At 44.6% G+C, this 55,665-nt stretch carries 40 protein-coding genes; 18 read left to right on the top strand and 22 right to left on the bottom strand.

Going from position 1 to position 55,665, the window contains the following annotated elements:
* Positions 1 to 4,504 (top strand): PA14 domain-containing protein (locus VIN08_RS27755; RefSeq protein WP_331972865.1); only part of this gene is annotated, 4,504 nt, incomplete at its 5' end.
* A 49-nt stretch (positions 4,505 to 4,553) separates the two neighbouring features.
* The gene (locus VIN08_RS27750; RefSeq protein WP_331972863.1) at positions 4,554 to 5,492 is read left to right on the top strand and encodes an alpha/beta hydrolase; all 939 of its coding nucleotides are present in this window, start codon (positions 4,554 to 4,556) and stop codon (positions 5,490 to 5,492) included.
* Here VIN08_RS27750 and VIN08_RS27745 read toward each other — a convergent pair.
* A complete protein-coding gene (locus VIN08_RS27745) occupies positions 5,456 to 6,409 on the bottom strand; it encodes a hypothetical protein (protein ID WP_331972861.1) in 954 nt (317 codons plus the stop codon). The two genes, VIN08_RS27750 and VIN08_RS27745, sit on opposite strands and share 37 nt — an antisense overlap.
* Positions 6,410 to 6,541: 132 nt before the next feature.
* Between VIN08_RS27745 and VIN08_RS27740 the strand changes: the two genes are divergently transcribed.
* Both VIN08_RS27740 and VIN08_RS27735 read left to right on the top strand, forming a co-directional pair.
* Complete coding sequence (locus VIN08_RS27740; protein ID WP_331972859.1) at positions 6,542 to 7,978, top strand: GMC family oxidoreductase; 1,437 nt, start codon at positions 6,542 to 6,544, stop codon at positions 7,976 to 7,978.
* 2 nt (positions 7,979 to 7,980) lie between these two features.
* Positions 7,981 to 8,412 (top strand): hypothetical protein, encoded by a 432-nt coding sequence (locus VIN08_RS27735; RefSeq protein WP_331972857.1) that lies wholly within the window; start codon positions 7,981 to 7,983, stop codon positions 8,410 to 8,412.
* Here VIN08_RS27735 and VIN08_RS27730 read toward each other — a convergent pair.
* Both VIN08_RS27730 and VIN08_RS27725 read right to left on the bottom strand, forming a co-directional pair.
* Positions 8,402 to 9,004 carry an HAD family hydrolase gene (locus VIN08_RS27730; protein WP_331972855.1) on the bottom strand — a complete coding sequence of 201 codons (603 nt, stop codon included), beginning with the start codon at positions 9,002 to 9,004 and terminating at the stop codon, positions 8,402 to 8,404. The two genes, VIN08_RS27735 and VIN08_RS27730, sit on opposite strands and share 11 nt — an antisense overlap.
* Before the next feature lie 12 nt (positions 9,005 to 9,016).
* Complete coding sequence (locus tag VIN08_RS27725) at positions 9,017 to 9,886, bottom strand: decaprenyl-phosphate phosphoribosyltransferase (protein ID WP_331972853.1); 870 nt, start codon at positions 9,884 to 9,886, stop codon at positions 9,017 to 9,019.
* Positions 9,887 to 9,981: 95 nt separating this feature from the next.
* Here VIN08_RS27725 and VIN08_RS27720 point away from each other — a divergent pair, with 95 nt between their 5' ends.
* Positions 9,982 to 11,577, top strand: coding sequence for a hypothetical protein (locus VIN08_RS27720; RefSeq protein WP_331972851.1), 1,596 nt, complete (start codon positions 9,982 to 9,984; stop codon positions 11,575 to 11,577).
* Here VIN08_RS27720 and VIN08_RS27715 read toward each other — a convergent pair.
* Entirely contained in the window at positions 11,519 to 12,520 is a 1,002-nt protein-coding gene (locus VIN08_RS27715; RefSeq protein WP_331972849.1) for an endonuclease/exonuclease/phosphatase family protein, read from the bottom strand. The two genes, VIN08_RS27720 and VIN08_RS27715, sit on opposite strands and share 59 nt — an antisense overlap.
* Positions 12,521 to 12,691: 171 nt before the next feature.
* On the opposite strand from VIN08_RS27715, the gene VIN08_RS27710 reads away from it, so the two are divergent.
* Together VIN08_RS27710 and VIN08_RS27705 are read left to right on the top strand one after the other, a co-directional pair.
* Positions 12,692 to 13,501, top strand: a complete 810-nt coding sequence (locus VIN08_RS27710; protein ID WP_331972847.1) for a 2OG-Fe(II) oxygenase — start codon at positions 12,692 to 12,694, stop codon at positions 13,499 to 13,501.
* Positions 13,502 to 13,636: 135 nt separating this feature from the next.
* Positions 13,637 to 14,446 (top strand): class I SAM-dependent methyltransferase, encoded by an 810-nt coding sequence (locus tag VIN08_RS27705; protein ID WP_331972845.1) that lies wholly within the window; start codon positions 13,637 to 13,639, stop codon positions 14,444 to 14,446.
* Positions 14,447 to 14,451: 5 nt separating this feature from the next.
* On the opposite strand, the gene VIN08_RS27700 is transcribed toward VIN08_RS27705, so the two are convergent.
* Genes VIN08_RS27700 through VIN08_RS27660 form a run of 9 tightly spaced genes read right to left on the bottom strand, consistent with a single transcriptional unit; the run spans position 14,452 to position 30,922 of the window.
* Positions 14,452 to 15,639 (bottom strand): acyltransferase, encoded by a 1,188-nt coding sequence (locus VIN08_RS27700; protein ID WP_331972843.1) that lies wholly within the window; start codon positions 15,637 to 15,639, stop codon positions 14,452 to 14,454.
* Between the two features lie 27 nt (positions 15,640 to 15,666).
* On the bottom strand, positions 15,667 to 16,410 hold the full coding sequence (locus tag VIN08_RS27695; RefSeq protein ID WP_331972841.1) for a TolC family protein: 744 nt from the start codon (positions 16,408 to 16,410) through the stop codon (positions 15,667 to 15,669).
* Positions 16,411 to 16,416: 6 nt separating this feature from the next.
* Positions 16,417 to 18,006 carry an O-antigen ligase family protein gene (locus tag VIN08_RS27690; RefSeq protein WP_331972839.1) on the bottom strand — a complete coding sequence of 530 codons (1,590 nt, stop codon included), beginning with the start codon at positions 18,004 to 18,006 and terminating at the stop codon, positions 16,417 to 16,419.
* A 33-nt stretch (positions 18,007 to 18,039) separates the two neighbouring features.
* Positions 18,040 to 19,263 carry a glycosyltransferase gene (locus VIN08_RS27685; RefSeq protein ID WP_331972837.1) on the bottom strand — a complete coding sequence of 408 codons (1,224 nt, stop codon included), beginning with the start codon at positions 19,261 to 19,263 and terminating at the stop codon, positions 18,040 to 18,042.
* A complete protein-coding gene (locus tag VIN08_RS27680) occupies positions 19,260 to 20,600 on the bottom strand; it encodes a flippase (protein WP_331972835.1) in 1,341 nt (446 codons plus the stop codon). Before VIN08_RS27680 ends, VIN08_RS27685 begins: the two co-directional genes overlap by 4 nt.
* A gap of 16 nt (positions 20,601 to 20,616) precedes the next feature.
* Positions 20,617 to 22,830, bottom strand: a complete 2,214-nt coding sequence (locus VIN08_RS27675; RefSeq protein ID WP_331972833.1) for a hypothetical protein — start codon at positions 22,828 to 22,830, stop codon at positions 20,617 to 20,619.
* A 55-nt stretch (positions 22,831 to 22,885) separates the two neighbouring features.
* A complete protein-coding gene (locus VIN08_RS27670) occupies positions 22,886 to 24,136 on the bottom strand; it encodes a hypothetical protein (RefSeq protein ID WP_331972831.1) in 1,251 nt (416 codons plus the stop codon).
* Positions 24,130 to 25,137, bottom strand: coding sequence for a PorP/SprF family type IX secretion system membrane protein (locus tag VIN08_RS27665; protein ID WP_331972829.1), 1,008 nt, complete (start codon positions 25,135 to 25,137; stop codon positions 24,130 to 24,132). The genes VIN08_RS27670 and VIN08_RS27665 overlap by 7 nt, the downstream gene beginning before the upstream one ends.
* Before the next feature lie 10 nt (positions 25,138 to 25,147).
* Positions 25,148 to 30,922 (bottom strand): tandem-95 repeat protein, encoded by a 5,775-nt coding sequence (locus VIN08_RS27660; protein ID WP_331972827.1) that lies wholly within the window; start codon positions 30,920 to 30,922, stop codon positions 25,148 to 25,150.
* Positions 30,923 to 31,025: 103 nt separating this feature from the next.
* Between VIN08_RS27660 and VIN08_RS27655 the strand changes: the two genes are divergently transcribed.
* Positions 31,026 to 32,207, top strand: a complete 1,182-nt coding sequence (locus VIN08_RS27655; RefSeq protein WP_331972825.1) for a glycosyltransferase family 2 protein — start codon at positions 31,026 to 31,028, stop codon at positions 32,205 to 32,207.
* Between the two features lie 97 nt (positions 32,208 to 32,304).
* Positions 32,305 to 33,012, top strand: coding sequence for a YebC/PmpR family DNA-binding transcriptional regulator (locus VIN08_RS27650; RefSeq protein ID WP_331972823.1), 708 nt, complete (start codon positions 32,305 to 32,307; stop codon positions 33,010 to 33,012).
* A 12-nt stretch (positions 33,013 to 33,024) separates the two neighbouring features.
* On the opposite strand, the gene VIN08_RS27645 is transcribed toward VIN08_RS27650, so the two are convergent.
* Complete coding sequence (locus VIN08_RS27645) at positions 33,025 to 33,756, bottom strand: SDR family oxidoreductase (RefSeq protein ID WP_331972821.1); 732 nt, start codon at positions 33,754 to 33,756, stop codon at positions 33,025 to 33,027.
* A 180-nt stretch (positions 33,757 to 33,936) separates the two neighbouring features.
* Between VIN08_RS27645 and VIN08_RS27640 the strand changes: the two genes are divergently transcribed.
* The gene (locus tag VIN08_RS27640; protein WP_331972819.1) at positions 33,937 to 35,598 is read left to right on the top strand and encodes an ArnT family glycosyltransferase; all 1,662 of its coding nucleotides are present in this window, start codon (positions 33,937 to 33,939) and stop codon (positions 35,596 to 35,598) included.
* Here VIN08_RS27640 and VIN08_RS27635 read toward each other — a convergent pair.
* A complete protein-coding gene (locus VIN08_RS27635) occupies positions 35,579 to 37,528 on the bottom strand; it encodes an LTA synthase family protein (RefSeq protein WP_331972817.1) in 1,950 nt (649 codons plus the stop codon). The genes VIN08_RS27640 and VIN08_RS27635 overlap by 20 nt on opposite strands.
* Positions 37,529 to 37,688: 160 nt before the next feature.
* Here VIN08_RS27635 and VIN08_RS27630 point away from each other — a divergent pair, with 160 nt between their 5' ends.
* The 8 genes from VIN08_RS27630 (at position 37,689) to VIN08_RS27595 (ending at position 46,802) form a co-directional block, all read left to right on the top strand.
* Positions 37,689 to 38,576, top strand: coding sequence for an outer membrane beta-barrel protein (locus VIN08_RS27630; protein WP_331972815.1), 888 nt, complete (start codon positions 37,689 to 37,691; stop codon positions 38,574 to 38,576).
* A 30-nt stretch (positions 38,577 to 38,606) separates the two neighbouring features.
* Positions 38,607 to 39,614: an amidohydrolase family protein gene (locus VIN08_RS27625; protein WP_331972813.1), complete on the top strand. Its 1,008-nt coding sequence runs from the start codon at positions 38,607 to 38,609 to the stop codon at positions 39,612 to 39,614.
* Positions 39,614 to 40,267 (top strand): hypothetical protein, encoded by a 654-nt coding sequence (locus tag VIN08_RS27620; protein ID WP_331972811.1) that lies wholly within the window; start codon positions 39,614 to 39,616, stop codon positions 40,265 to 40,267. The genes VIN08_RS27625 and VIN08_RS27620 overlap by 1 nt, the downstream gene beginning before the upstream one ends.
* Positions 40,268 to 40,357: 90 nt before the next feature.
* Positions 40,358 to 41,392, top strand: a complete 1,035-nt coding sequence (locus VIN08_RS27615) for a rhodanese-related sulfurtransferase (RefSeq protein ID WP_331972809.1) — start codon at positions 40,358 to 40,360, stop codon at positions 41,390 to 41,392.
* Positions 41,393 to 41,506: 114 nt separating this feature from the next.
* Positions 41,507 to 42,037 (top strand): molybdopterin adenylyltransferase, encoded by a 531-nt coding sequence (gene mog, locus VIN08_RS27610; protein ID WP_331972807.1) that lies wholly within the window; start codon positions 41,507 to 41,509, stop codon positions 42,035 to 42,037.
* A 24-nt stretch (positions 42,038 to 42,061) separates the two neighbouring features.
* Positions 42,062 to 43,042, top strand: a complete 981-nt coding sequence (locus VIN08_RS27605; protein ID WP_331972805.1) for a M23 family metallopeptidase — start codon at positions 42,062 to 42,064, stop codon at positions 43,040 to 43,042.
* A gap of 118 nt (positions 43,043 to 43,160) precedes the next feature.
* Positions 43,161 to 44,105 carry a hypothetical protein gene (locus VIN08_RS27600; protein WP_331972803.1) on the top strand — a complete coding sequence of 315 codons (945 nt, stop codon included), beginning with the start codon at positions 43,161 to 43,163 and terminating at the stop codon, positions 44,103 to 44,105.
* 6 nt (positions 44,106 to 44,111) lie between these two features.
* On the top strand, positions 44,112 to 46,802 hold the full coding sequence (locus tag VIN08_RS27595; RefSeq protein WP_331972801.1) for a CHAT domain-containing tetratricopeptide repeat protein: 2,691 nt from the start codon (positions 44,112 to 44,114) through the stop codon (positions 46,800 to 46,802).
* 153 nt (positions 46,803 to 46,955) lie between these two features.
* Here VIN08_RS27595 and VIN08_RS27590 read toward each other — a convergent pair whose 3' ends face one another.
* From VIN08_RS27590 to VIN08_RS27560, 7 genes are all read right to left on the bottom strand, one after another.
* On the bottom strand, positions 46,956 to 47,315 hold the full coding sequence (locus tag VIN08_RS27590) for a nuclear transport factor 2 family protein (protein ID WP_331972799.1): 360 nt from the start codon (positions 47,313 to 47,315) through the stop codon (positions 46,956 to 46,958).
* 130 nt (positions 47,316 to 47,445) lie between these two features.
* Entirely contained in the window at positions 47,446 to 49,848 is a 2,403-nt protein-coding gene (locus VIN08_RS27585) for an ABC transporter permease (RefSeq protein WP_331972797.1), read from the bottom strand.
* Between the two features lie 67 nt (positions 49,849 to 49,915).
* Positions 49,916 to 52,333 (bottom strand): ABC transporter permease, encoded by a 2,418-nt coding sequence (locus tag VIN08_RS27580; protein ID WP_331972795.1) that lies wholly within the window; start codon positions 52,331 to 52,333, stop codon positions 49,916 to 49,918.
* A 131-nt stretch (positions 52,334 to 52,464) separates the two neighbouring features.
* Complete coding sequence (locus VIN08_RS27575; protein WP_331972793.1) at positions 52,465 to 53,913, bottom strand: tetratricopeptide repeat protein; 1,449 nt, start codon at positions 53,911 to 53,913, stop codon at positions 52,465 to 52,467.
* 36 nt (positions 53,914 to 53,949) lie between these two features.
* The gene (gene metF, locus VIN08_RS27570; protein WP_331972791.1) at positions 53,950 to 54,906 is read right to left on the bottom strand and encodes a methylenetetrahydrofolate reductase [NAD(P)H]; all 957 of its coding nucleotides are present in this window, start codon (positions 54,904 to 54,906) and stop codon (positions 53,950 to 53,952) included.
* Between the two features lie 45 nt (positions 54,907 to 54,951).
* A complete protein-coding gene (locus tag VIN08_RS27565; protein WP_331972789.1) occupies positions 54,952 to 55,323 on the bottom strand; it encodes a four helix bundle protein in 372 nt (123 codons plus the stop codon).
* Positions 55,324 to 55,409: 86 nt separating this feature from the next.
* A partial coding sequence (locus tag VIN08_RS27560) for a vitamin B12 dependent-methionine synthase activation domain-containing protein (RefSeq protein ID WP_331972787.1) occupies positions 55,410 to 55,665 on the bottom strand: 256 nt, incomplete at its 5' end.

The following is a 55,665-nucleotide window of genomic DNA, read 5'->3' as shown; positions in this document are numbered from 1 at the left end:
GATACTCGCGCAGAATAAAAAGAACATTTTTGTTTTTGGCGGTGTAACCGAGCTCTGTCTCAACGGATCGATCAAGCTGGGTTTCTCCGATGGTTTCCTGGCTTATCAATGGACGTACAATGGTGCAGATATACCCGGTGCTACAACCCGCTTCTATACTTTGAATCAAACCGGTATATATACTGTTAAATTCCAGCGGAGAAATGGAAAATGGGCAGAGTCTTACCAATTGAAAATCACACCTAAAACTTCCTCTACATACTCGCCTGCGCTTACCAACTCGAGCGGTACACGCTTTCTTCCTATAGACTTTAATGGTGCCAAGAACGACACTATGAAACTTGTAGCGCCTGAAGGCTTCCCGCAATACTACTGGTATAAAAACGGAACTCCATTTGATACTACCACTACAAACACAAAAGTTGCTTACTTCCTGAACAGCTCCGGTACTGCCGGAACAACCAACGAAGCCGGTGTCTATGCTGTAAAAGTAAAAGAGAACTCAGGTTGCGAAAGTCTCCTGTCATCACCGGTAACAGTATATTATCTCAGTCCGCACGTTGGGCCTACGGCTCCTACTGTAGCGACCAATGCTATTACTACTATATCGGAGACATCGGTAAAGATTGCCTGGACGGATAATTCTACCAATGAAGAATACTTCGAGATCTGGAGAAACCGTAACAACGCCAACGGCTATACCAGCGAGCCCTATAAATTAGTAGCAACTGTACCGGCTAATTCTACAAGCTATACCGATAAAGGACTTCGCCCGATGGCCAAGTATTTTTATCGCGTGCGTGTTGTAGGCAATGGCGATGGTAAATTTGGTACGGAAAGAAGTGTAACACTTCCGAACGATCTTATCAAACCGAGTGCACCGGCTAATCTGGTGGTGACCAATATTACCGATACACAGATCTCTATTTCATGGGACGCCTCTACAGATAACGACCAGGTAGCAAAATATGAAGTATACGAAAGCTCCAACCTTGTGAGCAGTACTGTAACCGGTACCACCTATACATTCAGCAACCTCGCTCCTAATACAACCTACTTCATCAACGTGCGCGCTGTAGATGCCCGCGGTAATTTTTCTGACTTTGCCGGTGAAGCTCTACAGGTAACAACCTTAACACCTCAAAACGGTTTAACCTATTCATACTATGAGCCGCTTACTGTCCCGGCAAGTTTTACGCTGGCAACATACTTCAGCACCACACAAACACCGGTTAAGCAAGGCATTGTAAGTAACTTTGATATTACCCCCCGAAACAGAAACATCAAGTTTGTTTTTGCTTTCGATGGCTATATCCAGATCGATGTTACCGGTAACTATATATTCTATACGAAATCAGATGATGGAAGTCGCCTGTATATAGATGGTGTTCTGCAAGTAGATAATGACGGCACTAAATCTGCTGCTACCGAAAAATCGAAAACGGTAAATATTACTACTACCGGTAAGCACTCTATCCGGGTAGTATATTTCTATGCCAACAGTGTGGTTGCTCCTACGCTCACCGTATCGTACGATCCGCCAGGAACACCTGCCAAGCAGACTATACCGAACGCCAAACTGTTCCGCACAGGCGCTACCCCTATATCGTATTACTCAAAAGCAACGGGTAACCTGCAAGACCTTTCTACCTGGGGAACCAACACCAACGGTACGGGTACTGCTCCGCCAAATTTTACCAATGGATTCGAGTATTTCTATATCCGTAATAGAACGGGTAATGTAGATCTCAATGCTGCGTGGACTGTTTCAGGCACAGGTTCTAAAGTAGTAGTCGAGGCATCGGGTATTACACTGAATGTGAATGCTGCGCTTACCGGCCGATTGGAAGCGAACGATAACACTACCATCAACCTGAACAATGCTACTATACCAACGTTTGGTATACTGGCCGCTACATCAACCGTTAACTTCAATGTGGCAGGCGCTGTTCCCAATGGTTCGTATGGTAATCTTAACCTGAACACTGCTTCTACTACCAAAACTTTACCACTTAGCTCTGTAAGTGTAAAAGGAAATCTGAGTGTAGCCGATCAAGTGGCTGTGCAAGGCAGTGAGCCGAACAAGTCAGTGCTGGCAGTAAACGGTAACCTCACCTTCCAGGGAGCAGAGAGTCCTACAACCAATCAATTATACTCGATTATATTCAAAGGCACCAAGAGCCATACGTTAACAATACCTTCTAATCAGGATGTAAGCCTCTATCAACTCACTGTAGATTTTGGTGATGCACTCACCATAAGCAACGGCACAAGCAACCCGGTAACGATCAATGCAGGTAATGCAGCCGGTGGTGGTTTGATCTTGGAAACCGGAGCTTTACTCCAGCTTGGAAACAATAACTTATCTCTGGTGGGAGATGTTTCCATCAACCCGAATGGTGAAGCCGGAACGATCGCGATGAATGGTGGAAATCTTACACTCAATACGACATCACCGCTATCGTCCAACATCATCTTCAGCGATACGTACAACAGTATATCTAATCTTACACTGTCTACCAGCAGCACAGGTAAATTCAACCTGTTAAGTTCGGTTAAGGCGACAGACCTTGTAACGATCAGCAAAGGCGAATTGAATACCTATAACGGTAATCTTACCCTGGTATCAAACGCCAGTGGTACAGCCCGTATAGGTCCGCTGCTTTCAGGTGCGAAAATTACCGGAGATATAGTTTTCCAACGCTATATGGATGGCGAAGGAAGAATATACCGCTATATCGCTTCTCCGATCAAAGGCATGAAGGTGGCCGACATTCAGAAATATATACCGGTTACAGGTAAATTTACCGGCAGAAGCACCGGCACCGGTATAAATAGTACAGCGGCATCGATGTTCGACTATAACGAACCCGGAGGCGGATGGCTGAACTTCCCTGCCAACAACAGCACCAACCAGGATACCCTGAAAATAGGAAAAGGTTATTCACTGTTTATTCGTGAAGGCACCAACCCTACTACATGGGAAATGACCGGCCCAGCATATCAAGGTACATTTGTATTCACCCTTACAGGTGGTACACTTGGCCAGGATAACGGATGGAATTTGTTAGGCAATCCTTACCCGGCTCCTATACAATGGACCGGTAACAACACCGGAGGAAAATGGTCTACCTTCCAGAACGTAAGTAGTATAGTATCGGTACGCGAGAACTTCGGTACAGAGTATAGATGGCGTGTATGGAACGGTACCACCGGAAACCTGGAGAACGGTATCATTGCACCAGGTCAATCGTTCTGGGTACAGGCTACTTCTGCCGCTCCTGCTCTTACCATTACCGAGAATGCCAAGTTTACTACCGATGGATCATTCTATCGCCAGGCAAGCAGCGCTTCGCAGGCTATAGAGATCACCATGACGAATGGTACACTGGATGACCAGGCGTATATCCAGTCCGTTGCATCCGGTTCAAATGCATACGCAAAGGGCGAAGACGCGGTCAAGCAAGCCAATACATACTTTAACCTTTCGTCTAAATCAACCGATGGTGTAGCCCTTGCGATTAACGTGATCTCCAATGAGTTTTGCCAGAGAAGTATACCGCTCTCCATCGACAATGCGGCGGTTGGAAATTATACCCTGAAATTCAAAGGCATTGACGGGGGCGTAGGCAGTGTATACCTGCAGGATGCATTCCTCGGCACACAGGTAGAATTAACAGAAGGCTTCACCTATAGCTTTGCTATTACGAGCGATGTACTTTCAAAAGGTTCACGCTTTACGATCATAATCGGCAAGCCTGCAGTAGAAGCTGCCAAGACTATTACAGCGAACAGCGTTTGTGATACCGACCCGATCGTTACGATTGCTAATCCTCAAACAGATATAGTATATCAGGCTTTTGTAAACGGAGTAGCCGTATCTGACCAGGTACTTGCTGCCGGAAGTGATCTGCAATTGACTCTTCACAGAGATAAAATGCGCAGTGGTACAACACCGGTGGAGATCAAAGCCGGCTATGGTTACGAGGGTTGTGATGTGGTAAGTCTTACATCAATTGTAAATGTTACGATCGATTCACTTGCCAAACCATCTATATCCGTAATGGGTAACAAGTTCTATACGGTAGCAAAAGATACATACCAATACCAGTGGTTTGTAGATGGCGTACCGGTAGATGGCGAAACCAGGTCCTATATATACCCTGCTACAGCGGGTAAATATACCGTGCAGGTAAGCAGCGGAAGCTGTGCACAGATGTCGAACGGAGTAATTTTCCGGGTAACAGCTACGGAAAGTTCTGCCCTGAGAACATCCGCAGTTTCTGCTTATCCGAATCCTTTCACCGATGTTGTTACGGTTAACCTCCTGAACAGCGACAGAGCTCAACTCATCTCGGTAATGAATGTGGTGGGAGAAACTGTATTGGAGAAAACAGCAACAGCCTCGGAAGAAAATGTTACGCTCGACCTCGGCACCTTGCCGCAAGGGACGTATGTGATCGCGGTTGGTGCTGTGCGACTGAAAGTGATCAAGAAATCGTAAGTTGAAAATATACATATACCGCAGGGTATATAAAGATAGTTAGCCTTTCATGAAGAAGACCCTTCTACTGATCATCGTTGCTGGGATAGTGCTTCTTGCACTATCCTACTTCGTTGTGTCATTCAGCCAGGAGACCCAATCACTCACAAACGAAGAACGATCTGAAGCGCCCGGTAATTTTATCCGGCTCGATCAGGGTATAGTACATTATGCCTTGCAGGGAAATGATACTGCCGATCTGATCGTATTCATTCATGGTGGTGGTATTACCGGCATGGAAGTATGGAACAATACCATTCCCTTCTTTCAGCAAAAAGGATTTCAAACATTGTCATACGATCTGTATGGCCGCGGATATACCGATCGTCCTGAAACAGAATATACTCCGGAACTGATGGTTCACCAGCTCTCACAATTGCTGGATACTTTGAACATCTCAAAACGGTTTACCATTGTCTCCATGTCGATGGGCGCTATGATCGCCTTGGAGTATACTTCCAAAAATCCGGAGCGGGTAAAGGAGATCGTTTTTCTTGATCCGGCTACCACCGGTGACTTCAAACCAAATCCATTATTAAAAGTACCGGTTGTCTCTGATCTGCTTATGACGTTCTATTGGTACCCAAAGGCTATTGAAAACCAGCGAAAGGAATTTGTGGATCAGGCTCTTTTTGAAAACTATAGCAAGCGCCTCGCCTACTTCATGAATTTTGAAGGGTATAAATACATCAATCATTCTACATGGATGCATACTCTTAACCAGCGAAATATAGAGTTGCTGAAAGGACTGCATCAAAAGGTATTATTACTTTACGGAGAGAAAGATCCTTACTTTCCTGCAGGAAATATAGCTATATATCAGTCGCTATATCCGGCCATCCAACATCATGCTATTCCGAATGCCGGACACATGCCGCATTTTGAAAGACCTTCGGAAGTAAATCCGATCATTTATGAATTTCTTACCGGTGCTTCTGCCGGTGAGTGATTCTTATAAAAGTCTTCAATCAGCCAGAGCATAGCCGGTATAAAGATCAGCGCCTGTGGCACGAGGAATAACCGCGACTCCATCGCAGTACTCTTAGCCAGGTGTATCACAAACCAGAAGGGAACGATTAGCAAACACCAGCTCTTCAGCATAACGGGTAAGCGTTTGAATCCGAAGAGTGTGATCAGCGGTATCAATCCCAATGTGCCGAACAGCTGCGGGTACATACGGAAAAAGGTAAGATTGAATTTAAGATAGGCCAGCGGGCTGCGCATACCATGTATACCTTCTGCTTCGCGAAAGCCGAAATACAGGCGGATGCTTACAAAGACAATAGCAAATATAGCCAGCGATGAAAGGGTTATAATCCATTTGTCCTTCGTAAGCAGTGAGCGGTCGTATAGTATAAATGGAACCACCAGCATCAAGGGTATAAATCCGCTGGTCTCACGGTTAGCGGCAGCAAGAAAAGTGATCGGTATAATCCAATAGTATTTCTTCTGCAGTATAACACAGGCTGCAAGCAGGTAAAAGATTATATCGAAGTATGTGTTAAACGAAAAATCGGATTGAAATACACTGTTGCTGATAGTAAAGCACAGTAACATTAACCCGGCAAAAATAAGTATCGGATTTTTTATCTGTAACGATTTATAGTAGTAGAAGCTGATATAGAAGATCAGCATGTTTTGTATAAACTTGAAGAACAGGTATGGCAGCATTTCATATTTACCCGGAAGTACTTTATTGAATAGCTGGATGATTGATTCGAGAATGAGTGGCGATAAAATCCGGTATTGCCATGGGTTATAAAATTCAGAAGTACCCGCTATAATATTTTTATGCCGTTCTATCTGCACGGCATGTGTAATGGCCAGGCAGCTTGTAGCATGTTCGTATAACACGTACAAACTCATAAGCAGAAACAAAAAGAACCATATCCATTTATCAAATCGGGGGCTTACAAAAGTCATAACGAAAGTTGAATTGTTACCCTTGCAATTTATTGAAAATCTTATGCTATTTTAACACTTTCCGAACTTGTTGCTATGCATTATGATCTGATTGTAGTAGGTACTGGTTTTGCGTCATCTTTCTTTGTGAAGAAGTTCCTGGAGAAGTCTTCACCAACGGTTCGTGTACTGGTACTGGAGCGTGGTGAATATATTCCTCATCAGAAGAGACTTCAGGATGCGAGAAGTAAACCCCTGGGTGAAGTTAGCTACGTGAGTGGCGGACAAGCCGGTGTTACCTATAAGAATAACAATCCGGAGAAAGCCTGGATCTTTGACCCGAGCTTTGGCGGCAGCTCCAATTGCTGGACGGGCTGTACACCGCGTTTTATGCCAAACGATTTCGAACTGAAATCAAAGTATAATGTTGGCATCGACTGGCCTCTCTCCTATAGCGATATAGAACCCTACTATTGTGAAACGGAAGACATCATGGCTATATCCGGCCCGGAGGTAACGCCTTACCCGATGTCGAAGAAATATCCACAGCCGGCACATGAACTTAGCACAGTAGATAAATTACTGCAGCGAGAATATGGTGAGCTATATATCAGTCAGCCGACCGCGCGAAGCAGTATATCCAACAAACGAAACAAGTGCTGCACGAGCGCCATCTGTCACCTTTGCCCAGTGGAAGCCAAGTTTACCATCGAGAATGGATTCAAGAAAGATCTCTATGCTGATCCGCGAATCGAAATACAATACCAGGCACAGGTAGTACAGCTCGATATACAACAGAATGTAGTGCGCGGTGTACAATACAAACAGAACGGCCAGGATAAAAAAGCAACTGCCGACCTGGTAGCACTGGGTGCCAATGCGATCTTCAATGCACATATACTCTTAAACTCCGGTGACACCAATGTGCATACTGGCAAGAATCTTTCGGAACAAGTAGGTTATTATGCGTATATCGATCTGAAGGATTTTCAAAATGTAGGTGGCAGCTCAATCATCACAGCGAATGGTTTTATGCTATACGATGGTGCACACCGTGCAGAACGTGGTGCCTGTATCGTAGAAAGTCACAACGATGTATTTATACGCTACGAAGAAGGTAAATGGCGGAACATAGCCAAATTCAAATTTGTGTTTGAAGATATACCGCAGGCCACCAACAAAGTGGAGCGATCGGCCGATCCGCTCATTCCACAACTAACCTATACATCGCACAGTGATTATGTAGCAAAAGCCTATACGCATTTGAAGGATAACATCGGTAACATTTTAAAAACATTACCGATCGAGAATATATACCTGGACGATAAGTATCAACCTTCGGAAGCACATATTCTGGGAACAGCGCGGATGAGCAAAGATGCAGCTTCAGGTGTAGTCGATAAAAATCTTGTGCATCATCAATACCGGAATTTGTTTGTATTGGGAGGAAGCTCCTTCCCTACTATAACTCCGTCTAACCCATCGCTTACTATTGCTGCGCTCTCGTTACGCGCGGCCGATCAACTGCACTAATTATGAACAGAAGATCTTTTATACGTCTATCCCTTCTTGCTATACCGGCCGCTATAGCTGCATACCTGTTATTGAACTTCGATAAAGTGGTAAAGAGAATATTGATAGCCGATACACAATCCCTCAAAGTACCAGACGAAGCAATCGACCGCTTTCTGAATGAAGCCAAACGTGAACATTTCTGGAACAAATTTTCTTTCTCCAAGAAGATGTTTATCTGCGTGCAGCACTTCTTCTCATCGCTGGGTATAAAGCTTAAGTATCATACCAAGTATGTACAGTATAGAAGTATGATTACGGGGCAGTTTCTGTTATCTACAGATTTCTTTCTGAACAAGATGGATCCTTCGAAAGATGTTACCTATATCGGGTTCTTCAATCCCTATAAAACCGGATGTTCCAATCCGTTCTCGAGTCTTCGCTTTACTTCCTGAAAGGTTTATAGTGCGCGTGATTTCCCAATGCCAGCATCGGACGGTCGCCACTGGTATCGCCATAGGTATAGATTGGTGAGAAGTCGTTTGTATTGAGATAGGCACGAATGCGTTCAACCTTTTCTTCTCCGTGGCAATTCATGCCTTGAAACTTGCCGGTTATTTTTCCAGCTATTACCTCCATGCGTGTGGCAATGCATTCAACGGAGAGGCTATCGGCCCAGGGCTTTACCCAGTTTTCCGGTGAAGCTGACACAATCACAACTTTATACCCGTTGGCCTGATGTTGTCTGATCTCATCCAGTGCTTTACTCCGAATCAACTGTGGAATACACTGCTTCGCGAAGTCCTTGCACCATTGATTGAATGTGTGAACATCCATCCCCTTAAAAAAATACGAGAGTACATATTGCTTGGCCTGCGAGTTGGAAATTATACCGGCCTTGAACAACACGAGCATAGGCGACAGAAACAGGAAGCCGGTATAGAACGCAGACGATCCTTTACTAAAGCGTATAAACTCGAAGAGTGTATCGTGCGTGGTAATGGTTCCGTCAAAGTCAAATAAAGCGAGTCCTGGCTTCGTGTTCATATCTGCCATCGCTTAAATATAAATGATCACCAGGAAGGTAACGATAAAACCTAAGATCGTACACTGTATAAAGCGATCGGTCAGCAATATTTTCGTAGGCGAGCCACTGTCATTCTTTACCAATGTTATCTGCAGGTAACGCAGCAACCCGGCAAATACAAACAGTGCTGTGATATAGAGATAGTCTCTTCCGATACGATTCACTACTTCTTCTGAAATGGTGTACATAATATACGATACCATGATCACACCCGAGATCAACGCGAGGCATGTATTGATAAACTCGATGTTATACTGTCGCACCGATGCACGCAAGGCAGTGCCTGAAGTTTGTGCCAACACAAGATCGTCTCTTCGTTTAGCAAAAGCCAGGAAGATAGATAACAGGAACACCATAATGATAAGCCACTGCGAGATCACTACACTGATCAGTACACCTCCGGCCACAGCACGAATGAGGAAGCCCGATGAAACCAGGAATATATCTACGAGTGAAATGTTCTTGAGCCCCAATGAATAGCCAATGTTAATCACGCCATATACTCCCACCAGTACTGCAAACGTTGGAGAGTCTGACAATATATAGGACCATCCTAATGATACGATGAACAACACCGCCATAATGATCAATGCGAGTGTTGGCGACACCTTGCCTGACGCCAGCGGACGCTGCCGCTTTACAGGATGTACCTTGTCGGCTTCTATATCGCGATAGTCATTGAGGATATAAATAGCAGAGGCCATCAGGCTAAAGCAAAGGAAACCTTCACCCAGCAAGATGAGGACATGCTTATCCAACAGTTGACCGGCAAAGAAAGCCGGAATGAAGACGAAAAGATTTTTGACCCAGTGATGAATCCGTAGCAGGTAGAAGAAGCGCATTATACTAACTTTTATCACCGTAAAATTATTATTATTACTCTCACGTCCAAACGGTTAAAACATTATCTTTAGGTTGGTTTTAATCAAAAAAGATTGTGCAGGACAAACACTTCAAGTACATCGATCTGGTGATCTGTGTACCCTTCATCATTGCCCCGTTATTTCTCAGTTTGCCGTATCGCGTAAACATCTTTCTCTCGTGGGAAGGCGCATACAGGCTCTCCATCGGACAAGTTCCCTATGAAGATTTCGGATTGCCCATGGGTATCTGCTATTGGCTTATACCGGCTTTATTCTTCAAGATCTTCGGTCCTACTTTTCTATCACTGGTAAAGGCGCAGGTCTTTATTAATCTAATAAGTATACTTTCGTTGAGAGGTATTCTCTACAATCTGAAAGTAAAGCCCTATACTATAACACTAAGTATATTGGTATTCTGCCTCACTTATGTACTTTATAATTTCTGGCCGTGGTATAATCATTCCGTTGTTGTATATGAACTGGTGGCACTATTCTTCCTCACCAAATCGTTTACAGTAGAGAAAACATCTTCCAAAACTATATGGCTTGCGCTCGCAGCGCTATTCTCTGCGGTAACATTCTTCACCAAGCAGGATGTAGGCGCTATTGGTATACTGCTTAGTTTATTCTTATTGGTATACCGCGCGCTGCTGGATAAAGAACGCCTGCCTGTGATTACCTACTTGGGTGCTGTAGTGGTTATTGGTATAGTATCGGCATTGCCTTTTCTCCAATATGATTTTCTATACTGGTTCAACTATGGCCAGCCGCCACACAGCTCGCGCCTCGATATAGTTTTACTGCTGAATACGTTCCTTGAAGGATCGATCGTGGAGAAAACCTATATAGCACTCATCTTTATACTGCTGCTTTGTTCTTTTAAAACTATAAAAGAATTTATTGAAGACCGAAACCAGTTTACGCTGGCTGCTATATCAGTGTGTATGATCGCGCAGGCCATTGTTACTAAAATGACAAGCCCGCTGCCTACCGATCACATGACGTATTATCATGTATTCGGTTTTGCCTGCATTCTTAATTTCTTCCCGTGGCAGCGTTGGGATACTTTTGTAAAGCCCGCTATAGCTATACTGTTACTGGTATTGCTGATATATTCTGCAGGCTACTGGAAATATGTATCGGATATTCTGCACATCCATAGCAAGAAGCAACCGATGGCTATTACCAATGCGCCCAAGCCTGCCTTATGGAAAGGCTCTTCTGCCTACCCGACACTGAAGCATGTTACATTACCTGAGAGCACTATTGCCGGTATAGATAGCATTGCCAAACTTCCTTTCATTCATAATAAAGGATTGAAAGTATTGAACATGTCGGAGATAACATTTCTGGCAAAAGAGTTTGGCTATACACCACTCACCCAACACCCGTTGTGGTTCCATGTAAACATCGGTATGTTTCAGAAACAGATCGATGAGATAAACGAGCGTGTAAAAAATCACTATTACGATCTCGTGCTCTTTGAAGATATACCAAGCCTTACGGAGTTTTACCCATACCAGGTTCGCGAAGCACTTCGGAAGTACTATATACCGAATAATAAATTCCTAGCGCCCCGTAAACTGGAAGACTCCTCGATTGAAGTATTCATCAATCCGGATCTTGCAAAACAATACTTGTCTCAATCGGAAAGTGATCCGACAAAGTAACATCGTAATAGGTTTTGTAATCGCAGAAGGAAATTCCTTTACTGGCAAAGATGTTATCGATGCGCACTGGTGATCCCATAAATGTATAGGTATAGGCATACCCGGTGGCTGCATCTTCAAAAGCATTGTGCAACGGTTGCGACAGTGTATGGTATACATAGCTATGCGGTGGTTCATTGAGATCTCCGCATAGTATAACTTTATAGGGCGACTCTTCTATAAATTCTCTGATCAGTTTGGCATGATAGCTTCGTGCCATTAATCCTCCTTTTATATTCTTGAGCTTTCGGAGTTTGGATGCTTTGTAAAAATTATAGGACTTGAGGTGTACGTTGATCACGCGTATAGTATCATGGTTGATCACTATATCGGTCCAGATCATCCGGTTAAAAGAATTGAAAGCGAACTCGCGCTTGCCTGCCAGTGCTATCGGGTAACGCGAGATGATGAAGAGACCGAGGCTGTCGCCTTCCAATGTTTCCTTGCCGGAAAAATAGCGATAGTACGAGGGCAATATCTTGTAAAAATTAGCAGGTACAGTTTCCTGCAGGCATACTATATCCGGGCGAACCTTCCCCAGCCACGCAGAAAATGTATTGAGGGTCTGCATATATACTCCCGGCTTTCCGAAGTAATTCAGCGCATTTACATTATAGGAAATGATCTTTACGGGTGTGCGATCGGAAGTATCTTCCTTGTGCAGGCCCAGTGAAAAGATGCCTTGTACCTGTACCAAAAAGAATACGATCACTACTATGGGAGCCCATACCCAGCGACTCTTCTTAATGGCAAAGTATAGCAGTGCAATTGCGGTGCCGAGCATCAGAAAAGGTATACCGAGCGTTAGAACCCCGGCAATATAGAACTCGTCAGGCGGAATATATAGGGCACCCAGTGCCAGTGCCGACACGCATGTGAGTAACAAAAACAATATCTTGATCATCTGAAAATGTGAGAGGGTTTACGGATTTATTCATCGCGAAGCTCAAGGAAATCTGATCTTAATTCTGTATATTCATTAAGTCTATTCACATCCCTAAATAAGCATGTTATACCTAAAATAAATATCGCTATGCACTAAAAATTGTTTCACCCTAAAAACCCCCCTACTATTATGAAATTTATCAACCTGTCTGTAGAAGAGCTCCATGCTCTGGCCAAAAGTAAACATCAGGAGTATGAGTCGGCCAATCCGTTTCCCAATATCTACTTCGATAATTTCTTTAACCCGGAAAGACTCTCTGAAATACTGGATGAATTTCCGGATATGAGCAAGCGACCGGATCTGAAGTTTGAAGACACGAACCAGATCAAGCTTGCATCGAAAGGAGAATACAGGTTTGGCGAAGAGACCAGGGAGTTCATGCACTTTCTCAACTCACAACCCTTCCTTGAATTTTTATCGATCCTCACCGGTATTGACGCATTGATACCCGATCCATACTTTGAAGGTGGCGGCTGTCACCAGATCATGCCCGGTGGACTTTTAAAAATCCATGCAGACTTTAACAAGAACAAACTTACCAATCTCGATCGCAGACTAAATGTACTGGTATATCTGAACAAGGACTGGAATGAAGAATGGGGCGGACATTTTGAGTTGTGGGATACTGAAATGAAACACAGTGTGAAGAAAATATTGCCACTCTTTAATCGCATGGCGATTTTTACTACAACCGACTTCTCGTATCACGGTCATCCCGATGCACTGAAATGTCCGCAGGACAGAAATCGTAAATCACTGGCGTTGTATTACTATACCAACGGAAGACCTTCGTATGAGATTAATGCCGGTCTTGAAAATCACTCCACACTCTTCAAGGCAAGACCATATCAGGATAAATCGCGCATCTCTGTAAAGGAAATTGTGAAGCAGATAACGCCTCCGATTTTATACAATGCCGCAAAAAAAATAACACGGTAAATAACACAAATTAGGTATTTTTATTGGGCAAGCATGTTATATATTAGCATGCTTGTTCTATTGTATATTTACTAAACCTGCCTGCGTCTGACACGTCATACGGTTGTACTGACAGGCTTTAATCAAAACCCTAAAATGAATTTCAGTTACGGAAAGACTCAGTATGTCGCCAGCGATCGCATGAAGCGATCTCCCTTTCTTTCAAAAATGGTTTACAATGTTTTCGGTTACACCAACGTAGGCAACTATGCCCGCTCGCGCGTATTTATACGCCTGGTAAATTCATTACCGTTGTCGTCTTTCAAAAAGATTATTGACTTGGGTGCCGGTCTCGGTGAATTTACTTTTATGATGGCGGAAGAAATGCCCCAAACTAAATTTACCGCGATTGAAATTTTGCCGGAGCGCGTCAGCACACTCAAGCAGGTTGTCACTAAATTCAATTTCAAGAATGTGGAAATATTTTCTGATAAAATTGAGAAGCTTCCGGAAAGTGCAGCCTACGATTTCATTTTTGCTGTAGATGTATTTGAACATATACACAAAGAAGATATGCCTTTTAAAGATTGCTTCGAGAAACTAAAACCGGGAGGATATCTGCTGGTAAAAATTCCCAACATCAAGCAAACTACTTTACTTCCTGAAAGTTTATTTGAAGATCACCAGGAGTGGCTCGAGCACGAACACGTTGGCCAGGTATATGATCTGAATGGGTTGAAGCAACGCTTTATCGATGAAGGCTTCACCATCGAGCATAGTTCCAATACCGATGGAATGCTTTCGCGTATCGGCTGGGAGATTGGTTTCCTCAGCAAGAAGGGAGGCTCTGCTATACAACTGTTATTCCTTCCGCTATGCAAAGCGCTTGTACACCTTGACCGCGTATTTTACTTTCCGCGCAACACAGGCAATGCCATTCAGGTTATTGGCAGGAAGCCAGCTTAGTATACCTAAGCTTCTTCCTGCTTTACCGATGCAAACCGGCTGAGTATATTTTTCTTTAACCGCTGCGGCCAGTCTTTATACATGCATGGTTTCTCAACCAGCAGGAAGAAGCCTATACTGATGGCCAGCAGAAATGGTATAATCAGTAATAATTGGAAAAGAAAATTTACCGTGAATGAATGTGTAACTACTATATTTTTAGTAACGCGCACAAAAAATTCAATAAACGGCAGGTGCAGCAGATATATAGTATAGCACATCCCTCCTATGGCGGTTATCCAGGGCGTTGTAAAAAACTTATTAAGCCAGGTTGATTTAAAGATGGAATAGAACAGCACAAACAGGAACACAATGAAGCTGATGCGGTTGATCAACTCATGATTCCAGCTCCATACCATCACCATAATAACAAAGCTCAGTATAGCAATGTAATTAAATATACTATGCTTCTTAATGCCATCCTTCCATTCGGTAAGGTACAGATCAGCAAAGATGAACCCGATCAGGAAAAACTGCAGGTGACCTAATATGGTAAGCTTGGTAAATTGATGCAGGATGCGGAAGTGCTGTTGCAGCAACATGAGTATAGCAATAAAGCCGATCAACAAGGCTCTCCGCACCACAGGCGATTTCGGTTTGAAGAGTAACAATGCCAGGAAAGGCGCCAGTATATAAAACTGCACTTCAATCTCCAGCGTCCACACGGGAGGATTGATAAACGTCCAGCCCTTGTAGAGTATATTGTGTAAATAGAATATACTGGCAAAGTAATGCGGTATAATATCGCGAAAAGTATAGAAGCCCATAAACACTACTGCGATGGCAAAGATCGTCATCACGATAATATAGGGCGGTTCCAGCCGGGTAACTCTCCGCCAGTAATAACTTTTCAAATCAATTTTTCTTCCGCTGTTCAGGCTATAGGAAGCAAACGGCAAGCCCAGGATAAATCCGCTGATTACAAAGAATATATATACCCCTATAAAACCACGATTGGTAACAAAGTGTGTAAATGCATATTCGCTGCCCGGTGTAAAGTGCGTTGCCGTATACCGTTCATAGCGCTCGCTCAGGTGCTGCACCACAACCGGAAATATAGCCAGGAAGCGAAGACCATCGATCTCCTTGATTACTTTCCCGCCTGATGTTACCCTGGTTAGTTTCTCAGGAAGGTTTTTAAAAAACTGAAGCATGCCCTAAATCTCTCCCCTGTTCATCGCTTAGAAATCCTGTTTTGCTTCTTCGTCCAGCTTTGCCAAAAATTCCTGGTATCCTTCTATTTCTTCCAGCTTCACACCGGTAAAGGCTTCCAGGTTTAGCTTCTCCTGGTTAAATTCGGATTGCGCCTGGATCAGATCTTCCGAGCGGCTATAGTATACCTGCAGCGATGCCCGCAGGCGTTCAAGGTTTATTTCGTTGGTCTGAAATTTCTTTTCAGCCTCTTTATACATCTGGTAGTATTCTTCTTTTACAAACTGACGAAGCTTGATGATCTTGTAATTCATCTTTAAACGCTCAACGCTTTGCAGCACTTCTTCGCGCGTACTCAGCTTCTGCCCGTTTACTACATGCGTGGCATTTACCATGCGATAGGTAGCAAGCTTGGTCTTCTTGGGCATCTGTACGAAATCTCCGAGTGATACACGCACACCAAAGTTATAGCGCGGATAGTATATAGATCGCTCGTGCGATGCCGGTGCTACGGTAAATTCGTTCAGGTTACCTACACCGTATATATTATCCAGCCACGACCATTTAGCCATGGCTCTTTCGGTCTGGGCAATCTCTACGTTCTGCTGGGCAATCTTGGCAGACGGATGGTTTCTCCAGGCAAGTTGCACCAGGCGTTCATCAAACGTAACGTTCGTAATACGGTCGGGTATAATCACCTTGTTATAATCAACAGTCTGGGCTGTTATTATAAGAGGCGCAAGGGTAAAGAGGAAGATTGTAAAAATTTTCATATGGGTTTATTCTTTGTAAGTTGCTTCGTCAATTTCACGGAGGCGCACCAGCATCGCCATAATGGCATAGAAAATCAAAATGGTAGGCACCTGTATCAATACCTGCTGCGGATAATTACCAATCACCAGACTAAACACTACAGCAAGCAGCGCAGCCAGATAAGCCCGCAGCTCGGGCGATCGCGTTCGATAGTAGTTGCGTATACCCACCGTTAAAATCACAACAAAGAACGTGCAGTATAGCAGCAAGCCAACCCACCCCAACTCCACGGCTACACGCACATATCCACTATCCGGAGCAAAGTCTGCCAGCGCAGAGCCCGGTGTAAATCGTTGCCCCCATATACCTATACTTCCCAATCCGGCTCCAAACGGGTGCGACTGTATAAACGGTTTGATAAATGCCTGGCTTCGCTCGCGTACCTGGAACGATGGATCTTCGCTCGGTTTAAAAGCAGAACGTATACGCTCCAGACTATTGGTGCTTAGAAACGGTCCGAGACTGCGGATGCCCGAGAATATAACAAAGGCTCCTACAGCAAGACCAAACGCTGCAAAGGCCAGTGTTCGTGTCTGGAAGGTAAGCAGTGCATAAAATATAAACCCGGCAGGCAGCATAGCGAAGGCTGTGCGTGTTCCGGCATATACCATGGCCAGCATCATTACGCACGCACTAAAGGCCAGGAAGATCTTATACAGCAGTTTAAACGGCCCGGTAAGCAGGGTGATGCAGAACAAGGCTGAGTATGACATCAACACACCATATACCGTTGGGTCGTTAAAGAACGAGAAGATTCTATAGCGCCCCCAGTTAAAGATCAGTTTATAGCGAAAATCGTCTGAAGCCACCCAGCTTTTTTCAAACGGCAACAAACCATGAAACTCCTGGAACAGTCCGTAGAGTCCACCGAGAAGAGAGAGTACGATCCACACGTTGATGAGCGTCTTGAAGAAAGGGATGCCATCAATCGCATAGAGGATGATAAAGTAAAATATCATCAGTATAGCGATACCGCGGATCACAAATATCCATGCCTGTGTAGAAGCTATCGGATTGAAAAACTCCAGCATGTTATACCCGATCCATGCCCACACCACATAGCTGATGGGATTTTTAGCCAGGGTATAATCGCTCGCCTGCCATTTGCGAATCAGTAACCCGATGAGCATAATTACCAGGAATATATCCAGCACAATACCCAGTGGTATACCAGCTGCAAAGCGGTTAAAGCCCTGCAGGAAAAACGAAATGATGAGAAGTATAATGATACCAAACTTCAGGTTTACCACCGAATATAGCACGGCTGGGATCCCTACGATAAGACCGATGCAGATAAACCCGAACACGGGGCCAAACAACGCAAAGGTAAACGCCATGCCTACCGAGGTAAGCAACAGCACTATATATAGCAGTGGTGAACTGAGCACACTTTTGCCATTACCGGCCGAAAGAAAAGAGAATAGTCCTCTGTCTTTCTCGGGGGCATCAGCAGTAAAATCCAATATATATTCTTTCTTCTCCTGCACGTTCTCTAAAATACAATGATGAAAAAGAAGATCGCACACACTACAATGCTCATCGCGATCAGCACCCATTCCATGAGTTGGTGATGAAACGGAATTTTATTGTTACCCATATACCGGTTGTTCTTTTTTGATGTAAGGCGATACCATATCCCAGAAAGCTTCTACGCGAGCAGTCCACGTATTATGTCCGGCCACCTGTATACGTTGCTCCCGTTTCTGATCAGAGTCTGTTACAATCTCTTCCTGCACCCCGCGAATAAAACTATCGGGTGTATTCTCGATGCGGATCGTGTTGCCAAAGTCTTCCAGGTCTTGAGAAAATCCTGTGGTAACAATCGGCTTTCCGGCAGCCAGGTATTCATTCAGCTTTAACGGATAAATACTTGCCGTCAGATCATTTCTTAAAAACGGAATGATAGCACAGTCTATAAATTTCAAGTATGCCGGTAATTCTTCAAATGGTTTCTTCCCGGTGGAAATGACGTTTGGCAGTCTTTCCAGTTTATCTTTATCGGATTCATGCTCCGGCCCTACCATCAGGATAATTTTATCGGCATGCGCACGGGAGAGTTTGTTCAGCAGTTCGTAGTCGATCCTGAAGTCTACATGTCCAATATAGCCAATTATTTTCTTAGACTCCAGTCCGTCAAGCTCATTTGGTCGCAAAAGCGGCTCATAAACCGCGCGTTGAAAATGCTTAAAGTCCGCAGCGTTCGGCAGGCAAAAAGCATTGCGTGTATACTGCGATGCCATCTCGTATAGCTTCTTGGATGTAGCAATGGTAACATCATACTCACGCATCGCTTCGGCTTCCAGAAATTTGCCGTGCTTGCCTATATACTTCGACTCAGCCATGTTATCCACGCAGTGATATACTGTTAGCTCCGGTTTAAACTCCGTTACATCCTGCAGGTAAAACGGGTTAAAAGAATTGATGAAGATAAACTTCTCAATGTCGTATTCCCGGATCGCTCTCCGTAACGCCTGGTTCACCACGTGGTTGTTTACACGCGAGAGATAACTATATAATTTACCATAGGGAAAGAAGTTGATGGGTATAACTGCTTTCGGCCGTATGTTGATCAGGTTGGGGTTATCGTTATAGATCTGTTTGCCTACATGCCTTCCGGTAAGCAGGGGTGTAAGCCTGGATTGTATCTGGTGTTTGTGCAGGTTGGTGGCTACATCTTTCAGGGTAAACGGATTGTCGATATAGAAGACTCTGTTTTTGCGTGCAAGTTCTTTTGCCAGTGAAAAAGCCGTTGAAGAATACGGACCGTCCCAGCGCGCCAATGCCAACATAACGATATCAGTTGCCTCTTTCATCCCTGTAATCTCGTTTTTAATTTCTTCTGAATAAATTGAAACGCCACACCATAGTAATAAAACATATAGTGGAAAATTTGCTGCATCTCGATGCCGAAGATGCGTGTGAGCATGGTGTTACCCACCAGGAAAACGATCACATACGAAAGCAGCGTGCCATAGGCCGCACCGATCATTCCAAACTGTTGTATAAATAAATAGTTGCTGATAATATTTATAAAAACACTTGCCAGCATCAGTGCAAAATTAAGCTGGGGCCTTCCGGAAGAATCCATTACGGTGCCAAACTGTCTATTGAAGGGTGTAAATATACCGTAGAGAATGGTGATGCGCAGAATGGTGGCAGCCTCATGATACTCAGGGCCGGCTATAATAAAAATGATATAGTCTGCCAGCAACACCGTGCCTATTACAACGGGGAGGGTAAGCGCAAGTGTAAGCCCTACAGATTTTTCGTACAATACCTTCGCAGCATGATCGCCTTCCGAACTGGTGCGGAATGCGCTCTGCGGATATACCACCTCGGCCACCGAAGTGCTGGGATACTCTATCAGGTTCGATACGCGAATCGCAGAATTATACAACGCCACGATGTTCGCATTCAGAAAATATCCCACCGAAAACTGATCGACCGTTTTGAACAACAAGGAGCATATATTGGTACCCATAACATACTTGCCAAAACCTAAGACTTTCTTTACTATGGCACCATCCCATGAATAGGTTATACGGATAAATTTCCGGGCACAGAAATAAGCACAGATTAGTCCGGCAAATGTACAGGCTGCCTGTATCAGCACAAGATCGATCAACGTAATCTTTACCCGCATGACGCAGATAAACAGCACCGCTAGGAAGAAACTCCCCTGCCGCAGCACCGTGCTCCAGAATATACCGCTGAAACTGAATTTAGCCTGCTGTATATAATTGAACTGCGAAAAGGGTATCAGGAAAAATATAGTAACTCCGTAGTATACGAACATCGTTCCTATATCCTGTATATGAAACATACGGCTGAGTACACCGGAAAACCCGGCCAACAGCAGGTATATAATCGCGGAGTAAATAATGTTGATGCTAAACGATGCGAGCACGATCTTGCCTTCATCATTCGGATCGCTGGTGTGGATTAGTTTGATCACCGCATTCTGGATCAACCCATTGCGCGACATTTCAATAATGGTGGTAATGCTGATGAACAGCGCCCACGCACCAAACTCTGCCTGCGAAAAATAACGGATAAGAAAATAGAAACTCCCGAAGCCAAAGATTAACACAGATAACCTGTAACCCATGGAGTAAAAACCAGACTTAAGCCAATACGAGTTTTTGCCCATAGTTATCCTGCCAATGCTATACTGATAGATCTTTGAGTTGAACTTTATTCAGAACAGAGCCCAACAATTTTTCTTTAATGGATTTCAAATAATTGATCGACTCTTTATCGAGGTGATTCAGATTTGTATTGGCATCGAACACAGCAATGACCTTGTCTACATAATCGATCAGCTCCTTCGAATCGGAGTACTCGTTGATAGAGGGACCTTCCAGGAATATATAGTCGTATTGCAACGACAGGTTTTCAATCATCTCCTTGAAATCGCGCCCTGCCAGAATCTCGGAAGGTGAATCTGTTCCTCCTATATTTCCGATGATATCAACACCTTTAAATTCTGTTTTGTATATAATGTTGTGATTATCCTCCTGCGTTTCTTCCTCTTCGGCATCTTTACCATTCAGCAACAACGTTTTGTCATCTACACCGCGTTTCAATAATCTGCGGCTATCCGTTACCGGCAACAATAATTTGGTAAGGGAGTTACGCTTAAAATTTGTATCGATGATCAACACTTTTTTATTCACCAGGCTCAGGGTATACGAGAGGCAGATGATCATAAAAGATTTACCTACCTGCGGCTGTGTGCTGGATACCAGGAATACTTTGCCATCGGATTTCTGTACTTCGTAACGGAGCTTGCGCAGAAAGTGTACAAATGTATTCGACTCTTTATCGCCTGCTTTGGATGCAAATGTTTTACGCAGATCAAAGCCTTTTATCTTGATCAGGTTCAGCGAACCAATTGTGCTCAGACCCGTCAGTCGTTCGAGGCGCACCGGTATACGGATGGTCATGTCGGCAAACTCGATTAACAAGAGTATCGTTACACAGAATACAAAACTTCCTATACCTGCCAGTGCTACAATCAATATACCTTTGGATGGTTCGGGCTCGCGGCTTGGTTGTGCTTCCAGTATCTGGCGAATAGAGCTGCCCACAACCAATGCTTTATTTTTAGCAGAGCTATATTTATCCTGTGCATCCAGATATTCTTCAGAGGCTACCTGTACATCGCGCTGCAGTTCCGATATCTTGGCTTCTTTGGTAGCGAAACCGGATACATCGTATTTTAATCTGCGCAGTGACTGATCGGCAGCAGTAAGATTTGTCTCCGCTATCTGCAGTTTAAGCTTTACATCATCGTATTGTTTTTTCAACTCGCCCGATTCGTCTTTGTCTTTGGATTCATTGAGAAAATCAAGACGGCTTATCTCGAGTTGCAATTCATCGCGAAGTTTACCCAGCGTTGCACGCTCTGCGTCTGTTCCGGAGTTGGTAATCTCGCTGATCTTTCTTCTCAGGTCGATAATGCGCTGGTTGATCTGAACAACCTCCTGCTGGTTAAGCTGTGTCGTGTTCTGCAGTCTGTTTTCGAGTGTTGCTTTCTCCAGGCGAAGTGCATTTACATTTTTTTCTTCACGCTCTTTGTTCAATTCATATTCGGTGATCTGCGATATCTTGCTTTCACTCTCTGCACCGTAATTGAATACGTTGTTATTTACTTTATAGTCGTTGAGCAATGCTTCCTTCTCGTCCAGTATACGTTTTTTTTCACGTACTACACCTTCCAGAAATTCGAGAGACTCCGAAGAACGATCGCCTTTCAATACTTTGTTATAGCGGATAAATTCCGAGCAAAGCATATTTACTGCATCGGCTGAGAGAAACGGGCTCTCGGAACTGAAATCAACAGAAATAAAATCGGAAGTAGTTAAGCGCTTGATGGTAAATTTCTCTGACAATGCTTCGTAATCATACTCATACGCTTTCAGCAGATCGAACAACTGGTAATCGATCTGATCGGCCGTGTTCAACGGCTTGATCTCATTGGCGCGGGCCTTCAATATTTCTTTTGCTTTCTCGAGGAAAGCAGGTGTGAGCGGAAAATCAAGTTTCTCCTTTTGTTTCTGGGTAAGCCCTCGGTAAGGTGTATCGCTCTCCAGATCGTGCAGCATCAATTTATAGGATACAAGGCTCAACACGGGAAGCGAGTTCATCGACTCGATCACGTTGGTGAAACGTGTATTTGTTTCGTAAGAATTGGAAGATTCATCGTTGAGCTTTACGGCATCATCGGCAGTGAAACCTGTTGCAAGATGGGCGTATGACTTGTAGACTTTGTCCATCCGTAATACCAGGATCACAGCACAGATCACTGCAATTATCGGGAAAACAATTAACACCCAAAGTCTGCGCTGAAGAGTCTTTAATATGAGATAGAAATCCATCGGTACGTGGTTACATCAAAATTACTAAATTTAATACGGTAAATTTCATATTCCGTTATTTGTAAAAAAGAATATCTACTTGCTCTTCTCCCGAAATCGATGTCGCGTTATCAATCAATTCCACGCCAAACGTTATACGGGAACCAATGATGCCTCCTCTTTTCAATTGATTCAATATAGCCAGTAATCTTTTCTGGTAAATATCCAATGATGTTGCCGATGCAGGTTTGTGTGCCACCAGGTGTACTTTGATATCGCCATACGATGCAAACGCATTGGCAAGCTGCATGAGTTGCTGTACTTGCTTCTCGGAAAGCAGTGCTGATGCTGACTCGAATTTATAGATGCGCACAGTTTTGGGAGCTTTCGATTCGATCTCTGCTTCGCTCAGGTAATTTCGTGTATCGGTTTTTATTTCCTGGGACGCAGGCTTTACCAGGTTTATACTATAAATATCAGCGTTACCACCACGGTTGCTGGTAAAGAAGGCAACACTATCGCCATAGGTAGAGAAGTATGCATCAAAGTTTTTTGAATTTACTTTCTCACCCAGGTTCTTGGGTACCGACCATGTCTCCCACGAATCATACAAGCGCTCGCATACCAATATGTCTGCATCGCCCGAACCGCCATGACCATTGCTGGAAAAATATAGCTTGTGTTTGTCCTGCGAAAGATAGGGCGCTATCTCAAAGCCGCTGGTGTTTATGGTTGGCCCGAGGTTCTTGGGCTTCGACCATGCACCGGCACTGTTCTTTGTGCTCACATATAAATCTTCTTCTCCCATGCTGTCTTCACCCATCATGGAAATAAACATCACGTCCTGATCGGGAGAAATAAATATACCGAGGAACTGCTGCGAGTTGATCCCTTCTACAGGAACGAGTTCAGCATCTCCCCAGCCATTGCCGTTTTTTTTCGTAACATAAATACCTTTTGCTCTTTTGGCAGCTGATGTGTTGAGCAGATACAGTATATCTCCGGTGGCATTGGTGCCAATCACCACATCATTCTCCGCAGTATTCAGGGAGAACCTGCTGTTATCCGCTTTGCTCCATTCAGACGATGTTACATCGAAGCGACTCATCCACACATCGGAACCGGCATATTGCCCTCCCGTGTTACCGGGTGAAAGTACGCGCGTAAAGTATAGCGTATAGCCATCCCGTGACAGCAGCGGCATCAGTTCCTCGCCTGAAGAATTGATGTTGGCCGAAAGTTTTCGCGCATCACTAAACTCCAGGTTTTGCGCCTGCAGCAGTGAGAACGATAACAGCCCCGTCAGAAATATACTATACTTTACCATGTGTATGGATGCAAGCTTTTAAAGTTATTGAACCGTAACGCAAGCACGAGGTCGTGGCTTCCGTCATTAAATTTACTCATCCCTCCTACTGACAATTCGTAGGAATAACTTACCGACAGTGTTTTGGTAAAATCAAATCCAAAGAGAAATACCATGGCCTGTATATCGCGATAGGTTGCACCAAACCATGCTTTGGATTTCAGATAACCTTTTATACTATAATCGAACAAAAAAGAATGATCGCTCTGCATAACCGCCAGTACACTGGGCTTTAACATCAGGTCTGCACTAACAGGTACGGCAAAGCCGGTCATCACCGATCCTTCATAAAAAGCATTGGTGCTGCTAAAGTTTACATCCGAGTTTTGAATTACTTCGTTCATGATCGGGAAGTATGAGAGACCGAGGTAAAATCCTTTACTATATAATAACATTCCTCCACGTAAACTGAACTCGGAATGTTTCGTGCTGCCCTGCATCAGGTGATCGTAAAAGGGATCCTGGTCGGGATTCTCGCCAAGATATATACCATTTACATCCAGCTGCGTGTTTTCCATAAACGCAGTAAGACCTGCCGCGAGTCTGAACTTGCGCGATACAGGATAGTTGAATGAGTACGACAACCCTCCCCCTATACGCTTAATGAGCCCGACCTTTTCGCTGAACAACGTAGCACCCAACCCGTGAATGATGCGTTTCCGTTTGGGGATGCTATTGGGAAGTAATTTTCCATTGGAAGTACGCAGCCCGTTCGTAACAAGATCCACCGGTTGCTTCAAACGAAAATTAGCCGTGAGGTTTACAAACTGCGGAGCATTGGCACCATAGCCCGCCATCTGGTAACGATAGCCGAGCTTTACATCGGCAAATTCATCTATACCGGCAAAGGCCGGGTTATAGGCTGAGGCAAACTGAAATGCCTGACCGCTGTTCGGTATATATTGACCGTGCGCCTGCATGACCACCACGAAAAGCAACGTTATGATAAAGAGTCTGCTCATGTACCTGCGCTCACCGTAAAATTGTAACAATACCTTTATACATTATTTTGTTATACTTCAAATCGATTGTATAGTAGTAGGTATCCGGAGGCAATACCTCGCCATTCAACATACCATCCCACGGCTTTTGAAAACCGATGTCTTCAAAAACAAGTTTGCCCCGCTTGGTATAGATCCTGATCTCAGCGGATTTATACTGCTCCACACCGGAGTCTGCTTTCTTGGATGATGTGATCACCCACACATCATTTCGTGTATCACCATTCGGTGTAAAGGCGTTGGGTATATCTATACCTTCAAACGTATAGATCAGCTCGATATACCGGTCTTTCACTGTGCTGAGACTTTCACCATCGTTCAGTGCAATGCTGAGGCGTTTGGTGATCAACTCTATTTCCGTAAGATCTATATAGTTATACTGAATGCTGCGGATAGCCTGCACATATTCCTGCACAGGTGCTTTGCCTGAAAGCAGGAGTTCGCCTGTTAGTTCATTATAGGTGCCGGTGATCGTAGCCGTAGGTGTAAACAGCAGGCGATCGTGTTCTGCTTCAAAATTTTCCGTGCGGAATCGCAGCTCTGCACCGGTAAGACTATCGGTGTCCACATCGATCGCATTGAACTGGGCCGTCATGATAATCGGCTCTTCGCTTCCAAGTTCATAGTCAAGTGAATCGGTTTCCAGGAAGGTAATTTCCGGAGGATCGTTTACGGCTGCTATAGTATAATTGATAGATGCACTCGCAGCGCTATAACTGAGTCCATCGCTTGCTTTCCAGTAAATAGTATCATAGCCGGCATAATTTGTCATTGGCTGGTAAATGACCGTGGCTATAGATGAAAAAGGAACCTTGGCGTTCACAGTAAGCGGGGTTGCATTCATTACTAAATTACCATGCCTGGGGAGCGCGGTAAATTGAATTTCTGTAAGCGGATTTCCATCGGCATCTGTATAGGCATTGGAGAAGTCCTGTGCCTTGAGTGGTGTCGCTATATCTTCGTTGATAGAAAGTGTATACGAAGTGATTACCGGCCGGTGATTTACCACCAACGTATATTGTTGTTCATCCAGCACTGTAGTTCCGTCTTTTATCTGCAAGCGCACTACGCTGCTGGCAGGCGCGTTGGCCGGAGGCGTGCCGCTGAGCCTGGCTTTATTTTTACCGGTAGATGTAACAGTGGCCCATGCAGGTTTCTGTGCTGCTGCTATAGTGAGGTTATCCACTACATCCGTCATCTCGATGTTGTATTCGTATGGCTCTCCTTCTACAGCCACCGTAACAGGTGTGGAAGTAAAGCGCACATCTACAATCTCTACGGTAAAGGTTTGGGTAAATTCATTCAGACCGGTATCAACCAGTTTTACTACTATATCTGCAGAGCCTGATTGATTCGGTGCCGGTTGATATTTTAATGTAGCCGTTGTTGCCGTTCCATTATAGGTTATGGTTGGATTGGGTACCAGCGTTGTATTACCAGATGTAGCGGACAGAAGTAATTGTTCCGTTTCACCAGGCCCGGGAGATATACCGGTAATCGTGATCGTCTTCTGTGCGCCATTACGCAGCACACGCTGTGGATCCGGAACGATGGGATCAAATACAGGCGGATCGTTTACCGGCTGCACAGTAACAGTTATAGTAGCGGCATTGGAAGTAGCTCCCGTATTATCGTTTACGCGATAGCTTACGGTTGCTGTACCAAAGAAGTCTGCTACCGGTGTAAACGTTACCTCTCCGGCCGTACTCACGGTAAAGGTTCCTCCGGCAACAGTGTTGGTATTTTGTATACCTCCGGTAGTCGTATTGAGATCAACCGTAGCATCGTTGATCGTTCCATCCACATCGGTATCATTAGCCGTTACGTCAAATTTTACACTGGTATCTTCTGGTGTAGTGGCGGCATCATTCACAGCCACGGGTGCATCGTTTATAGGTGTTACCGTTATGGTGATGGTCGCTTCATTCGAAGTAAGTCCTCCGTTGTCATTTACGGTATAGGTAACAGTAGCCGTACCGTTGAAATTCAATACCGGTGTATACACCACCACACCCGGAGAGGTTGTGCTGGCCGTAAATGTACCGGCTGCTGTAGTGATGGTATTTTGTATACCCGACACGGCTGTGTTCAGATCAATGGTGGATGGGCTAATGTTATTCTCCGGATCTGTATCGTTGGTGATTACGTTTATACTCAAAGGTGAATCTTCATTGGTAGTAGCCGCATCGTTGTTCGCTACCGGAGGATCGTTTACGGCACTTACAGTAATAGAGATCGTACCATTATTGGAGGTTGCACCCCCGTTATCATTCACGCGGTATGTGAGCGTAGCCACACCGTTATAATTTACGATCGAAGTAAAGGTTACAATTCCGGAAGTGTTCACCGTCCATGTGCCGGCAGCTGTAGTGCGTGATGTTTGTATACCTCCAGTGGTTACATCGAGGTCAACTGTTGCTATATCTATCGTACCATCAACATCCGTATCGTTGCTTACTACATTTACCGTTACGGCTACACCATCGGAAGCACTGCCGGTATCATTGTTGGCTACGGGCGCATCGTTCACACTGTTAATAGTTATGGTAATCGTGGCCTGATTAGAGGTAGCCCCTACGTTGTCGTTCACGGTATAGGTAATGCTGGCAGTGCCGAAGTAATTCAGCACAGGTGTAAAACTTAAAAGTCCTGATCCGTTCACTGAGAATGTACCTTGTGCTGTGGTGATGGAATTTTGTATACCGGCTATAGACGTATTCAGATCAACTGTCGCAGCATTGATCGTTCCGTCCGGATCACTGTCGTTCGCCACAATGTTGAGGGATGCTACACCATCTTCATTTATCGTAATGGCATCATTGGAAGCCACAGGCAAACTGTTGATGGAATTTACCAGTATACTAATCGTTGCCTGGTTAGAGGTAGCGCCTGTATTATCGCGCACGGTATAAGTGATGGATGCCGTTCCGTTAAAGTTAAGCGCGGGTGTATACGTAACATCGCCTGTAGCATTCACCGTAAATGTACCAGCGGTAACCGTGATCGTAGTTTGTATACCCGCTGTGGTTGTATTCAGATCTACCGTAGCTGCGTTCACGGTGCCATCTATATCCAGGTCATTCGTGACTACATTTAACGTTACCGTTTCATTTTCATCGGCAGTAGTCAGGTCGTTGTTGGCTATAGGAGCGTCGTTCACGGCTGTTACCGTTATAGTGATCGTAGCTATATTGGAAGTAGCGCCAGAATTATCATTCACCGTATAGGTGGTTGTTACTGTTCCATAAAAATTAACCGTAGGTGTAAACGTGATCACACCCGAAGCATTGACAGACACCGTACCCCCGCTTACGTTGAATGATGTTTGTATACCGGCCGTAGCAGGATCGAGATCTACCGTGTTGGCAGCGATCGTTCCGTCTACATCGGTATCGTTGTTCACTATATTCAGGTTTACCGGTGTATCTTCCAATGTTGTTACGGCATCATTTACCGCAGTGGGCGCATCGTTCTGTGCATTTACGGTAATAGAAATGTTAGCGCTGTTAGAAGTAGCCCCGGTATTATCGTTTACCCTATACGCCAGCAGGGCTGTGCCCGTAAAGTTTGCTGTTGGCGTATAGGTAACTACTCCGGAAGTATTTACACTCCAGGTACCTGCTGCATTTGAAGCCGTGCTTTGTATACCCGCTGTGGTAGTATTCAGATCAACCGTAGCAGCATTGATCGTTCCGTCTATATCGGTATCGTTCGTAACCACGGTTACGGTAACAGGCGTATCTTCATTGGTGGCAGCGACATCGTTGTTGGCTACAGGTGCATCGTTCACCGGGGTTACGTTGATGGAGATGGTTGCTTCGTTGGACGTAGCACCGTCATTGTCATTTACGGTATATAGTAGTGTAGCCGTACCGTTGAAGTCTGTAGCCGGAGTAAAGCTTACAATACCTGCTGTACTTACCGACCAGTTACCGGAAGCATTGCTGATGGTGGTTTGAATGCCGGCTGCTGTTGTATTCAGATCAACCGTATTCACAGCGATCGTACCATCTATATCTGTATCATTATTTACCACATTAACTGTTGTAGCGGTTTCTTCTGCTGTGGTACCCATGTCGTTGTTGGCAACCGGTGCATCGTTCTGATCGGCAACAGTAACAGAAATAGTTGCCTGGTTGGAAGTGGCACCGGCATTATCATTCACGGTATAGGTAAGTGTAGCTGATCCTGAAAAATTTACAGCCGGTGTAAACGTAACATCGCCTGTTGCATTTACAGACCACGTACCTGCCGAATTGGTTATGGAATTTTGAATGCCTCCTGTAGTTGTATTAAGGTCTACCGTATTGGCTGCTATACTGCCATCTATATCGGTATCATTTACTACTACATTAAACGTAACAGCGGTTTCTTCATTGGTACTGGCATTGTCGCCATTGGCAACGGGCGCATCGTTCACCGGAGTTACGTTGATGGTAATAGTCGCAGCATTGGAAGTACCTCCGCTGTTATCATTCACGGTATAGGTAAGTATAGCATTACCATTAAAATTGGTGGCCGGAGTAAAGGTGACGATTCCCGAGGCGTTAACGGACCAGCTACCCGCACTATTGCTATTCGCGTTTTGAATGCCCGGTGTGCCGGTATCCAGATCTACAGAAGCCGCATTGATCGTTCCATCTATATCGGTATCATTCGTCACGAGGTTAACTGTAGTAGCGGTCTCTTCAGGTGTTGTACCGGTATCATTGTTGGCCACAGGCAAGTCGTTCACCGCTGATACGTTGATCGTGATGGTCGCCTGGTTGGAAGTTCCACCGGCATTATCATTCACCGTATAGGGCAATGTTGCCGCTCCGGTAAAGTTGAGCACAGGTGTAAATGAAACTACTCCGAAGGTACTGACACTCCATGCACCGGTACCGTCTGATTTAGTCGATTGTATACCACCGGCAGTAACGTCCAGATCTACCGTTGCAGGATCGATCGTTCCATCGGCATCGGTATCATTCGAGATTACATTGACTGTTGTCGGTGTATCTTCCGGTGTAGTTACCTCATCGTTGTTTGCTACCGGCAGATCATTGACAGAAGATATTGTTACGGTTATGGTAGCTGTATTGGAAACATCACCACTGTTATCATTCACCTGGTAGCTGGCCGTGGCTGTACCGGAGAAATTTAGTATAGGTGTATAGGTAACTTGTCCGGTGTTATCTACGGTAAATGTACCGCTGCCGGTCGTTGCCGCTATAGAAGTTTGTCGTCCGCCTGTAAGCGGATCAAGATCCACCGTTGCTGCGTTAATCGTTCCATCTATATCAGTATCATTACTCGTTACTGAAAAAGTCACCGGAGTATCTTCCGTGGTGCTGGCAGCATCGTTACCAGCGGTGGGCGCATCATTTATAGGATTGACTGTTACGGTAATGAGTGTGGGTAAAGAAGTTATAGCCGCGTTGTTCTCAACTGTATAGGAAGTGGTAGCATTACCATTATAGTTGGCAACAGGAGTAAATGTTACAATGCCTGTAGATGTATTTACTGTGAAGGTACCAACATCCGCTATAGCGAGCGTTGATTGAATACCATCAGTATCCATATCAACATCTATAGTAGCAGCATTAAAGCCGAGCAGGTCTATATCATTGGCGAGCACGGGTATATCAACAGCAACTTCCTCATCGGTCGTAGCGACATCAGGAAGAGTTACTGGTACCTGGGCAAAAGCATACCCGCCAGGTAATAGTAGAGCACAAAGTAATATTTGGCGCAAAAAACGCATATTCCAACTGTAGACCTGCAAAAATAATTAAATTAATAATACTTGTATCCTCTCTGAATTTTAATTGTAACTCGTAGTTTCGTGGTTTAACTACTCAAAAACAATGTTTAGTATCATTTCTGCGATCTTTTGGGTCGGCATCCTTGTAGTCGGGTATACTTATGTAGGATATGGCATAATTATTTACATTTTTTCTAAAATTAAATCCCGAACAAACGTTGTAGACATACCGCAGAATGAAGCATTACCTACTGTTACCCTCCTGGTTGCAGCCTATAATGAAGCCGATATAATCCGTGATAAGATCGCCAATACGCTCGCGCTTGACTACCCCAAAGAGAAGCTCGAACTTTTTTTTGTAACCGATGGCTCTACCGACCAAACTCCCGAAATCATAAAAGAATATCCGGCCATACAGCTCTTTCACTCCCATGAACGCAAGGGAAAAATCCATGCTGTGAACCGCGTGATGAAACTGGTAAAGACACCCATCGTGATCTTCTGCGATGCCAATACCGATCTGAACGGAGAGGCTATACGCAAAATAGTGCGACACTATGAGGATAAAACAGTGGGCGGTGTATCGGGCGAAAAACGAATCTTTAGTAAGGATAAAGATAACGCATCCGGCTCAGGCGAAGGACTTTACTGGAAGTATGAGTCGTTTCTGAAACGCAAGGATGCTGAAGTATATTCTATTGTCGGGGCTGCGGGAGAATTGTTCTCGGTTCGTACCGAACTCTATGAAGAGCCAGCGGAAGATATGATCATCGAAGATTTTTATCTCTCGTTGCGTATAGCAGCCAAAGGCTATCGCTTTGCGTACGAACCGGAAGCCTGTGCGCTGGAAACCGCGTCTGCATCGGTAAGTGAAGAGTGGAAACGCAAAGTGCGAATCTCGGCCGGAGGGTTTCAGGCCATGTCGCGACTCTCCTACCTGTTGAATCCTTTTCGCTACGGTATACTCACATTTCAATATATATCTCACCGGGTATTACGCTGGACGCTCGCTCCGCTTTTTCTGCCGCTGATCTTTCTAAGCAATCTTTGGCTGGCCCTGCAAGGGCTTCCCTTCTATCAACTCACGCTGGTGCTTCAGGCAGCTTTCTATGCGCTGGCCATTGCGGGGTATATATTGCGTGACAAGAAGATTGGCATCAAAGGATTTTTTGTACCGTACTACTTCGCGGTCATGAACGTGTCGGTATACTACGGACTGAACCGCTTTTTGCGCGGCAAGCAATCGGTTATGTGGGAAAAAGCCAGGCGCGCTACGGCATCTTAACGACTTAAACACAAGACATTCAGCAATAACTGGGCAATAGGATTTGACTAATTGCCGAACTGGTATAATTTTGCCACCCTTATAAACAGACACGACCATGGGGCGTATTTTTGAAAAACGGAAGCACAAGATGTTTGCTCGCTTTGACCGGATGGCCAAGGCTTTCACGCGTATCGGTAAAGACATTGCTATTGCTGTAAAACAGGCTGGCCCTATACCGGAGAACAATCCGAAACTTCGCCTGGCTATTCAAAATGCCAAAGGTGTAAACATGCCTAAAGACAAGGTCGAAGCGGCTATCAAACGTGCTTCATCCAAAGAAGAAAAAGATTTTCAGGAAGTTACTTACGAAGGATATGCACCCCACGGTGTACCGCTCATGGTAGAATGCGCTACCGATAACCCTACACGCACGGTGGCCAACGTTCGCCTGCACTTCTCTAAAAATGGTGGTGCTATGGGGAACTCCGGTTCGGTTGCGTTCATGTTCGAGCGTAAAGGCGTTTTCAAATTCGATCCTGCCAAGATCAATCTCGATGAGCTGGAGCTCGACCTGATCGATGCCGGTGCAGAAGACATTGAACGAAACGAAGACGAGGTAGTGATATATACCAAGTTTACTGAGTTCGGCCACATGCTGAAGTTTCTTGAATCCAAAAACATGGATGCCAAAAGCTCTGAGCTTCAATATATTCCTACCACCACAAAAGAATTAAGTGAAGAACAACAGGACGAAGTTCTGAAACTGGTGGAGGTACTGGAAAGCGATGACGATGTGCAGGCTGTATATCACAACCTGGCGTAACGCTACATTTCGCTACATCTTCAGTTTCTTAAATATACCTTCCGGGATATTCCGGATAATGAGCATGATCAACCGCCACACCGGCAGTACGTAGATCACGTCTTTCTTTTTCTTTGTTGCTTTCAGAATGGCTTTGCCGAGTTGAACCGGTTCTGCGGTAAGTGGCTTGGGTAACTTGAGTCCTTCCGTCATACGTGTTCGGATAAAACCAGGTTTTACTGTTACAACGTGTACATTACTGGCCGTTAACCGATTTCGCAGTCCGGAGAGGTATGCTGTAAAGCCTGCCTTGGCACTTCCATATATATAGTTACTCTGCCGGCCACGTTCGCCTGCTACAGAACTTATACCCACAATTACTCCGCTCTTTCGAGCTTCATAATCGTTGGCTACAGCATTGAGTATAGATACCGCCCCGGTATAATTGGAGTGAATGATCTTCTCTGCTTCTGCCCAGGTCTTCGCGGATGTCTGCTGATCGCCCAGTAAACCGAATACACAAAGTGTAATCTCCGGTTTAGGATCGAGAGAATTATAAAATGATTGATGTCCGGAAGATTGAAGCGCATCGAACTTCACGGCTTTCGCTTCGATGCGATGGCGGATGTGTAAATCACTGGCGGCTATTGTAAGCGACTCTATATCGCGCCCGGACAGGTAAAGATTATAACCGTTTGCAGCAAACTCGTGCGCACAGGCAATGGCTACATCGCTGCTGGCTCCCAGAATTAAAACGTATGACACAGTCTTGTATAGTTAGGGTCTTTATTAATGAAAACGATTTCATATACCCTGCTGCACATCCTGCAACAAGGCCGTTCAAACATACTAAATATCCTGCAATACTCGTGTTCATTTGACTTCACACTATAGCAATACTTGCTTAACACTCCGTTCCTATTTTCGCGCGAGGGGTCTTTGAGAATGCTAAAGAAATTTTATCTCCTGGCGGGAGCCGTTTTAGGTATCATCTATATCCGTGGCTTGTATATTCCTTTGATGGACAACGATGCAGCACACCACGCGAACATTGCGTTGCACATGTTTTTAACGGGCGACTTCACTTCGCTGGTGGATCAGGGACAGGATTACCTGGATAAACCACATTTACTTTTCTGGCTGGCGGCTATCAGTTATCACATCTTTGGGGTATCTGCTTTTGCCTATAAATTACCTTCTCTCCTCTTCAGTTTGCTCGGTATATATTCGACTTATCGGTTGGGTAAACTTTTATACTCGAAAGAAGCCGGGCGCCTGGCAGCATTTATACTGGCCACCTGTTTTTCTTTTGTGCTGGCCAACCACGATGTGCGCATGGATGCCATCCTTACCTCGGCTATCATTTTTGCTACCTGGCAACTGATTGCCTTTGCCGACACAATGCGCTGGAAGAATATTATACTCGGTAGTATAGGCCTGGCGTTGGGCTTTGCCACCAAAGGTATAATTGGCATTGCTGTGCCCGGTATAGCAGTAGCTGTACACCTGCTATACCAGCAAAACTGGCAGACGCTGTTTAACCCGCGATGGTTACTGCTGCCGGTGTTCCTGTTTATATTCATCAGCCCGGTGCTCTATTGTTACTACCAGCAGTTTGATCTTCATCCGGAGAAAGTAATTCGCGGGCAATCGAATTTATCGGGTATACGATTTATACTCTGGTCGCAAAACGTAGAGCGACTGGAAGGAGAAAAGTTTGGTTCTGTCGCGAAAGGAGATCCGTTCTTTTTCCTGCATACTTTTCTGTGGGCTTTTATACCGTGGAGCCTGCTTACACTGGCAGCGTATTGGAAGCGGCTCAAGAAATTCATTGAAAAAAAATTCCGCTATAATCCCGAGCGCGAAATAGTAACCTTTGGAACGGCAACACTGGTGTTTATCATCATCTCCATTTCCAACTTCAAGCTTCCGCATTACCTGAATATACTCTTGCCGCTGTTCGCTATACTTTTAGCGGGCTATCTGACAGGCCCGTTACGGAACAAACAACAAACCGATCTGTTCATTACGCAAATCATTACGGCATGTATACTGCTGGTATTTATGATCGTGCTTAACCTGTGGGTTTTCCCTGTACGCCAGTGGTGGGTTATTATACTCGCTATGATCCCGGCCATGCTATATTTCGGGTTTCAGCATGAAGCTACCCGCGTGCAGCGCATCATCATGCTCTCCATTGCCACGGCATTGATGTGCAATATATTTCTGAGCTTCAGCTTCTATCCGCAGATGTTATCCTACCAGGCTGGCGATGCACTGGCCGACTTTGTAGCAAAAGAACATATTGACACCCGCAGGATATATTATCTGCAAGAACACGAACGCAGCAACAGTTTTGAATTTTGCAGCGCTACCCTACTCCCTGAAATTCCTACCGCACAGGTGGCTGCTTTACATCAGCCTTGCTGGATCGTTACCGGAGAGCGCGGCCGCGAAGCGTTGATCAATAACAAAGTATCGTTCAAAGAAGCGAAGCAGGTATTTCATTATCGCGTATCACGACCCAAAGTAAATTTCCTCGACCCGCAAAGTCGTGTGGATCAACTGAGTCGTTTTTACCTGTTGTCTATTGAGCCTGGTAAGTAAAACGATTTTCGATCAACCGGTTATTATACTGCTGAATGATCGCTTTTATTTTCGTTTCCATCGCAGTCTGAATAGCCGGTAACTGATCTTTCAGGTTATTTTTCTGCAGTGTATCGGTTTTAAAATTATAGAGCGCAACGGTACGGCTACCGTCAAACTGCAACAGGTAATCGCCCTCGAAGAGCTGGTATACATCATCTTTATAGTTGAACACAAAAGGCTCTTTCTTCTCGCGGAATATATCACGACCAAAAGCTATATACGGAGTATCATAGTGTAAATATCCCAACACAGAAGGCATGATGTCGATCTGCTCAGCAAGCTCATTCGAGAAACCAGCGAGACTACCATCCGGAGTATAAAAAATTACCGGCACCGAATAATATCCCCATGCCGTGCGTGACTCCGGGAATTGAATTTCAGAAGAGGTATGATCCGCAGTAATCACAAAGATTGTATTCTTAAACCACGGCATAGCCGATGCCTTCTGAAAGAATTGCTTCAGGGCAAAATCGGTATACTGTATACAGCGATGGATAACCAGCGGGCCTCCTTTAAACTTCGCTTCATATTCCTGCGGCACCTTGAACGGGTGATGTGATGAAACCGAAAATATAGAGCTCATAAACGGCTGCTTAAATCCGTTCAACTGATCAGCATAGTAATTGAAAAACTTGTCATCCCAAATGCCCCATATCCCATCGGAGTCATCATCGTTGTTATACTCCGTCATGCCATAGTATTGATCTACACCGGCAAGATTCATAAAAGCCTGAAAGCCCATCGAACCATTGGGCGCTCCGTGAAAGAACGATGTAGTATATCCTTTTGTCTTCAACAGGGAAGCAAGGCTGTTGATCTTATTACCGGAATAAGGCGACAGAAAATACGGCACACCCAGTGAAGGTATACTGCTGATAACCGAAGGAAGTCCATCGATAGATTTGCGGCCGTTGGCAAATGAATATTGAAACGCAAGACTGTGTTGTGTAAGCGAATCGAGAAAAGGTGTATAGCCTTTGTAAGTACCATTCTCTTTTTCGTGATTGAACGTTCCGAAAAATTCCTTTGAGAAACTTTCCAGAATAATAACCACTACATTCTTCGCGCGGAAGTGCGCAGTGTCGTTGGGTATATGTACGGGTGTATACAACGTATCGGCTACTGCTTCCGGGAAGTACGCTACCTTCTGAATGTTGGTCTTGCCCAAGGTACGCATCAATGCAAAAGGCGTATTCAATACCAGGCTTACTTCTTTAGGGTCTTTTACATACTCACCGGCATTGCTTAGTGTAATAGGGCGCGTACTGTGCTGAAAGCCACCGCGCATGCCTCCAATCACCAGGTATACTATGGGCAGCATCATTACCAGACCGGAGCTATAGTATAGCAGCTTGTTCTTTAACATCGGCCCGTGTGGTTTAACAAGACTATATAACCACACCATCAAGGCTATTAATGCAAACCAGCACACAACAGCATACCAGTAATCCAGCAGAAAGCGAAGCCAGAGGCTACCCATATTGTTTTCATTCTCAAACTGTTTGAACACATCGGCCGTGGTGCGCCTGCCCGTAAACCGGAAGTATATAAAATCAGAAACATTCGCAGCCAGTGCTATACCATTGAAAATGAAAAATATCCATCGCACAATTCTTTCATATATGGCATGCGTGCGAAACGGCAACGGCACAATCATCAGTAGTATTACCAATGCGTTTGTATAAAGCACTGCGGTAAGATCGAAGCGAAGACCACCACCAAAAATGCGCAAGAAATCTTTTAGCTCCAGACCGGAGAAATATCCTGCATTGAAAATATAGAAGCCCAACCGGCACAAGGTATACAATGCCATGGCCAGTGAGAGCCTGAATGCCAGCACGATGTAAATGTTTCCGCGGAGCTTCAGACCTTGAAAGAGGTTATGCATATTGCTGTAACCGGTTAAATATTGGTGATGCGATTTAATACAATTTTAAAAGAATTATAACATCCAATGTCCTTAAATTAATCTTCCACATGGAGTGCAGGTTTTATTGCTTATTTTGCCGCCCTGTCTGTAGTTTTAAAACTTAGTGATCGAACTCTGAATGACGCGCCTCTTCTTTGCTATACTCTGGTTGTCGCCATTTCTTTTTTGCCACGCTCAGATGCGAACGGTTTCTCTCGGTATAGCCACAGGCGTAACAACCAATTTTACATTGGACGAAGGCATCGGCCAGGACCCTCGGTATAAGAACAAGTACGGTATCAAGTTTGCCCCTATATCGCTGAACTATAGTGTGGACTATGAAGGCTATGGTTTCATTTTCAATCCCGGTCTGGTAAATGTCGGGCAGAACTTTTATGTTGTAAATACATCCGGCGGACAACAGGGAACGCGGAAGATCAATCTTCACTATGCGAATATACCGGTGGCACTTAAACTTCACGTGATTGATATGGCCTTCTTCCGGTTGAGCTTTGTAGCCGGTGGAAGCTTTGCTTATTTATTACAGGGAAAAGAAACGGTAAGTCACGCGCAAACCAAGCTTGCTTTTCCAGCCAAAGTATATCCTATTCTCCCGTCCAGCTATACCGTTGTATACGATGGTGTGATAAGTCCTGCAGTATCCGATTATACCATGCTCTCGAAACAGGATTTCAAATCATACCAGGTATTTGCGTTGATGGGCTTTCGTTCCGACTGGCAGGCCGATGATCACTGGATGGTATCTTTTGACTTTCGTATGAACTACGGCATCTTCGATCCGCGCACAAACAGTTATCTTGATAAGGTAAATAACTATCAAACACTATACGATATACCCGGCAGAAGAAGAGATATGTTTTTGCAGATCAACATTGGTATATCCCGGTTCATGGAATTTGAGAAGAAAGAAAAACATACGGCCAATCACCGGCAAAAGGTAAGATCACCCAAGAAAAGTTCTTCTCCGAAATGGAGTAGTCCGCGAAAGCGCAAACCGAAAGGATAAGAAATTGCTTCTATCTTTGCCTGTACTGTCATGCTAAAGATCGACTCTCATACACATATTCTCCCCGAGAAACTTCCTGACTGGGCTCGTAAATTCGGCTATGGCGATTTCATTCACCTCGATCATCATCGTTCCGGTGCTGCCCGAATGATGCGTGGTAGCCAGTTCTTTCGCGAGATAAATGAGAATGCCTGGAACCCCGAGGTGCGCATACAAGAGTATCATCGCTATCGCACACAAGTGCAGGTGGCGTGTACCATCCCCGTTATGTTTTCGTATTGGGCCAAGCCATTGGATTGCCTGGATATATCGCAGTACCTCAACGATCATATAGCGTCACTAATTTATCGCTACCCAAAAAACTATTTGGGGCTGGCAACCATCCCCATGCAAGACACCGACTTGGCTATACAAGAGCTTGAGCGATGCAGGGAGATTGGTTTACAGGGCATTCAGATCGGATCGAACATCAACGACCTGAACCTGCACGAAGAACGTTTCTTTCCCATCTTTGAAGCGTGTGCATCACTGGAGATGGCGGTGTTGATCCATCCGTGGAATATGATGGGAGAAAAAAGCATGCAGCGATATTGGTTGCCCTGGCTGGTAGGAATGCCTGCAGAAACTGCACGTGCCGTGGCGTCTCTTATTTTTGGCGGAATATTTGAAAGACTGCCTGCACTAAGAGTTAATTTTGCTCATGCCGGTGGATCATTTCTGCCAACAATCGGAAGACTTCAGCATGGATTTGAATGCCGGCCCGATCTGGTAGCGATCGATAACCCGGTAGCCCCTAAAAATTACCTGGGGCGTTTTTGGGTTGACAGTGTAACGCATGATCCGTTGCTGCTGGAATATGTACTGAAGCTGCAGGGATCAATGCGGGTAACGTTAGGATCGGACTATCCTTTTCCTCTCGGAGACCTGGAGATCGGTTCGTTTATAGATACCATGAACCTGGATACAAAACAAAAAGAAGATATATTTCACAACGCTGCGCTCGCGTGGCTTAATCTACAAAAGGAACGATTCGAATAATGAGAATACAAGTGAACAGCATACGCGCCACTACGCGTATTTTCCTGGTGACTATGTGCCTGATTACTGCGGGGCATGCGCTCATGGCCCAGGACCGGGAGAAAGCAGAAGAATTTGCACGACAGATGGAACAGGCCCGTAAAGCTGCGCTGATGCGTGAACTGGATTCAGGAGTATACTATATGGATAACGGTGAGTATAAAAAAGCCGATGCCATCTTTCGCCACGTACTGGCTACTGTAAAAAGCGTTCCCTCCGATCTCACCTATTACTTCGGCAAGAACTCGTTTTACCTCGGCATGTATAAACAGAGTATAGATTGGCTGAATAAGTATATACAACTGAAAGGTACAAACGGTCAATACTCACTCGATGCCATTCAATGGAAAAAGCAAGCCGAACAGGAATTTCTGAAAGAGAAAGAAACTCAGGCAGACAAAGCACAACAAGTTCTTTCACTGGATTATGATATCGACTGCGGCCCTTCGGGTAAAGTGGTGTGCCCGGCATGCAAGGGCGATCATGTGATCATTCGCAGAGGTGCCTTTGGTGACGAGTATAAAACCTGCCCTTATTGCAACGAGCAAGGTATACTTACCTGCCAGGAATACAATCAGCTGATCCGTGGCAAGCTGCAGCCCAAAAATCCGTAATGGATTCTGTAGGGGCTTCTTTCAAGATACATTTTTACCGTTGCCCGCGAAGCATTACCTTTGCCGCGAGATTAACCTGCAATTAATCCAATGGCATTATATAACCGCGTTGAAGGCCGTCTTCTCAAGGAGAAGATGCGCTCGACCCCCGAGAAAAGGGTCACCATCTCTTTCTATCGATATCATCACATTCTCCAACCCCAGGATTTCCGCGATCAGCTTTACAGGCAACTTGACACGATCGGTGTGTTGGGAAGAATATATATAGCAACAGAAGGTGTGAACGCGCAGATAAGCGTGCCTGAAAATAACCTCGAACTCTTCAAGACAACGTTATATAGTATAGATTGGCTCCATGGCGTGCGCCTCAATATTGCCGTGGAAGATGACGGCAAATCATTTTTCAAATTGAAAATTCTGGTGCGCAAGAAAATTGTTGCCGATGGATTGGACGACAGCACATTTGATGTTACCAACTCGGGAACACACGTGGATGCAAACACATTCAATAAACTGGCCGATGATCCTAACACAGTGATCATCGATATGCGCAACCACTACGAAAGTGAAGTGGGGCATTTCAAAGGCGCTATATGTCCGGATGTAGATACATTTCGCGAAGAACTTCAGGTGGCGGAAGACCTGATGCGCGATCAGAAAGATAAAAACCTGTTGATGTACTGCACCGGTGGTATACGCTGTGAGAAAGCCAGTGCGTGGATGAAACACATCGGTTTCAAAAATGTATTTCAGCTGAATGGCGGAATCATCAAGTACGCACAGGAGGTAAAAGAACAAGGCATCGAGAATAAATTCATCGGTAAGAACTTTGTGTTTGATGAACGCCTCGGAGAACGCATCACCGAAGATATTATAGCCGTGTGCCATCAATGCGGCAAGCCTTGTGACGATCACACCAATTGCAAGAACGATGGCTGTCATTTACTTTTCATTCAGTGTAAAGAGTGCGCAGAGAAGTATAACAACTGCTGCTCCGATGAATGCAAAACCATAATGACGCTTCCGGAAGATGAACAACGCGAATTACGCAAAGGCATCAACAAGGGACGACAGGTTTTCAAGAAGAGCCGCTCGGAAAAGATACAATTCAGGAAAACCGAATAACAAAGGCTACAGGCTACTGGCTGCCAGCCACTGGAATGCAACTCAGGCACCAGTGGCTTGCAGCCAGTAGCCTTTTAATTATCTTGCATAGCTGTAATTAATGCAAGAAGTATCATGACCATTCGCATCGGTATCATCAATGTATCAGACAGGGCAAGCCAGGGAATTTATGAAGATATACCAGGCAAAGCGATTGTCGAAACACTGAATGAATACCTGAAGAGTCCGTGGGAGAAAGAGTACGCGGTAATTCCTGATGAGCAACATCTTATAGAAAAAACGATGATTGATATGGCCGACAATCGTAAATGTTGTCTGATCATTACATCGGGTGGCACAGGTCCTGCGAAGCGCGATGTTACGCCAGAGGCCACAGAAGCTGTGTGTGAAAAAATGATGCCCGGCTTCGGGGAGTTAATGCGAGCAAAAAGTCTTACATACGTACCCACCGCTATTCTTTCGCGCCAGACAGCCGGCATCAGAAACCAAACCTTAATTGTAAATTTGCCTGGGAAGCCTAAAGCCATCCGGCAATGTCTGGATGCCGTCTTTCCAGCGATACCCTATTGCATTGATCTGTTGGATGGACCGTTTATCGAATGTAATGACGATGTAGTCAAGGCTTTTCGACCTAAAAGTACTTAATTTACAGATTTACTCTGACTTACTATGGCTAGGATCAAGTATTACTACGACACTGAAACCTGTAAATACGAGCGGGTAAAGACAAAAACCAGCGATGTTGTAATGAATGCTCTCGGCATTCTGTCGCTTACCGTGGCCATGGCCGTGGGGTTGCTTATCCTGTATACCAACTATTTCGAGTCGCCCAAGGAGCTGATCCTGAAGAACGAAGTAAAGGAGCTGGAATTCTATTACGACAAGCTCAGCCAGGATGTAAAAAATCTCAACGAGATACTGGGCGATGTAGAACATCGTGATGACAATATTTACCGTGTAGTGCTCGGTGCTGAACCTATCGATAAGGCTATACGCAATGCCGGTGCCGGTGGTGCCGATCGTTACGAAGACATCCGCGAGAAGAACATCGACCATGAAGATATGGTGGTGGGCCTCAATGAAAAAGTAGATCTCCTTCGCAGAAAACTATATATCGAATCCAAGTCGCAGGATGAAGTAGTAAAGCTGGCGGAGAAAAAAGAGAAACTATATGCGGCTATTCCTGCTATTCAACCTGTGTCGAACAAACAACTTGTAGCGCTTGCTTCCGGATTCGGATGGCGTACCCACCCGATCTATAAAGTAAAGAAGATGCACACCGGTATAGACTTCGCTGCTTCGATCGGCACACCGATCTACGCTACGGCCGATGGAACCGTTGCTGAGGTAAGCGTGAAGTTTAGTGGCTATGGAAAGATGGTGGAAGTAGATCACGGCTTTGGCTACAGAACACGTTATGCGCACATGCACGAGTTTGCTGTACACTCCGGTCAGAATGTAAAACGCGGTGACTTAATTGGTTATGTAGGTAACACTGGTCTTTCTACCGCTCCTCACCTGCACTATGAAGTGTTGATCAACGGAAGCCAGGTAGACCCTGTTCACTACTTCTACAACGATCTTACTTCAGCTGAATACGAAAAAGTACTCGAGCTCGCTTCTATCGAAAACCAATCGCTGGGAATGTAACGGCTTCGGCATACGCCAACAAAATATAAGCTGTAACAATAGACTTTACACAGACCCTGAAGAAATGCTCTTCAGGGTCTGTCTTTTTTAAGTAACTTGGCTGAAAATCTACTCAGCCATGCCCAGGCAAACCTGTCGATCTGCTATACTCTGTGTATTCGTCATGCTATATTTATACAGCCCTGCGTTCGCGCAAGGCTGCAGCGATGCCGGCTTCTGTACTATGGGAGCCATGAAGCCCGATCAGCCTTTCAACAAAAAGATAGAATTACGCCTGCGCTCGATGGAGATCAGTTTCTATCGCGCATCTACTACCCTCACACCTATAGTATATGTAGCTACGGCCGATCTCAATTTCAGTCTCAATCAGAAAACATCTTTCCAGGTAAAGCTGCCCTACCAGGCGGTGTCCGGAAGATTAGGCAATACTTCCGGTATGGGAGATATATCTTTATGCTTTACGCGAAATATACTCAAGCACGAGAAGTTTGATGTAAATCTATCCGTAGGCGGAAAGATACCCACCAATCACTCCGACAAACGATCAGACGAGAATGATCCGTTACCGATGTACTATCAGACAAGTTTAGGATCGTATGATTTTATTACCGGTATATCGTTGATCAGCAAGAAGTGGTTGTTCGCTACCGGCATACAGCATCCGTTCAATAAAAATGGAAATGAATTTGTGGGCGACTGGAATGATGAAGACCGATTAGCCTACGTACATAAATATCCGCTGGCGAAAGATCTTCGCAGAGGCACCGATGTAATGGTGCGTATAGAACGTAACTTTCGTTTTTCACGTCTTAACTTCAGCGCAGGTTTACTGCCTATCTATAGAATCAATCACGATGAGATCACTTTGAAAGATGGCTCCCGTGTAAAACCGGATGGCACTACCGGGCTCGCCATGTCGGCCATTGCCACAGCAGGATATAGCTTTAATGTACGCAGCGGTATAAAATTACTGGCCGGCCGAAAGATTACACAACGCGATTACAATCCTGACGGACTTACCCGTCACTTCGTAACCACCATCAGTTACTATTACCGCTTTTAGAAAATCATGAGAAGCTCTCTCCTATCTATTATTCTTCTGTGTTTTACTGTAGTGGTGAAGACAACTGCGCAGCATTTGCCGGAAATCGACCAGTACATATTGAATGCAGAATATACCAAGGCGCTGACGCTGATCGACCAGCAACTTACTAAAACAGCTGATACCCGGTCCGTTGTATTGCTGCAAAATAAAAAAGCAGAAACCCTTATCCGGCAAGGGCAATTTGATAGTGCCGAGAAATTACTGCATACTATTTCAGGCGGTATAACCAATGCTGCATTTCTGCAAGCCGTAACACAATCCAACTACGGGTTGCTATACCTGAACCAGGGACGAAATGATCTTGCCGAAGAAGCCCTCAAAAAATCGCTGCAGCTTTTTGAAGACGATGGCAAATCAGAAACGCTGGAAGCGGCACAGGCATTGGCGTATTTAGGAAATCTATATAGTGCCACCGGTAAATATACCCAGGCCGAAGAGCAATTGGATCGCGTGCTTGCCCTGCGACAAAAACAATTAAAAGAAAACCACGAACTAATAGCGGCATCGTATAACGACCTGGGCCTCGCATTTACGGCAACCGACCCGGATAAAGCATTGGAGTTTTACGAAAAGGCACTGACTATCTATCAGAACCTTCACGGAAAGGAACACCCGAAGATTGCTATTGCTAATACCAACATCGGGTTTGTATACCGCAAACTCGAACTATATGGCGATGCTGTCAATAACTTTGAATCGGCACTGAAAATATGGGAGAAAGTATATCCGTCAGCACACCCGTCTAAAGCATTTGCTCTGTTCAGTCTGGGAGAAACCTATCTGAAAATTGGCGACCAAAAAGCAGCGGCCGGATTTTATGAGCGTGCCCTGGTAATGTACCAGCAGAGCTATGGCAAGAAACATCCGGAGATAGCACGCGTGCTGAATGCGATCGCCAGCATAGATATAGCCTCCCGGCAATACGATAAAGGACTCGATCACTATCAACAGGCACTGCAAGCCAACGTAAGTGATTTTGACAACAGTGATGTGCGCACAACGCCCAGGCTACGCAACTTTTATGATGGCAACGTATTGCTATACTCCTTGCTCGGAAAAGCGCAGGCGTTTGAATCGAAGTATTATGGCAAGACATTAAAGTTTCAAAACCTGACCAGTGCACTGCATATACTTCAGTCGTGCGATACGTTGATCGACAAACTCCGCCAGCAAATTACCAATGAGAATGACAAGATCATGCTCGGTGTAATTGCCAGCGAAGTATATGCCGATGGTGTACGCATAGCGCAGGAGACCGGAACGGTAGCACTCGTGAAGAAGCCGTATTTTGAAATGGCTTTTTCCTTTGCTGAGAAAAGTAAATCGGCTGTGTTGCTGGAAGCGATCTCTGATGCCAATGCCAAATCGTTTGCCGGTATACCATCCGAGCTGTTGGATGAAGAAAAGAATTTGAAAACAGCTATAGCCTTGTGCGCTCAAAAGCTGGCACAAAAACCAACTGCTGATGAAGAGAAGTACTTACGCGAAACATCGTTTAGTCTTAATCGCAGTTACGAAGCTTTTACCAAACGCCTCGAGAACCAGTTTCCGGAATATTTCAATCTAAAATTCAATGCGAGCTCGCCATCTATACAACAGTTGCAAAGTAAACTCGATAGCAAGACTGCCCTGCTGAGTTACTTTATTGATGAAAAGAATAACCACCTCTATATATTCCAGATTACAAAAGATAAGTTTAGCATACTGGATCATGTACTGCCCAAAGAGTTCAGTCGCTATATAACCGGGATGCGCAATGGTATATTCTTTAACGAAATGAAAGCGTATACCACGGCCGCCACTCAACTGTCGGATATACTTCTACCCAAACATTTGCCATCCGCTATACAAGACTTATTAATCCTCCCGACCGGCAGACTCAGCATTATACCGTTTGAGGCGCTCTTTACCAAAAGTATATCTCCGGAAGATACCTATAAAACACTTCCGTATCTGATGAATCGCTATGCTATACGCTACGAATTTTCCGCGGGGTTGATCTTGCAGAAACCTGCCAGCTCGCTCACCAGCGCACCGTCTATACTATTATGTGCACCGGTAACTTTCCCGGAGAAAGATGCTTTGAACGAATTGCCGGGAACAGAATCGGAAGTAACCGCTATAGCCCAACTTTTCAGTGCTAAAAATCTGAACAGCGGCTTGTTCATCAAACAAAATGCGGATGAGAAATTGATCAAGTCGGATAAGGTGAAGGAGTATAAATATGTACACTTGGCTACACACGGTGTTGTAGATGAAAGTAATCCGGCCCTGTCGCGGATATTCTTGCAGTCAGATATAGGCTCTGAAGATGGGAATCTGTTCGCAGGAGAAATATATAACCTCAACCTCAATGCCGATTTAGTGACGCTCTCTGCGTGCCAGACCGGGCTCGGTAAAATATCAAAAGGTGAAGGTGTTGTTGGTTTATCACGCGCACTGGTATATGCGGGCGCCCGGAATATTATCGTTTCATTCTGGAGTGTTGCTGACGAATCTACATCGGAACTGATGAAAGATTTCTATCGAAAGATGCTGGAAGATAAAGCAGTAAATTTCAGTACGAGTCTGCGCAAAGCCAAACAGGACCTGATTACACAGGAAGAATATGCCGCTCCGTATTATTGGGCTCCGTTTATATTGATCGGATTTTAAATTTTGGCTGCCGGCTTCAAGCTACTGGAAGTTGGAGTGTGAGGATTGGGTTCCCCTCAATCCGATAGTCGGTAATCAGGAGCAAAAATAAATACGCAAACAGTATATATACCTTTGTGTAACTTCGTGCCTCCTTTATGCAATTGGATTTTTCTAACGGATTCTCATTGTACGCAGAAGTCCGTCTTCTATTTCGAAGATGTGCTGTATATCGCGGATGGATACGATCGCCCCGGTCATGTCGCGGATGATCTGGTGCGCATCGGCCACTACACGTCCTTCTTCATCTACTTCTACATCAATCAGTTTAACGTGCGGGTCGATATAGCTCCATTGGCGCGACCAGCAATCGCGTATACCTTCGTGTCCTTTTACAAGTCCTCCTTCCATGGTATTTGCCCAATCGGCATCCGGATGGATCACCTCCAACGCTGCGTCTATATTACGGGCGTTGAAAGAAGTATATACATAGTGCAAAAGCTCTCGAACATCAATTCTTTGCTCAATAACCATACTTCAGGATTTAAACTTAACCTGAAGTTGCAAACGCAGTCGCTGCCCGACAACAAAATTGCCATGAACTGCCTGTCGGCTATATTAATCTCCCTATATAGCCGACAGATGCGGGAAAAACTCCGGATGTTTACTCGTACCTGAGCGACTTTGCCGGATTTACTCTTGCTGCTTTTATGGTATGAATGCTTACCGTGAGTAAAGCAATGCTTATAACGAGGAGGCTAGGCAACGCGAAGATCCACCACTCCAGTGTAATGCGATTCGCAAAATCCTGCAGCCAGCCATTCATCGCCCACCACGCTACAGGGGTTGCTATAACAATGGCTATACCCAGCAAAACAATATAGTCTTTACCCACCAGCGTTAATATACTGGGTATCGATGCACCCAATACTTTTCGTACTCCAATCTCTTTGGTGCGTTGAATTGCCATGAGAGATGATAGTCCGAATAATCCCAGGCAGGCTATAAATATAGCGAGCGCAGAAAATATGCCGAACACTTTACCGAACTGCTGGTCGGCCTGATACTGTTGATTATAGTGATCGTCCAGAAAGAAATGAATGAACGGATTGCCCGGAAAAAGCTGTTTCCAGTCTGCTTCAAAACCTGCTAATGACTCATGTACTTTCGCCGTGTTGAATTTGATAGAGTAATAACCGCCCGGTGCTTTATCATACCGGAAGATCAACGGATCATAAGCTTTCTTCAGCGACTCCTGATGATAGTTCTTCAATACTCCTACGATCTTGAATGTATCGCCCCAGAAAAATATCTGGTCGTTGATGGCATCTTCCAGTTTTGCAAATCCTAACTGACGACTGGCCGATTCATTGATAAGCACATTCTTTTCTTCATGGGCAGTCTCCCCGGAGAAAGGTCTTCCCGCCAATACTTTCGCACCAAACAGTTTTATATAGTCATGATCCATCATGATCACACGATATTGTTTTGCTTCATCATCGCGCTGACTGATTCTTCGTATGCCACCCGCATTCCAATCCGGTGCTGCTCCCGGCACAGCGGTAGAAGCAGTCATGCCAATAACTTCAGCATGTTGCTCTATACTATTCTTGAATACCTGAAACTTTTGCTGATAGGTAGAGTCAACTACATTGGGAGAATGCAGCACGAGTGTTTGATTTATATCTATACCCAATGCCTGCTGTTGCATGTGTCGTATCTGGCGATATACCGTGAACGTTCCTACAATAAGTGTGATGGAAGCTATAAATTGGGTTACCACCATTCCCTTTCTGAAGAATACACCGCGATTGGTATTCTTGAATCTTCCTTTCAATACTTCTACCGGCCTGTAGCCTGATAGTACAAAAGCCGGATATATACCGGAGAACAATGCACCACCAACAATTAATATACCCATCCAAACCCAGAACATGGTTTGCTTGAATAAGAGATAATCAAGCTCACGCCCGGTAATCTCACTGAATGAAGGTGTAAGCAATACCACAAATGCAATGGCAATCAATACAGCAAGTCCATTTAACAGCAGCGATTCAAAGAGAAATTGTTGTATAAGCTGAGAACGGAAACCTCCCATTACTTTACGCACGCCTACTTCACGGGCCCGCTCTATAGATTTAGCTGTTGACAGATTTATATAGTTGATCCATGCAATGACGAGAATAAGTACTGCTACAATCGAAAGGAAATAGGTTGACTGCCTGTTTCCATTGGGTTTGAACTCTCCTATAAAATCAGAATCAAGGTGTATAGCATTTACCGGCTGCAGATGGAAGGTCATTCCAGCATTATACTTCTTCAACTCCTCACCTGCCTGTTTCTGTACAAAGGCCGGAAGTTTACTTTCGAATGCTTTTGCATCGGCACCATCATTCAGTAATATATAGGTAAAGAAACCATCCCATTGCCAGGAGGTGATCGGATCGTTCCATAGTTTATTCAAACTGGAAAACGACATGAGCATATCGATCTTCATGTGTGAATTAAACGGCAGGTCCTCAAATACACCGGTTACCTCATAATCCGTGTTACCGTTGTTCCGAATAAATTTACCTACCGGGTTTTCGTTACCAAAGTATTTCTTCGCTGCCGACTGCGACAATACGATCTTGAACGGATCTTTTAACACGGTTGAATCTATACCTTCCAATAACCTGATAGAGAATACATGGAAGAAATCTTCGGAAGCACAATACGAGGCATCTTCTTTAAAGAATACATCGCCATAGGCAAACACGGAGTTACGTTTGATGAGACGGGTATAGTATTTCACCTCTGGAAAATTCGCTTTCAGATCAGGACCTATACCGGCACATCCGGAAGCCCATCGGGTTGAGAGCTCTCCCCGATCATAACGGTCCAGCTGCATGCGGAAGATGCGGTCTTTCTTATTCAGGAAAGTATCATAGCTAAACTCATGCATCACATATTGTGTGATGAGCATACAGGCTGTCATGCCTATGGCGAGGCCGAGAATGTTAATGGTCGTAAAGACCTTATTGCGCGAAATATAGCGCCATACAGAGGTTAAATAATTCCTGATCATACTGCTAGGTTTTTACACAATACCGGGTTTATGGAATATGGTTACAGAAGTATATATATTATCTGTGCTACTCATAACGCAACGATCGCACCGGGTTCGTGGTTGCTGCACGCAAAGCCTGATAGCTTACGGTAAACAAGGCTATGAAAATAGTAATGATCGTAGCCGCTATAAATATCCACACACCAATGGAAATGTGGAAGGCAAATGTACGAAGCCATCGTTCCATCAACAGCCACACGACCGGCACCGCTATAACATTGGCCACCAACACGAGCTTCAGAAAATCTTTGGAGAGCAGGAAGAATATATTTGGCACAGACGATCCCAGCACTTTGCGTATACCAATCTCTTTGGTGCGTTGTGCTGCGGTAAAGGAAGCCAGACCGAATAACCCGAGTGATGCCACAAAGATGGCCAGACCGGCAAAGAATCCGAATACTTTACCGAATTGCTGATCCTGCTTATACTGTCGGTTGAAAAAAGTATCGAGGAAGAAATAATCAAACGGGTTGCCCGGAAATATACTGTTATATTTCTCTTTGGCATACGCCAGCGTTTGCCCTATATCTCCGCCTTCAACCTTCATACAGAAGTACGCCTGCGGACTGCGCACCAGGTGAAATGCTGTTTGACGAAAATCCTGCTTGAGGCCCTCCTGGTGGTAATTCTCTACCACACCCACCACGGTAAGTGTATCGCCACCAATATTTACCAACCCGCCTATAGCATCGTCCGGATTTTTGAACCCCAATATTTCTATCGCTTTCCTGTTCAGTATAACATTGCTGCTATCAGCCGTATATTCCTGGGAATAGAGTCGGCCTGAAAGAAGTTTATTCCCGAACGTTGAAAAGAAATCATAGTCACCCCCCATGCGATACATAATAGTACCAGCCTGTTCCTGGTCGAGCCCTACACGCTTGGCACCGTTAGTCCAGTATATCAGGTTGCCGGGAACTTCGGTTACTCCGGCCATTTTTTTGATGGACGGATGACGAAGTATTTCGTTCTTGAAGGAAGTATACTGTGAAGGATACTGATTGTCGTTCTCCACCACACCGGGCGCATTAATCACCAATACCTGGTCTATATCTATACCCAGCGCACGATTGTGCATAAAGCGAAGCTGCTGGTATACAATCAACGTTCCGGCAATTAATACCACCGATGCTGTAAATTGAAATATTACCAATGCCTTGCGCATAAAGATACCATCGCGCGAGCCCGCCATAGAGCCTTTCAATACACGGGCAGGCTGATAGGATGACAATACAAATGCCGGATATATACCCGACAACAGTGAACCTCCTATAAATAAACCACCTACCGTATACCAGAAGTATATATCGGTAAATATACTATTGCTGAGTTCTTTGCCGGAAAGCAGGTTGAAGAACGGTATAGCAACGCAAAGCAACACCATGGCCAGCACAAGTCCGGCAAGGTTTAGTATCACGGCTTCGGCAACGAACTGCCCCATTAGCTGGAATTTACCTGCCCCTATCGATTTACGAACGCCTACTTCGCGGGCACGTTCTATAGCCCGTGCTGTTGCCAGGTTTATATAGTTTACCCAGGCAATTACCAGTATAAAAAGCGCGATGATGAGCAGGAAATATACTGAGCGGCCATTGCCATTCGGCTTGGCTTCCTGAATAAGATCGGAGTATAAATGTATAGCCGGCAAATGCTGCAATGAAAACTTCATGCGATCGCCATCACCTTCGCGGCCATACTTTTTAATAAAGGCAGGAAGTTTAGCTTCCAGTGTTTTCGGATCAGTGCCCGGCTTCAGTTGTATATAATTATAGAAATCATACCAGCCCCAGGCATTCTCCCAGTCATCTTTGGTCATGCTCGGATATAGTTTGGGATAGGTTGAATAAGAAAACAGAAAACTGAATGAAAGATGGGAGTTTACAGGTGAATGCAATACACCGGTAATTTCATATTCTTCGTTATTACCAAAGCGTATGCGCTTGCCTATAGGATTTTCATTGCCAAAATATTTCCGGGCGGTTGCCTCTTCTACTACAGCTGTATTCGGTTCTTTCAAAGCAGTGGCTCTGTCGCCCGCCACCAATGGATATGAGAACATTTCGAAGAAACTCTGATCTGCGTTGAAGATGTTATCTTCTTTTATACTGATGTCGTTATACCGGATTACGCCACCGCCATAACGCAGATATAGTCTGCAGTAATTTTCAACCTCCGGATATTCTGCTTTCAGGGAAGGCCCCACTTTATTGAATGCCGTAGCACTCTGAAACATCAGCGACTTATCGCGATAGGCATCATACTGTACCCGGTATATATCTTTACCCTTCTCATGAAAAGCATCATAACTCAATTCGTCTTTTACATATTGGAAGATGAGGAGACTGGCTGCAAGTCCGATGGAGAGTCCTAACACGTTAAGAAAGGAGAAACCTTTCCGTCTGGCAATGTTTCTAAACGTAGTGAGCAGATAGTTTTTGAGCATAGGTATCCGGATTTGAATAGCATGTACAATCCGGATGCCATAGGGGTAAATGTCTGTTTACTATAGATAAAGGAATAAATCGGTGCGGTATATCTGTTTATAACCGTACGAAACCGTCCGTCAGCGGACGATTATAGATGGCGACTGCTTTCGAGTTTACGATTGATGATGCGGATGATCTCATCGAGTTCGTGCGCAGCATCCTGCAGACGATCGAGTATCTCTTCGCGATCATCCACCAGCTCCCGTATGCGGGCCAGCTCAACCAACCCGAGTATTCTGGCCAATGGTCCGCGTACCTCGTGTGCAGTAAAGAAAGCATACTCGATCAGTTTTTGATTTTGTCGCGCAATCTCTTCTGTACGTTCCTGTACTTTCATCTCGAGATTTTCATTCATCTTGTTGATTTCTACATTGAGTTTGATCAGCGCTTCTTTTGCCAGGTGATTGGTTTTGTTCAGTCCGTAGAACTTGAAGCCTAACAGTATAGAAAGCACCAGAATGATCGATACACCTCCTATAGCTATATATTGTCGTCTTACAATTTTGTGTTGAAACTCAAGTTCCTGTTCTTTCTTTTCAAAATCATATAGCATCTGGATGCTGGCTATCTGCTCGCGTCTTTCATTCTCGAATATAATTCTCTCCAATGCTGACACCTGTCGGGTAAAGTATAGTGCTGAGTCAAGATGCCCCATGCGCTCGAAATATATACTCAGCGACTTCAGTGCTTCCATCTCCTGGCTACGTGTATTTTTTTGTCTGGCAAGCGCTATGGTTGTGTGTAAAAAATAATACGCTGAATCGTATTGCTGCGAGTTCAGAAACAACTGTCCCAGTTTATTATTGGCTGTTACAATCTGCATGTGATCGTTGGTGAGGCGCGCATAGCGTACGGCATCCTTAAAGTATCTCGCAGCGGATGTATAGTTCTCCTGGTCGGCATATAATTCACCTAATGCCAGGTAAGCGTAACTCACACCCCAATTATACTTCATGGTTTGGCAACGATCCAACGCTAACTGGCCGAGGTATTGAGCCTTGGCATAATCCTTGGCATTTCTATAGTACTCTGATAACGCTATCAATGAATTAACAACGCCTACACTATCGCCAATTTCGCGTTTTAACTTTAATGATTTTAAGGAAAAGTCACGCGCCTTATCAAACTGATTTTGCTTGCTGAACAGTAATGAAAGATTATTCAATACTTTCGATTGCCCGGAAAGATCGTTTAGCTCTTCGTATAGCTTGAGCGACTGATAATCGTATTCAACAGCTACACCATACTCATTTTTTACAAAATGAATAATGCCGAGTATCTTGAGTGACTCTGCCAGTCCTTTCTTATAGGATATAGCGCGCGACTTGGCGATAGCATCCTGAACTACTTTGTCGGCATCGTTAACCGATATCAACAAATACTGAAATGCGAGTTCATTCAGCAGATCAATGCGTTGCCTTTCGTCTTCTATATCGGGAAGAACTTTTAAAAGCGAATCAATCTTTTGATGTTGAGCAAATACAAATGCTGTATTTACGCAGGTCAGGATTAGAACAATCGAGAAAAATCGTTTCATTATAACACATACCAACAAACAGGGCGCTAATATAAGTTAAAATAGTTCTTTTGCTATCCGATAGATCGGATCAGATTTTCCCATGCTATAAAAATGCAATGTTGGAACACCTTTCTTAATGAGCTCTCGCGATTGCTGAATGCACCATGCAATACCAATTTCCTTCAGTGCAGCATTGTCTTTGCATTTCTCCGCTTCATCTGCAAGCTCTTCAGGAATATCAATATGGAATGTTTTAGGAAGTACCGTAAGCTGAGCTTTACCGGTTAACGGCTTTATACCCGGAATGATCGGTACATGTATATCGGCTTCGCGGCAGCGATCAACAAATTCAAAGTACTTCTCATTGTTAAAGAACATCTGAGTTACAATGTATTGCGCGCCCATATCTACTTTAAGCTTCAGATATTTTAAGTCTGTTTTCAGGTTGGGTGCGTTGAAATGTTTTTCAGGATAGCCGGCTACCCCTATACAAAAGTTTGTAGGAGCCGGTGTTGTAAGTTCTTCGTCAAGATATACCCCCATGTTCATGTTGACCACTTGCTTGAGAAGATCAGAAGCATAGCGATGTCCGTCAGGCTCGGGCACAAATTTGGATTCACTTTTTATAGCATCGCCCTGCAGCAGCAATACATTGTCCACTCCGAGAAAGTGCAAGTCTATCAGTGCATTTTCTGTTTCTTCTTTGCTGAAGCCACCACAGATAATGTGCGGCACGGTATCAACTTTATAGTGGTTCTGTATAGCGGCACATATACCTACGGTACCCGGACGTTTACGGGTTGTACTTTTTTCAAGAAGTCCTCCCTCCTTTTTGCGATATACATATTCTTCACGATGATAGGTAACATCAATAAACGGAGGCTTAAATTCCATTAAGGGATCTATATTACTAAAGAGATTTTTAATGTTCTCCCCCTTCAACGGAGGAAGTATCTCTAAAGAGAACAATGTTTTACCGTTGGCATTTTTCAGGTGGTCGACTACTTTCATTTTTACGTGTTGATGTGTTGACGTATTAAGGTGTTAGTGTTATGTTTAATCTTCTGACTTTCTTAAATATCGAATCAATCCTAAAGTAAGATTTTTTGTTTCATCTGCTTTTATTCTTAGTAACTCTATATTATCAGTAGTTAAGTAGTTCAAATCAGAAAGAAGGTATAGCATACTTTGTACTTCCAATACCGAGCTTTGCGCAGTATCCAGAAAGCGAACAAAATCTTTTCTGCTAAATCTCCCGAACCCTTCTGCTATATTATTCATTGAAGAAAGCGCTGCCTTCCTCAACTGACTTCTCGTATCAAAATCCTTCGACAACTTCCCCGTCTCCGACAACAAGTATACTTCCTTTACCAATTCACGGGCAGCCTTCCAACATTTCAAATCTTCAAACCTCTCAATCTTACTCATAACGTTTATTGAATTAATCATACAACTTCTATATACTAAATATATACCTAAACTTCAATACATCAACACCTCAACACATGAACACACTAAATATCGTAGCTCAAATTCGGGGCGAGCCATTTTTCTATTTCGGCGATGGACATGGATTTGCGTTGGGCGTAGTCTTCTACCTGGTCTTTTTCAATTTTGCCGAGGCCGAAGTATTTTGATTCGGGATTTGAAAAATAGAATCCGCTTACGGCTGCGCCCGGATACATGGCGTATGATTCCGTGAGTTGTATACCGATCTCGCCTGCATCGAGTAATTCAAAAAGTAATTTCTTTTCGGTATGATCCGGACAA

The sequence above is a fragment of the Ohtaekwangia sp. genome (assembly GCF_036568665.1).
In the GTDB taxonomy this organism is placed as follows: domain Bacteria; phylum Bacteroidota; class Bacteroidia; order Cytophagales; family Cyclobacteriaceae; genus Ohtaekwangia.
Note: the sequence above shows the minus strand (reverse complement) of the source record. Positions and strands in the feature narration are given on the sequence as shown.

Coding starts and splice junctions, on each gene's coding strand:
- VIN08_RS27750 (WP_331972863.1), top strand. CDS start 4,554: ATGAAGAAGACCCTTCTACTGATCATCGTTGCTGGGATAGTGCTTCTT.
- VIN08_RS27745 (WP_331972861.1), bottom strand. CDS start 6,409: ATGAGTTTGTACGTGTTATACGAACATGCTACAAGCTGCCTGGCCATT.
- VIN08_RS27740 (WP_331972859.1), top strand. CDS start 6,542: ATGCATTATGATCTGATTGTAGTAGGTACTGGTTTTGCGTCATCTTTC.
- VIN08_RS27735 (WP_331972857.1), top strand. CDS start 7,981: ATGAACAGAAGATCTTTTATACGTCTATCCCTTCTTGCTATACCGGCC.
- VIN08_RS27730 (WP_331972855.1), bottom strand. CDS start 9,004: ATGAACACGAAGCCAGGACTCGCTTTATTTGACTTTGACGGAACCATT.
- VIN08_RS27725 (WP_331972853.1), bottom strand. CDS start 9,886: ATGCGCTTCTTCTACCTGCTACGGATTCATCACTGGGTCAAAAATCTT.
- VIN08_RS27715 (WP_331972849.1), bottom strand. CDS start 12,520: ATGATCAAGATATTGTTTTTGTTACTCACATGCGTGTCGGCACTGGCA.
- VIN08_RS27710 (WP_331972847.1), top strand. CDS start 12,692: ATGAAATTTATCAACCTGTCTGTAGAAGAGCTCCATGCTCTGGCCAAA.
- VIN08_RS27705 (WP_331972845.1), top strand. CDS start 13,637: ATGAATTTCAGTTACGGAAAGACTCAGTATGTCGCCAGCGATCGCATG.
- VIN08_RS27700 (WP_331972843.1), bottom strand. CDS start 15,639: ATGCTTCAGTTTTTTAAAAACCTTCCTGAGAAACTAACCAGGGTAACA.
- VIN08_RS27695 (WP_331972841.1), bottom strand. CDS start 16,410: ATGAAAATTTTTACAATCTTCCTCTTTACCCTTGCGCCTCTTATAATA.
- VIN08_RS27690 (WP_331972839.1), bottom strand. CDS start 18,006: ATGGGTGCTGATCGCGATGAGCATTGTAGTGTGTGCGATCTTCTTTTT.
- VIN08_RS27685 (WP_331972837.1), bottom strand. CDS start 19,263: ATGAAAGAGGCAACTGATATCGTTATGTTGGCATTGGCGCGCTGGGAC.
- VIN08_RS27680 (WP_331972835.1), bottom strand. CDS start 20,600: ATGGGCAAAAACTCGTATTGGCTTAAGTCTGGTTTTTACTCCATGGGT.
- VIN08_RS27675 (WP_331972833.1), bottom strand. CDS start 22,830: ATGGATTTCTATCTCATATTAAAGACTCTTCAGCGCAGACTTTGGGTG.
- VIN08_RS27670 (WP_331972831.1), bottom strand. CDS start 24,136: ATGGTAAAGTATAGTATATTTCTGACGGGGCTGTTATCGTTCTCACTG.
- VIN08_RS27665 (WP_331972829.1), bottom strand. CDS start 25,137: ATGAGCAGACTCTTTATCATAACGTTGCTTTTCGTGGTGGTCATGCAG.
- VIN08_RS27660 (WP_331972827.1), bottom strand. CDS start 30,922: ATGCGTTTTTTGCGCCAAATATTACTTTGTGCTCTACTATTACCTGGC.
- VIN08_RS27655 (WP_331972825.1), top strand. CDS start 31,026: ATGTTTAGTATCATTTCTGCGATCTTTTGGGTCGGCATCCTTGTAGTC.
- VIN08_RS27650 (WP_331972823.1), top strand. CDS start 32,305: ATGGGGCGTATTTTTGAAAAACGGAAGCACAAGATGTTTGCTCGCTTT.
- VIN08_RS27640 (WP_331972819.1), top strand. CDS start 33,937: ATGCTAAAGAAATTTTATCTCCTGGCGGGAGCCGTTTTAGGTATCATC.
- VIN08_RS27635 (WP_331972817.1), bottom strand. CDS start 37,528: ATGCATAACCTCTTTCAAGGTCTGAAGCTCCGCGGAAACATTTACATC.
- VIN08_RS27630 (WP_331972815.1), top strand. CDS start 37,689: ATGACGCGCCTCTTCTTTGCTATACTCTGGTTGTCGCCATTTCTTTTT.
- VIN08_RS27625 (WP_331972813.1), top strand. CDS start 38,607: ATGCTAAAGATCGACTCTCATACACATATTCTCCCCGAGAAACTTCCT.
- VIN08_RS27620 (WP_331972811.1), top strand. CDS start 39,614: ATGAGAATACAAGTGAACAGCATACGCGCCACTACGCGTATTTTCCTG.
- VIN08_RS27615 (WP_331972809.1), top strand. CDS start 40,358: ATGGCATTATATAACCGCGTTGAAGGCCGTCTTCTCAAGGAGAAGATG.
- mog (WP_331972807.1), top strand. CDS start 41,507: ATGACCATTCGCATCGGTATCATCAATGTATCAGACAGGGCAAGCCAG.
- VIN08_RS27605 (WP_331972805.1), top strand. CDS start 42,062: ATGGCTAGGATCAAGTATTACTACGACACTGAAACCTGTAAATACGAG.
- VIN08_RS27600 (WP_331972803.1), top strand. CDS start 43,161: ATGCCCAGGCAAACCTGTCGATCTGCTATACTCTGTGTATTCGTCATG.
- VIN08_RS27595 (WP_331972801.1), top strand. CDS start 44,112: ATGAGAAGCTCTCTCCTATCTATTATTCTTCTGTGTTTTACTGTAGTG.
- VIN08_RS27590 (WP_331972799.1), bottom strand. CDS start 47,315: ATGGTTATTGAGCAAAGAATTGATGTTCGAGAGCTTTTGCACTATGTA.
- VIN08_RS27585 (WP_331972797.1), bottom strand. CDS start 49,848: ATGATCAGGAATTATTTAACCTCTGTATGGCGCTATATTTCGCGCAAT.
- VIN08_RS27580 (WP_331972795.1), bottom strand. CDS start 52,333: ATGCTCAAAAACTATCTGCTCACTACGTTTAGAAACATTGCCAGACGG.
- VIN08_RS27575 (WP_331972793.1), bottom strand. CDS start 53,913: ATGAAACGATTTTTCTCGATTGTTCTAATCCTGACCTGCGTAAATACA.
- metF (WP_331972791.1), bottom strand. CDS start 54,906: ATGAAAGTAGTCGACCACCTGAAAAATGCCAACGGTAAAACATTGTTC.
- VIN08_RS27565 (WP_331972789.1), bottom strand. CDS start 55,323: ATGAGTAAGATTGAGAGGTTTGAAGATTTGAAATGTTGGAAGGCTGCC.